Source organism: Aeromonas simiae (assembly GCF_000820125.1).
GTDB lineage: Bacteria > Pseudomonadota > Gammaproteobacteria > Enterobacterales > Aeromonadaceae > Aeromonas > Aeromonas simiae.
The window spans coordinates 1-54517 of the sequence record NZ_CDBY01000036.1; the positions used below are offsets into that span (position 1 = coordinate 1).

A 54517-nucleotide genomic window follows, 5' to 3' on the forward strand; every position below is an offset into this window, starting at 1 on the left:
GGTCATGGGTAATCAGGAAAGACTATGTGCCAGAAACTCCAGCCGATATCGGTGATGCTGTGATTTTAATGGCAGCAGATGGATATGGAAGAGGGAAAGTTAGTGGAATATCAGATGATGGTGAAGACGTTGTTATAAAAACATCAGATACTCAAAAAAGCTTTCTTTTTTCAAAAGACCCAAACCCATATCACTTAGCTGTCCGAGTGAAAGAGTATTTTGCTGCTACCAGTATTGAAAGAGATATGGAACATTGATTAAACTAATATACACCTTACGTGTCTTCCTAGTAAGTTTTGAGTTTATATTTTTATTACTATATCTTACGTTTAAGAATGATGCGGCCTATTTGATAACTGAAGCAATGGCTCAACATAAGGTGAATGACGAAGCATATGAATATCTAATGTTGGCGCCCGTAGCGGTTTTTATATGGATGGTTAATGAAGTAACGCCAATCTTATTCCCAAGTGAAAAGATGAATATGCTGTTACATAAGTGGGAAGGTATTTGGAAGTTAAAGTTGCATGTGTATGTTGGGCTTTTTTATTCTTTCATATCATTTTCAACTTGCCTTTTAGTATGGCTTGTTAGTGATGATTCTACACCAAAAAATATGGTTACTTTAGCCACGGCAATAGTTATCCAAGCAATATCTGCAATGAGTTTTCTGTCTGCAAAAATAGAGATGTCATCTATTTCAGCAAGGATTTCAGAGTAAATATTTCCATAGAGCTGTAGGTTCGATAAGCGAAGCGTAATCGGACGGTCGAGTAATCGGACGCTTACGACGGATCAACCCTTTTAGGCGTTCACTCCAATCTCCCATCCATCAATCCACTCCAATCCAGCGGATAGATGCCGCTTGCCACGTAACGATGGAAGGTGGAGGTGATTCTGGAGGGTGATTCTGGGACACCCACCTTTCTGACAAAGGCGTAGCGGGTGAGGCTACGCCGCTCTTTTAGATGAAGGGCGCTGATTACTTGACCAACTTGCTCTCCATCACCCCTTGTTTGCCTTCTTCCTCACTGACCTGATTCAGCTTGGAGCGGGCCATCAACAGGCCCATCTTGACCTCCTGCCAGACGTAGTAGTTTTTACCCGCTTCGGTGCTGAGGGTCAGGGTGGCATCGTTCTCCGACTTGGAGGTGATGGTGTGGCTGCCCGGCGTCACCTGCTTGAGGATATAGCTGTGGGCCACGGTATCGCCGACCGCCATGCCATCTAGCAGCACCGGCATTTTCACGGCCGCCCCAAAGGCTTCGTTGCGATAGATATAGAGGTTGGCCGCCTCCTTGGGCGCCACAAACTGCTTGGCCTGGGCGTCGGCGGTGGCATCGGCCATGGGGACGGAAGCACAACCGGAAAGCAGCACCGCCGAAAGCAGGGCGGCACTCATCATTATTTGCTTGAACATAGTCGTTATTTTTTAGTGAGTTAACGGACATTAAAGGTTCGCATGAGCCTGCGCTGGCTGACAATCGCTCAAATCGAGCGGGGTGTGACCCGGTTCAATTTTTTGGCATGTGGTGGGATGAAGGGGGGGGCAGAAACCCGGCCGTCAGGCGCGGCGGCCGGGTGAATTGTAAAGAGTAGGGTGACAGAGTACGCGAGGTATCAGCCTAGTCTAATCAACTCGATGGGGGCGAAACGCTCCTGGGAGTGGGTCAGCAGCACGCACTTTTCGTGCTCAGCCTGATAGGGGGTCAGGTTGTCGGTGTGGGCCTCCTTGAGCACATCCACGGCGCCGGTGGCGGCGATCATCACCCGTTGGCCCAGAGTCAGTGCGTTGCGGTTGCGGTCATAGATCTTCATGGTTTTCTCCTGTGGTATGTCGAGAAACCCGATCAGACTACGCCCCTCAAAAAACGCGATACCTGTTACAGATCAAAAAAGGGCATAAAAAGGACTCACCCGACATCGAACGTGGGGGCCGGATAAAGGCGGGCGGAACGTGCGGCATACAGGGGGGATCTGGCGGGGTGATGCGCTATAGTGGGTCTCGCCCGAACGGCCCCGCCGTTCATTCATCGAGAGCACACCATGAACCGTGAAATTGCTGCCCAGTTTATCAAGATGCTGACCAACCTCGACCACTGCCTCGCCAAGGCAGAGGCCCACGCCGAGGCAAAGCACTTCAACGTCGACAACTTCGTCGGCGATCGGCTGATCGTCGACATGCTGCCCCTGGCCAAGCAGGTGCTGATCTGCTGCGACTCGGCTCGCGCCGTGGTGGCCACCGCCAGCCTGACCGCGCCGCCGGTGCTGGGGGATGATCCCAAGACCATGGCCGAGCTGCGCGCCCACGTGGGCAAGACCATCGCCTATCTGCAAGGGATGCTGGAGGCCGACTTCAGCCAATACCAGAGCGGGCGCTACGTGCCCCATTGGGCCGGTGGCAAGGGGATGGATGGTCACACCTGCGTGCACGAGTACGGCATCCCCAACTTCTATTTCCACCTGACCATGACCTACGCCCTGCTGCGTCGCGCCGGTGTCGAGCTTGGCAAGGGGGACTACCTGGGCGCGCTGGATCTGCACTAAGGGGCACCCCACGGCAGGGCTATGCCCTGCCGCTTTCTCCTGGCCCGCCTGCCCTTGGCGGGCCGCCATCGACCAGCGCCGGTTTATTCTCGACCCGTCTCGCGGGCTCTGGCTTGTCGCCGGCGCCGATGGCGTGATCCCCCAGACAGACAGGGGCGGGAGGGCTCCCTATAATGGGCCGGTTCACCAGACAGAGTAAGGAGACTCGGGTGCGCTGGGGGTGGTTGTTATTGCTGTGGTTGGCCCTGCCGGGCCGGGCGGAGGAGCTGACTCCCGTGACGGGGTGGCTGAGCGGCGCGTTTTCGAGTGCCGAGCAGGCGGCGCAGGATCGCCGCTTCGAGCGGGTCGAGCTGCGTAGCCGGGAGATCTGGCGCGGCACCACCCGCACCACCCGCTGGATCTATTTCGAGCAGTACCTGAGCCACAAGCCGGATCATCCGTTTCGCCAGCGTATCTTTCGCCTGACCCCTGAGGGGGGCGGGGTGGTGCGCATGGTCGAGTTCACCATGCCGCGCGCCATCGACTTTGCCGGCGCGTGGCGCACGCCGGCGCTGCTGGACGGGCTCACCCCGGATCAGCTCTCGCACCGTCAGGGGTGCGATCTGCTGCTGCGCCGCCTCCCCTCGGGGGATTACGAGGGGCGCAACCAGGTGGGCGAGTGTGCCACCGACTTTGCCGGCGCCACGACTCTGGTGCAGTACCTCTGGGTCGGCCCGCGCTACATCCGGCTGCTCGATCGCGCCTATGACGACACCGGTACCCTGCGCTGGGGCAGCCCAGGCGAGGGGTATGTCTACCTGCGCCATTAGCATCAGGCCGCCAGAGGCAGGGCTGTCTCCAGCAAAATCGACCCGCTCACCACCATAAACAGCAGCCCGGTCATCAGGTTGAGGGGGCGCTGCGCCCGTGCGAGCAGACGCTGGGCGCGCGCAGTGGAAAGGCTCCATGCCAGCAGGCCAAACCAGGCCAGCGAAAGGGCAAACAGCTCGAGCGCCAGCAGCAGGCGCACCCCAGTGCCCACCTCCGGGGTCACCATGGCGGCCAGCAGGCCGACAAAAAACAGCAGCGCCTTGGGGTTGAGCAGGTTGGTCGCCACCCCTTGGCGCAGCCCCAGCAGCAGCGATCCCTGCTCCCCCTCCTGTGCAGAAAACCCCGACTGCCGGCTGCGTGCCGCCCGCAGCGCCCCATAGCCGAGCCAGCCGAGGTAGAGGGCGCCGACCACTCTGACCAGGGTAAACAGCAGGGGGGCGCCGGCGATCAGCAGGCTGATGCCGGTCAGGCTGAAGGTGGCGTGCAGCAGGATGGCGAGCGAGATGCCGATGGCGGCGCCGAGCGCGCGCGCCCTGTGGTGGCAGCTACGCAGGATCAGGGCGAAGTCGGGGCCGGGGCTGGCCAGCGCCACCAGGTGCATGGCACCCAGGGTGAGAAACAAAGAGATGTACATGATGGCCTCCTTCAATGGAGGGCCCAGTGTCCCCCTGAACGCGGGCGCCGGCTTGTAAACAATTGCAGCGCGTCACGGGCGCGGGCCGCGCACCTGCTCACGAAACTGCGCCGGCGTGAGGCCGAAGGCTTGGCAAAAGCCGTGGTGAAAGTGGCTCTGATCGAAAAAGCCCACCGTCAGCGCCACCTCGCTCAGCGCCATACCGCCGGCCAGCAGCCGCTTGGCCTGCTCCAGGCGCAGCCGCTTGAGCCAGGCATAGGGGGTCATGCCGGTGCGCTTTTTAAACTGGCGCAGGAAGGTAAAGCGCTCGAGCCCGACCTTGGCCGCCAGGGCTTCCAGGGTGTGGCGCTGATCCAGGCTGGCGAGCAGCTGCTCGCGCAGAAAACGCAGCTGGGGATCGGCCAGCGCATGACCGGGGACGGGCAGGGCAAACAGATTGCCCAGCAGCTCGAGCAGGGTGCTCTCGGCGTGCAGCGGATCGGCATCCGGCCGCTCCAGATAGGCGTGCAGGCGGGCAAAGCCGTGATAGAGGTCGGGGCGGTGCAGCAGCGGAGTGGCGAAGAAGCGCTCCGGCCCCGGCAGCCAGCGGGCGATCAGTTCAGGCGGGATCGAGAAGACCCGCACCTCGTACCCTTCCGGCAGCAGGCTCAGGCCGTCGTGCATCTCGTCGGGATTGACGATGGAGAGGCGCCCGGCCACCAGCTCGTGGCTGTTCCCCTTGTGGATGAACTTCTGCCCGCCGCGCTGCACCAGACCGATGTGGTAGTCGAGGTGAACGTGGCGGCCGTAGCTGAACTCCCTGTGGTGGGCGCGGCACAGTTCGACCCCGGGAAGCAGGGGCGAGTGCCAGTAACGGATGGGGCGGTGCGGGTTCATGTCGCCATTGTTAGCGCAAAACGGCGGCTGGGGCTTGTAAAAAATTGCGTCATGCAAAAGGGCCCGTGTCGGGCCCTTCGCTTCAGGGGGTGGGCAGCGCGCTCTTGCGGCTGGTGCGCAGCCCATCGAGGCTAAACAGCACCAGGGCGCTCCAGATGCAGGCAAAGGTGACCAGCTTGTCGGCCTGCAACGGCTCGCCATAGAGGCCGACCGCCAGCAGGAACATCAGGCTCGGCCCTATGTACTGGAAGAAACCCAGGGTCGAGAGCTTGAGGCTATTGGCGGCGGCGGTGAAGCAGAGCAGCGGCACCGTGGTGATGAGGCCGGCGGCAATCAGCAGCAGGTTGAGGCTGACCGGGTTGGCGCCGAGGTGGCTGGTCGGGCTGTCGGCCACCCCCCACAGGTAGAGGGCGGCGGGCGGCAGCAGGATCAGGGTCTCGAGCAGCAGGCCGGTGAGGGCATCGAGCCCCAGCTTCTTGCGGATGAGGCCATAGAAGGCGAAGGTGGCGGCCAGGGTGAGGGCAATCCAGGGTAGCGAGCCAAACGCCACCAGCTGGATGGCGACGCCGAGGGCGGCCAGAGTCACTGCCCACCACTGCAAGCGGCGCAGCCGTTCTCCCAGGAACAACAGCCCCAGCAGCACGTTGAACAGGGGGTTGATGTAGTAGCCGAGGCTGGCATCGAGCATGTGGTCGTTGTTGATGGCCCAGATGAAGAGCAGCCAGTTGCCCCCGACCAGGGTCGAGGTCAGGGCCAGCAGGGCCAGTTGGCGCGGCTGGCGCAGCACCTCGCGCACCTTGTGCCATTGGCGCTTGAGCAGCACCAGGGCCAGCAGCAGTACGCAGGACCAGATCACGCGGTGGGTCAGGATCTCGCCGGCGGGTACCTGGCTTATCAGTTTGAAGTAGATGGGGGCCAGCCCCCAGATGAAGTAGGCCGACAGGGCGAAGATGACGCCCTGGCGCTGCGCAGTCTGTTGCATGGAATGCCTTGGGTGATGGGGCTCACAGAGAGGCAGTGTAACGAGTCGTGACGTGGGAACAAAGGGGCAATTAAAATGTGAATTATTTTGCTCATTTTGGTGGTTGTGGCGCTATTTTGAGTAAAATTTTGCTCAAAAAAGCGTGCCTATGCTATTTTTGAGCAAAATAATGCTCATGTGGGGAGGGGCCATGGAACTGACAATCCAGATTTACGGTGTAAAGGGGTGGTGTGATGCCGCCTTGCTGAGTCTGGACGAAGGGGCAGGCCGTGCCGCTCGCCTCTCCTATGAGGCGGATTACGCCATTGCGCATCTGGATAAAACAAGCGGCTGGCATGCCTGCGCCCTGCGTTACCCGGTGGAGCTGATGATCCCTCATGATGGCCGCTGGTTCCGCTTTCTCGATGACATCATCCCCTCAGGCAGTGCTCGTCGTTACTGGGTGCGGCAGCTGGATATCGGACATCTGGGCGAAGTGGCGCAGGAGCTGGCGCTGCTGGCGCAGGGAACCATAGCGCCGATAGGTAACTTGCGCATCAAGGAGGCGGTGGAGCGGGTCAGGGCGCAGATGCCGGAACAGAGTCGGCTCGCCCAGCGCCGTTTCCCACTGGCGATGGTATTGGAGCGCGACACGGATTTTCTGGAGTATGCCCAGCAGATGGGCGCCGCCAGCGGTGGTGCCACCGGGGCAGGGGGCGAGGCGCCCAAGCTGCTGCTGCGGCAGAATGGGGAGCAAGAGGTCTGGATCGACACCTTCCAAGATGACCCGACCTGTTTGGATGAGAGTTATCTCGTCAAGTTTCCCCGTAACCGAAGAAGCGCCATCGATCAGGATATTCTCAGGGCTGAATATCATTATTATCAAGAGCTTGATGCCCTTGGGATCGATACGATCCCGGTGGGTCGTATGCGACTTGAAGAGGGGACGAGGTATCCCTCGCTCTGGCTGCCCCGCTTCGATGTGGGGGTGAAGGATGGCCGGCTGATCCGTTTCGGTGTCGAGTCGATCTACAGCGTGATGGAGGCCGCTCCCGGCATGGATCTCAATCATCTTCAGGTGCTGGCGACCTTGGTGCCCATGCTGGAGGAGGAGGCCGGGCTAAGGAGCGAGCGCTTTGACAGCGCTGCGTTTGTGATCGAATGGGTTAAGCGCGACTTGCTCAACGTGGTCTTCGGTAACTCAGACAACCATGGCCGCAACAGTGCGCTCATCAAGAGTGATCAGGGGGTATGGCTGGCTCCGGTCTACGATTTCGCCCCCATGAAGGCAGACCCAGAGGGGATTCGTCGTACCACCCAGTGGGGGCTCGGGCTTGAGGAAGGGGGGCAGTTTGACTGGATCGCTATCGCCGGGCAGTTATCGGATTGGGTGGCTCCGGCTCGTTTGCTTGCCGAGCTGGCCAGCCTAGCGCATCAGCTCGTGGGCCTGAAAGCACGCCTTGCCCAGCGGGGAGTGCCTCCCTCCATCCTCGAGATGCCGACGTTCAACTTCAACACCCTCGATGAAAGGCTGATGGCATGGATCGAGCAGTGGGAGGGCATGCAATGAAAAACCTGTCGATGGAGGCGCGTGAGTCACTGCTGTGTGACCTGCTGGTCAAGTTGCAACGCGGCGAGATCCATGAGGGGGAGCTGCTGCGCAAGTTGCGCAAAGAGGTGCTCGGCATGGATCAGGAGGGGTACGCCAAGCTGGTCGGGATCAGCCGGCGAACCCTATCGGATATTGAGCGCAACAGGGCGGCCCCTTCGCTCAAGATGATCAATCAGGTGTTCCGCCCCTTCAGCATGAAGATGATGCTGATGCCGAAGAGCCGGGCCTTGCAAGAGCAGATTGCCACTCGGTTGAACGCCGTCGACTAGCCCCCGCGACGGATGTTGGTCACGTCCTTGAGCAGCCACAGCATCAGGGCGATGGCCGAGATCCAGGGGCCCCAGGTGACATAGGCCTCTCCGTGCCCAAGGACGAAGAAAAGCAGGGGCAGCCCGATCACAAGAAACAGTACACTTCCCAGAAAAAACAGCATTTTCTTTATTAAATTTAAGGGTTTGTTACCAGGTCGATTATATCGACAAGGGCCGCGAGTGAAAGGGCAAAAAACAAAAAGGGGGATCATCCCCCTTTTTGCCGTGAGAAGCGGTATTTCTGGCACTAAGTGAGCTGGATCCAGGTGCTTTTGAGCTCGGTATATTTCTCCAGCGCGTGGATCGACTTGTCACGGCCGTTGCCCGACTGCTTGTAGCCGCCAAACGGCATGGTCATGTCGCCGCCGTCCCAGTTGTTGACGAACACGGTGCCGGCCCGCAGGGCACGCGAGGCCTTCACCGCCCGGGTCAGATCGGCGGTCCAGACGGCGGCGGCAAGGCCGTAACAGCTGTCGTTGGCCAGGTTGATCGCCTCTTCCAAGGTATCGAAGCCGGTGATGGAGAGCACGGGGCCGAAGATCTCTTCCCGGTAGATGCGCATGTTCGGGTGCACGTCGTCGAAAATGGTGGGGGCGATGTAGTAGCCGCCAGTCTCGCGCAGCACCTGCTCGCCGCCCAGCAGCAGGGTGGCCCCCTCCTGCTTGCCTATCTCGATGTAGTTCAGTACCTGCTCCATCTGCGCCGCATCAACCATGGCCCCGAGGCGGGTGGCCGGGTCGATGGGGTTGTCGCAGACCCATTCGTAGGCGTATTCGAGCACCCGGTCGACGAAGGCCGACTTGATGTTGTTTTGCACCAGCAGGCGGGAGGCGGCGGTACACACCTCGCCCTGGTTGTAGAAGATGGCCGAGGCAGCGACTCGCGCTGCGAGATCGAGATCCGGGGCGTCGCTCAGTATGATGTTGGGGCTCTTGCCGCCGCACTCCATGAAGGTGCGCTTGAGGTTGGACTTGCCGGCGCACTCGAGCAGGTGCTTGCCGACCCGGGTCGAGCCGGTGAAGGTGATGCAGTCGACATCCTTGTGCATGGCCAGCGCCTCGCCCACCGTGTGGCCAAAGCCGGGCAGCACGTTGAACACCCCGTTCGGGATGCCGGCCTGCTTGGCCAGTGCCGCCAGTTTGAGGGCACTCAGGGGGGATTTTTCCGAAGGTTTGAGGATCACCGAGTTGCCGGTGGCGAGCGCCGGCCCCAGCTTCCAGCAGGCCATCACCAGCGGGAAGTTCCACGGCACTATGGCCGCCACCACGCCGATCGGCTCGCGGGTGACCAGCGCTAGGGCATCCTCCTCGACCGGGGCCACCTGGTCATAGAACTTGTCGATCGCCTCGGCATTCCAGGCGATGCAGTTGGCGGCGGCAGGGGCGTCATAGTTCATCGCGTCGCCGATCGGCTTGCCCATGTCGATGGTCTCGAGCAGGGCCAGCTCCTCCTGATGTTCGCGCAGCAGGGCGGCGAAGCGCAGCAGCAACTGCTTGCGGTACTTGGGGGCCATGCCGGCCCAGCGGCGATCGGTGAAGGCTCGCCGCGCCGCCTCGACCGCCAGCTCGGCGTCGGCGGCGTCGCAGGCGGCCACCTTGGTCAGCAGCCGGCCATTGGCCGGGTTGATGCAATCGAAAGTGGCGCCACTTTGCGCCGCCACGAAGCGGCCGTCGATGAAGGCGCGCCACTCCAGTTCCAGCTCGCCGGCGCGAGCCTCCCACTCAGCCATGCTCATGTTCGCTCCTTGAACCCTAGGTCGGTGACTGCATCACTATCCTAAACAAGCAGTGGGAAGTAAATCGGCACCTGTAACATTTTCTTAAACAGATCAGAAGGTGGCGGGGGTGTTGGCCGAGATCAGCACGCACTCGTCCTGACCCGGATTGCGAAAGCGGTGCGGGGTGCGGCTGTCAAAGTAGTAGCCGTCACCCGGTTGCAGCAGATAGACCTGCTCGCCGACCGTCACCTCGGCGCAGCCGGTGATGACGATGCCGCACTCTTCTCCGTTGTGGCTCAGCATGTCGTCGCCGGTATCGGCCCCCGGTGGCAGCACCTCCTTGAGCATGCCGATGGCGCGGTTGGCCCGGCTGTGGCCGACCAGCCGGTAGCTGATGGGGTGGCTGCCGAGATCCGGCATGTCGGCGGCGCGAAACACCACCTCAGCGCCCATCTCGGTCTCCTCGGTGAAGAAGCTCGCCAGACTCATGGGGATGCCCTCAAGCACCTTGCGCAGGGAGGAGACCGAGGGGCTGACCTGGTTCTTCTCGATCTGCGAGATGAAGCCGTTGGTCACCCCCGAGCGTTTGGCCAGCTCCCGCTGGGAGAGGGCGGCCTTGGTGCGCACGGCCTTGAGGCGATTCCCGATATCCATCGATAGAGACTCCGTCGGTTGCTTGTGTGTTTACTATTATTGGAAATGTGTTAATTATCTTATACCACTCGCAGGGTGGTACCAATCGGAAGGGGACGAGATGTCCCCTTCTTCGGGAGCAAGCTGTTTAATTTAATAGCCGAAAGCTATGGATAGCTAAACACCTTAGGATGAGGTGCCCATGAAGCCTGTCAACGAGATCCCCACCCCCGCCGATCTGTCCGCCTTCTGGATGCCGTTCACCGCCAACCAGCAGTTCAAGGCGGCGCCGCGCATCCTGACCTCAGCGGCGGGGATGCATTATCGCTCAGAGGATGGCCGCACGATACTCGACGGCACCGCCGGTCTCTGGTGCTGCAACGCCGGCCACGGTCGGCGCGAGATCGCCGAGGCGGTGGCAGCCCAGATAAGCCACCTCGACTTTGCTCCGACGTTCCAGATGGGGCACCCGCTCCCCTTCGAGCTGGCCGACCGGCTGGTGGAGATAGCCCCGCCCGGCTTCAAGCATGTCTTCTATACCAACTCGGGTTCCGAGTCGGTCGATACCGCCCTCAAGATCGCCTTGGCCTGGCAGCGGGCACGCGGCGAGGGAACCCGCACCCGCCTCATCGGCCGCGAGCGCGGCTACCACGGCGTCGGCTTCGGCGGCATCTCAGTCGGCGGCATACCGGGCAACCGCAAGTGGTTTGGCTCCCTGCTGCCCGGTGTCGACCACCTGCCGCACACCCTCGATATTGCCCGCAACGCCTTCACCCGTGGCCTGCCGGAGGCGTGCCCGGCCCTGGCCGACGAGCTGGAGCAGCTGGTGTTTTTGCACGATGCCAGCAACATCGCCGCCGTCATCGTCGAGCCCATCGCCGGCAGCACCGGCGTCATCCTGCCGCCCAAGGGCTACCTCAAGCGGCTGCGCGAGATCTGTACCCGGCACGGCATTCTGCTCATCTTCGACGAGGTGATCACCGGCTTTGGCCGCCTCGGTGCGCCGTTCGCCGCCCAGGAGTTCGAGGTGCTGCCGGACATGATCACCTGTGCCAAGGGGCTCACCAACGGGGCCATTCCCATGGGGGCGGTACTGGTGCAGGGCCAGCTCTATGACGACATGATGGCGGCGGGCAAGGGGGGCATAGAGCTGTTCCACGGTTACACCTACTCGGGGCACCCGGTGGCGGCGGCAGCAGGGCTGGCGACCCTGGAGATCTATCGTCAGGAGCAGCTGCTGACCCGGGCGCGCGACATGGCGAGCTATTGGGAGGCGGCGGCCCATTCCCTCAAGGGCTGCAAGCATGTGAAGGATGTGCGCAACTACGGTCTGGTGGCGGGAGTTGAGCTTGAGCCCATGGCCGGGGCGCCGGGGCGGCGCGCCTACGAGGTGTTCGTGCGCTGCTTCGAGCGGGGGGCGCTGATCCGGGTCACCGGCGACACCATCGCCCTCTCGCCGCCCCTCATCATCGAGCGCGAGCAGATCGATCAGTTGTTCAATCTGTTGCAAGAGGCCTTGCAGGCCCAGCTCTGAACTGACGGAGCGTTTGAGGTGGCCGGCAATGATTTCTGCGCTGGCCACTTCACAGGCACGGGCCGGACAGGGTAGGTTGCTACACCCGGATGAAGACGGCGACGGCTGGCCGCAGGGGGCCGTCATCGCGTTCACCTTGCCCACCATGACATAGCGTATCGCCACTAAGCCACAAGGAGCGTGCTGGATGAAATTGGGGATCCTCGATTGCGACCACCTCGACGCGGACTTTACCGAACGGTTTGGCCGCGTCTATTCGGAGATGTTTATCAGCGGTTTCAGGGCGCTACAGCCGGCGCTGACGTTTCGCGTCTGGGCTGCCTGCGAGGGGGCACTGCCGGCGGATCTGGCCGAGTGCGATGCTTGGCTTATCACCGGTTCGCGCCACGATGCCTACAGCGATCTGCCCTGGGTGGTGGCCCTGCGCGAATGGATCGTGCGGGCCGATGCGGCGCAGGTGCCGCTCGCCGGCGTCTGTTTCGGCCATCAGGCCATCGCCCAGGCGCTTGGCGGCGCCGTGAACAAGTCGGCCAAGGGGTGGGGGCTTGGGGTCGCCACCAATCCTGTATTGGCATCCCAGCCGTGGATGGTGCCGGGGAGCGAGCAGATCCGCATTCTGGCCAGCCATCAGGATCAGGTCGAGACGCTGCCACCGGGCGCGCTGCGCCTGGCCGGCAACGATTTTTGCCCCAACTTCATGTTCCAGCGCGGTGAACACGTGGTGGCGATCCAGGGGCACCCCGAGTTTTCGGTGGAGTACGATCGCGCCCTCATCGAGAAGCGCCGCGCCAGCCTCGGCGAGGCCCGCTATCAGGCCTGTCTGGCCACGCTGGAGTCAGGGGTCGACTCGGCTCTGGTGCTGCGCTGGCTGTTGCAGTTTCTCGGGTTGCTGCCCGCCAATCAGGCCGCGGTGGCGTGAGCGGTTTGTCAGCGCGTCGCCGTAAATGCTAGATTTTGTAGCAAAATGAAGGATAAAGCGGCGAGTGAATGGCCCCGATGCTACACTGGCTGCCCCGTGGGGCGGCCCGTTCATAGGAGAGCCCCCGAGTCGAATCAGCCAGTGAGGGAGGCGTCTTGAAACTACAGCAGCTGAAATATCTGGTCGCGATCAGGGATCACAATCTCAATGTTTCTGCGGCCTCCGACGCCCTCTACACCAGCCAGCCCGGCGTGAGCAAGCAGATTGGGTTGCTCGAGAGCGAGCTGGGCGTGCGCATCTTCGAGCGGCGCGGCAAGCACCTGCACCGCATCACCCCGGTGGGGGAGGAGATCATCAAGTGTGCCGAGGCCATGCTCAACATCGAGAGCAAGATCAAGGCGATCTCCCGCGAGTACCTCGATCCCACTGTGGGCACGCTCAACATCCACACCACCCACACCATAGCGCGCCACCTGCTGCCGAAATCGGTCACCTACTTCACCAAGAAGTACCCCAAGATCTCGTTCCACCTGCATCCCGTGATGTCGTCGAACAAGGATCAGATCAGCAAGGGATATTCGGATTTCTCCATCGTCGCCCACGACATCGGTTTCGATAAAGATCTCATCGTGCTGCCGGCCTACCTGTGGACCCTTTCGCTGATCGTCCCGCAGGATCACCCGCTGGCTAAGGTGAAAAAACCGACCCTGGAGCAACTGTGCCAATTCCCTATCCTCAGCTACGAGAGCGGGGCGACCGGGCGCCAGGCACAGGATGATGCCTTCGAGGCTGCCGGCCTCACCCCCAACTACTACATGACGGTGATGGATGCCGGGGTCATCAAGCGCTATGTCGAGCTGGGGTTCGGCATCGGCATCATCTCTTCGCTGGTCGCCAACGATCGCGACGGTTCGGATCTGGTCTCGATCAACCTCGAACACCTGTTCAAGCCCTGCCCGGCCCAGCTCTGCTTTAGCAAGAGCATCCTGCTGCAAAATTACATGTATGACTTCATCAGCTCTTTCTCACCTCACCTCACCAAGGAGATGATCCAGAGCGTGATGCAGCAGCCGACCCAGGCGCGCATCGATGAACTGCTTAAGGATGTAGATCTGCCCGTCTATTGATCCCTTGTGGTGTGGGCGATGGCGTCCACACCGCGTTATCGCCTTTCTTGCGAGGTCGTCATGTCCCGCCTGCTGTTGCTTGCCAATCTCAATTGCGATCACGTGCTCTCCCTCTCTGAGCCGCTGGTGGCGGGGGCCCGTCTGCAATATGTGGATCAGGGGCGACGCCTCGGCGGCGGCGGGGCCAACACTGGGGTGGGACTGGTGTGGGCAGGCCATGAGGTGCTGCTGGCCTCGCGGGTCGGCCTTGATGAGACCGGCGACTGGCTGCTGGAGCAGGCGGCGGCGTTTGGCCTCGACTGCCGTCATGTGGAACGCTTCGGTGGGGAGACCGGTGAGCTGCTGGTGCTGGTCGATGCCAGCGGTGAGCGCACCATACTGCGCCGGCCGCGCCGCCCCGATCTACCGGCCGGCTTGCCGCAGGAGGGGATCGACTGCCTCTACGTCAACTATCCCGGTACGGCGGTGATCCCCTATCTGCAACAGATGCTGGAGCGCACCTTCGTGGTGGCCCAGTACCCCAAGGGGGGGCAACTGCGCCGTCCCTGCCACGTGCTGGTGGCCTCGCGCGGTGATGTGGCCAGCCATGACGATCCCTGGGCACATGCCAGTGATCTGGCCGGTGAGAGCCTGCAATGGCTGGTGCTGACCGAGGGGGCGCAGGGGGCGGTGGCGATCCACGGCGAGGAGCGGATCCGGGTGCCAGCCAGGCCCGTTTCGGTGGTCGATACCACAGGGGCGGGCGATGCATTTGCCGGAGGTCTCATCCATGGTCTGGCCTCTGGCATGGCGATGGAGCAGGCGTTGGCATGCGGTGTCGACTGGGGCGCATTCGCGGTGGCATCGGAGAGTTCAATTCCACCATTAGCGCTGAAAAAGTGGCTAAATTCGTCCTATTTGTCCCATAGACCGGCATAGTTGCGGAAAATCAAAGAAAGTGTCGATTTATTTCCATCTTCATCGACACCCGCCGCCAGACCCCATACTCTTGCCTTAGTAACTACTTTCCGGAGCCCGCCCCTTGGATCACTGAGGCCATCTGACATGCAATTGACCCGTTTTACCGATTATTCCCTGCGCACCCTGACCTTCCTCGCGATCCAGCCGGACGATCGCCTGTCAACCATCACTGAGGTGGCCGATACCTTTGGCATCTCGCGCAACCATGTGGTCAAGATCGTGCACCAGCTCGGTCTGAAGGGATACATCGAGACGGTGCGTGGCAAGCACGGTGGCATTCGCCTCGGACGGGCGGCGGTGTCCATCAACCTGCGTGACGTGGTGATGGACATGGAAAACAATCTGGCGCCGGCCTACTGCAAGACCGATGACTGCCGTCTGTCTGGCGGCTGCCGCATTCAGGGGATCTTGCGCAAGGCGATGAACGCCTTCCTCGACGTGCTGGGTGAATATACCTTGGCGGATGCGGTGCGTGACCCGGGTCGCCTGTGTAACCTGCTCGGGTTTGAGCCGGACGAACTGCTCATCATGAGCACGGCGGAGTAAGCCGGAACATGAAATGCGAGGGGCCTGTGGGCCCCTTCGTGTTTTCAGGGGCGCCGGCTGAAGGAGATGGCATCGTGCAGGCAGGCGACGCCGCAGAGGCCGCAGCCGTTGCACGCTTCCTGATTGAGCTGGACTCCTCCCCCCGTCACCTTGATGGCAAAACGCGGGCAGGCATCCTCGCACAGCAGGCAGTAGAAGCCCTGGCTGGCTTGGCACTGTTTGGCTACCCGCACCCGGGTCTGTACCTGGCGGCCAAGGGCCAGATCCAGCGCCCCGGTCGGACAGGTGCGCACACACTGGCCGCAGTAGTTGCAGCTGCCGAAGGTGAGATCGAGGGTGGGGGTACCGAGGATCGGGCTATCCCGGTATTTGGGGTGTTGTGCCGGACGCAGCAATACCCGAGGGCAGGCAGTGGCACAGGCGCCACAGCGGGTGCATAGCGAGAGGAACTGGAGCTCGTCGACGGCCCAAGGGGGGCGCGGCTCCTGACAGCTGGTTGGCGTCACCGTGGGCGGCAGGAGACGGCGCAGCCATTGATGTAGGAAGTTGACCATAGCTCTTCTCTTTACCTATTAGGGGTTAATTTTACGATCTCCTTGGTTGCCACTCCAGCACCATTCGGAACGCTGTCGCCAGCCGCTCCCCCCTTGTGTAAGCTAGGCGGGTTCATCATCGCGACCGATACTCCTATGCTGCTATTTCTCTGGCGAGCCTCGCTGCTCTACATGTTTCCCCTCATCATCTTCACCTACGGCCGGTTGGCCGATGTCTCTTTCGAGGCCATCGACAGCGGGGTGAATAGCCATAAATGGGTGATCATCGGCGCCTATCTGGCCTATTCGATCATCTGGTTGCTGGCCAACCGCTATCTGGAACAACTGCTGAGACGACGAGGTCGCCGGTGACGGCGCCGCTCTGGGCGCTGCTCGCCGCCGGCCTGTTGCTGTGCACCATCGCCGGCTGGCTGGCCGGGCGCCGTGACACTCGCCGGTTGGCCGATGAGCTGGCTCAGGCGCAGGGGCGCATCGAGGCGCTGCTGCTGCGGCAAGATGAACTCAACGACGAGCGCGCCCACCTACAAGAGCGTCAGGAGGAGCGCCAGCAGCTCATCATCAAGCTCACCGCCCGCCACAAGGAACTCGAGACCATGCTGCGTGCCGAGCGCCAGGCGGCGGCCGAGAAGCTGCAACTGCAGCAGCAGGCCGAGGCGCGGCTGGTCGAGCAGTTCGAGAACCTCTCGCACCGCATCGTCGAGCAGAACTCGACCCAGTTTCGCGATCTCAACCAGCACAGCCTGGATCGGGTGCTCACCCCGCTGCGCGAGCAGATCGAGAGCTTTCGCCGCCAGGTGGGGGAGACCCACGCCCAAGAGACCGAGCAGCGCCACAGCCTGCGCTTCGAGCTGGAGCGTCTGGCCGAGCTCAATGCCCGCATGACCGAAGAGGCGGCGGCCCTGACCCGCGCCCTCAAGGGGGACAGCAAGCAGCAGGGCAACTGGGGTGAGGTGGTGCTGGCCCGCATCCTCGGTGAGTGCGGATTGCGCGAGGGACACGAGTACGAGACCCAGGTCAGCATCACCAGCGAGAAGGGGCAGCGCTACCAGCCCGATGTCATCGTGCACCTGCCCCAGGGCAAGGAGATCATCATCGATGCCAAGGTCTCCCTGACTGCCTATGAGCGCTGGTACAACAGCGATGATGAACTGGAAAAGGCGGTGGCGCTCAAGGAGCACGTCGCGTCGGTGCGCAACCACATCCGCGAACTGGGGCGCAAGGATTACCAGCAGCTGCCTGGGGTGCGCACCCTCGACTACGTGCTGATGTTCGTGGCGGTGGAGCCGGCCTTCCTGGTGGCGCTGGAGGCCGAGCCCAGCTTGGTGCGCTATGGCCTCGAGCACAACATCCTGCTGGTGAGCCCGACCAACCTGATGGTGGCGCTGCGCACCATCGAGAACCTGTGGCGGGTGGATCGGCAAAACCAGAATGCCCGCCTCATCGCCGAGCGGGCAGGGCGCCTTTACGAGAAGCTGCGCCTGTTTGTCGAGGAGATGCAGAGCCTGGGTGGCAGCCTGCAACGGGCCAGCGAGAGTTACGACAAGGCGATGGGGCGCCTCGCCACCGGGCGCGGCAACCTGCTGGTGCAGGCCGAGCGACTGCGCGAGCTGGGGGTCGAGGTGCCCAAGCCACTGCCCGAGGCCCTGCGCGAGCAGGCGCTGGAGCAGGGTGATGCCGAGCCGCCACCGCGTCTCGCCGCCAATGAGCCGGAGTGAGAAGGGCAGCCGCAGGGCTGCCCTTTTTGTATGCCGGAAGCGGTTACTGGCGCCAGAAGGAGGGGAAGAAGAGCACCGCCACGGTCAGAATCTCGAGGCGGCCCAACATCATGCCAAACGAGAGCAGCCACTTAGCCGAGTCGGGCAGGGTGGCGAAGTTGGTGCTTGGCCCTATGACCGGCCCCATGCCAGGGCCCACGTTGGCCACGGCGGTGATGGAGCCCGAGATGGCGGTGAGCGGATCGAGGCCGACGGCGGTCAGCAGGGCGGCGATGACCAGGATGACGGCGAAGTAGGCCAGCACGAAGGCCACCATGGAGCGCACGATCCCCTCGTTGACCGGCCGGCCGTTGTACTTCTGCGGGAAGACTCCGGAGGGGTGCATCAGTTGCAGCATCTGCTTGCGAAACAGAGCAAACGAGAGCTGGATGCGGAAGATCTTCAGGCCCCCCGCGGTCGAACCCGAGCAGGCGCCGATGGCCAGCAGCACGAGAAAGAGCAGGCTGGTAAGGGGGCCCCAGGTGCCGAAGTCACCGAGGCCATAGCCGGTGGTGGTGAGCACCGAGACGATGTTGAAACAGCTGATGCGCAGGGCATCCCAGAAGCCGAACACCTCGCGCTGCCACAGGTAGAGGGTCATGATGACGGTGGTCCACACCACCAGCCAGAAGAAGCCGCGCACCTGGGCGTCGTTGATGAGGCTATTGTCGCGTCGTGCCAGGCTCTGCACGTAGAGCAGGAAGGGCAGCCCCCCGAGGAACATGAACAGGGTGCCTATCCAGTGCGCCGCATGGGAGAAGTGGGACATGGACTGATCCGAGGTGGAGTAGCCCCCGGTGCTGAGGGTGGTCATGGCGTGGTTGACCGCCTCGAAGGTGTTCATGCCGCTGGCCCAATAGGCGAGAAAACAGAGCATGGAGAGTACCAGATAGACCAGCACTATGTTGTTGGCCACCGTCTTGGCGCGCGGCGCGCTTTTATCCGACCAGTCCGAACTCTCGGTCTGGAACAGCTTCATCCCGCCCACGTTGAGGTAGGGCAGCACCGCCACCGCCATCACGATAAAGCCGACCCCGCCGAGCCACTGTAGGATGGAGCGCCACAAGAGGATGCTGTGGGCCATGCGGTCGAGCCCGGAGAGCACGGTCGAGCCGGTGGTGGTCACGCCGGACATGGTCTCGAAGTAGGCGTCGGTGAAGTCGATGTGGTTGATGAAGACAAACGGCAGGGCGCCGAAGATGCACACCACCGCCCACACCGAGGTGGTGAGCAGGAACATTTCACGCACCCCGAGCCGGAATTGGGCCTGACGACCGTAGTGCAGGCAGAGGAAGGCGGCCGCATGGGTGATCAGCACCGACTTGAGGAATTCGACGAAGCCCTCGGTGCCGGTGAGCAGTGCCAGCAGGGTGGGCAACCACATGAAAAGGGCCAGCTTGGAGAGCACCAGACCCAGGGTGAAGAGGATGGGACGCAGCTTGATCATGGATGAGCGCCTGGTCGTTGATTAACAAAAAGCCCGGCCAATCCTGTGAGGGGATGGGGCCGGGCCTGTGTTATGCGGGTCATGTTCGCGTTACAGGAAGAAGGGGCTGGGCTGAAACAGCCGCTCCACTTCGGGGATGTATTTCTTGTCGACCAGGAACATCACCACATGGTCATCCTGCTGGATCACGGTGCGATCGTGGGCGATCAATACCTCCTCTCCCCGCACCACGGCACCGATGGTGGTGCCGGGCGGCAGCTTGAGCTCACCGACCGTGCGGCCGACGACCTTGGAGGTGTTCTCGTCGCCGTGGGCGATCGCCTCGATCGCCTCGGCCGCGCCACGGCGCAGGCTGTAGACGTTGGCGATGTCGGCCCGGCGCACGTGGGTCAGCAGGGCCGAGATGGTGGCCTGCTGGGGCGAGATGGCGATGTCGATGGAGCCCCCCTGCACCAGATCCACGTAGGCGCCGCGCTGGATCAGCACCATGGTCTTCTTGGCCCCCATCTTCTTGGCGAGCAGGGCCGACATGATGTTGGCCTCGTCCTCGTTGGTGACGGCGATGAAGACGTCGGTCTGATCGATGTGCTCCTCGGCCAGCAGCTCCTGATCGGCGGCATCACCGCAGAAGACGATGGTGTGCTCGAGCAGTTCGGAGAGCTGCTCGGCCCGCTTGGGGCTGCGCTCGATGAGCTTGACGCTGTAGCGCTTCTCGAGCTGGCGGGCCAGCCCGGCACCGATGTTGCCGCCGCCGACGATCATGATGCGCCGGTAGGGGCTCTCGAGGCGTTGCAGCTCCGACATCACGGCCCGGATGTGGCCGGCGGCCGCCACGAAGAACACCTCGTCATCGGCCTCGATGATGGTGGTGCCCTGGGGGCGGATCGGGCGCCCTTGGCGGAAGATAGCGGCGACCCGGGTTTCGATGTTGGGCATGTGCTCGCGCAGGGTGGAGAGGGCGTTGCCCACCAGCGGCCCGCCGTAATAGGCCTTGACCGCCACCAGACCCACCCGGCCACCGGCGAAGTCCACGACTTGCAGCGCCCCCGGGTACTCGATCAGGCGGCGCACGTAGTCGGTCACCAGCTGTTCGGGGGCGATCAGGTGATCGACCGGCACCGATTCGGGCAGGAACAGGCGATCCCGCTCGGCCAGGTAGGCCGGGGAGCGGATGCGCGCCACCTTGTTCGGGGTGTTGAACAGGGAGTAGGCCACCTGACAGGCGATCATGTTGGTCTCGTCACTGTTGGTGACGGCCACCAGCATGTCGGCGTCCTGCGCCCCCGCCTCGCGCAGCACCCTGGGGTGGGCGCCGTGGCCATTGACCACCCGCAGGTCGAACTTGTCTTGCAGCTCGCGCAGGCGCTCGCTGTCGGTATCGACCAGGGTGATGTCGTTGTTCTCACCGGCCAGATTCTCGGCCAGGGTGCCGCCAACCTGGCCTGCCCCCAGAATGATGATCTTCATCGTGCGCTCACTGCTTTCTCAGCTTGGCGTAGTAGAAACCGTCCATGTTCTGCTCACCCGGCAGATACTGGCGACCCGGCTGCTCCGGGGTATCCCCGGCGTGCAGCGGCACCAGCTCGGCATCCGGTGTGGCGGCGAGGAAGGCGCGGATCTGATCGCGGTTCTCCTCCGGCAGCACCGAGCAGGTGGCGTAGAGCAGGGTACCGCCGCTTTTGAGTTTCGACCAGAGGGCGACCAGGATCTGGCGCTGTAACTGGGCCAGCTCGCGGATATCCTGATCCCGGCGCAGCCACTTGATGTCCGGGTGGCGGCGGATCACGCCGGTGGCCGAGCAGGGGGCGTCGAGCAGGATGCGATCGAAGGCCGGGCCTTGCCACCACTGCTCCGGCGCACTGGCGTCCCCGTGGATGAGCTGGGCCTTGAGGCCGATGCGATCGAGGTTCTGCTGCACGCGCTTGAGGCGCTCGGCATCGGCATCGACCGCCACCACGCCGGCCAGCGCCGGCTGGCGCTCCAGCAGGTGGGCGGTCTTGCCGCCGGGGGCGGCGCAGGCGTCGAGCACCCACTCGCCCGGCTGCGGATCGAGCAGCGCTGCCGCTTGCTGGGCGGCGCCATCTTGCACCGAGCAGTCACCTGCCTCGAAGCCGGGAAGCTTGGTCACGTCGCAGGGGCGTTCGAGCAGTATGCCGTCTTCCCCTTGGGCGCCGGCACTGGCTTCGATGCCGGCCTCGGCCATGCGCGCCAGCATGGCCTCGCGGCTCTGACGGCTGGCGTTATTGCGGATCCACATGGGTGGGCGCTGGTTGTTGGCATCCATGATCGCCTCCCACTCCTCGGGGTAGGCGTGGCGCAACCGCTTGGCCAGCCACTCGGGGTGGCCGAGGCGCACGCTCGGGATGCGGTCGATGCGCATCAGGATCACCTCGGCGCTGCGCTGGAAGTTGCGCAGCACGCCGTTGATCAGGCCACGCAGGGCCTGCCCCTTGAGCAGCTTGGTGGCGTTGACCGTCTCGGCCACGGCCGCGTGGGGCGGAATGCGGGTGTAGATGAGCTGATAGAGCCCCACCAGCAGCAGGTAGTGGAAGATGCGGCTCTTGTTCTTGAGCGGCTTGTCCATCATCTCGCCGACGGCGGCGTCGAGACGGGGCAGCCAGCGCAGGGTGCCGTAGCAGAGCTCCTGCAGCAGGGCGCGATCGCGCGGGGCAACCTTCTCCTGGGCGGCGGGCAGAACGGCGGAAAGCGAGTTGCCGTGATCCAGGACCTGTTGCATGACCAGAGCGGCCTGAGCACGTGTTTTCATAGGGTTACCTTAGATTGAGCGCTCGGAAACGAAACCGGCGGGGCCTGGCCCCGCCGCAATCAGGACAGTGTGGTTCCGATGGTGAACCAGTCGCGGCGGGAGTTGAGCAGATCCTGCACCGCCATCGGCTTCTTACCCGGGGGTTGCAGGGTCAACAGGCGCAGCACGCCACGGCCGGTGGCGATGTCGATCCCCTCCCGGTCGGCCTTGAGCAGGGTGCCCGGTGCCTGGCCGTGTTCGCTCTCCAGCACTTGGGCTGACCACACCTTGACGGTCTGGCCGGCCACGTCGAACCAGCTGATGGGCCAGGGGTTGAAGGCGCGGGTGCAGCGCTCGATGGCGGCCGCATCCAGGGTCCAGTCGATGCGCGCCTCCTCCTTGGAGAGTTTCTCGGCGTAGTTGGCGAGGGCGTCGTCCTGCGGCTCGGGCTGGATCTCACCGGCGGCAATCTGGCTGAGGGTCTCGACCAGCGCCTGCGGGCCCAGCTCGGCCAGCTTGTCGTAGAGGCTGGCTGAGGTCTCGTCGGCGGCGATCGGGCAGGCGGCCTTGCTCAGCATGGCGCCGGTGTCGAGGCCCACGTCCATCTGCATGATGGTGACGCCGGTCTCGGCATCGCCCGCCCAGATGGAGCGCTGGATCGGGGCGGCGCCGCGCCAGCGTGGCAGCAGGGAGCCGTGCACATTGATGCAGCCAAGGCGCGGGGTATCGAGCACCACCTTGGGCAGGATCAGGCCGTAGGCCACCACCACCATCAGATCGGCGCCCAGCGCCGCCAGCTCGGCCTGCGCCTCTTCACTGCGCAGGGTCGCGGGCTGGTAGACCGGCAGATGGTGCGCCAGTGCCAGCTCCTTGACCGGACTGGCGGTCAGCTTCTGGCCGCGCCCGGCCGGCTTATCGGGCTGGGTATAGACGGCCACCACCTCGTGGCCGGAAGACAACAACGCCGCCAGATGACGGGCGGCGAAGTCGGGGGTACCGGCAAAAATCAGTTTCAGCTTGTTCAAAACGGGGCTTCCTCAGGCGCTCTTGCGATCTTCGCGCGCCATTTTTTCGAGTTTCTGGCGAATGCGCTGGCGCTTCAGCGGAGAGAGGTAGTCGACAAACAGTTTGCCGATCAGGTGGTCCATCTCATGCTGGATGCAGATGGCCAGCAGTTCGTCGGTTTCCAGCTCGAAGAAGTCACCCTTGACGTCCTGGGCGCGGATCTTGATCTGCTCTGCGCGGGGAACCAGGGCGCGGCTGCCGGGAACGGAGAGGCAACCCTCTTCGATGCCGGTGCTGCCGGATTGCTCGAGGACTTCCGGGTTGATCAATACCAGGCGCTCGTCACGCTCCTCGGAGACGTCGATGACGATGATCCGCTGGTGAATATCGACCTGAGTTGCGGCCAGACCGATCCCCTCCTCGGCATACATGGTCTCGAACATATCATCTACAATCTGCTGTAGTTCAGGCGTAAAGGCCTCGACGGGGGCGGCAACGGTGCGCAGGCGTTCGTCGGGGAAGCGCAGTACATCTAAAATGGCCATAAATCGGTTTGTAAGCCCTATCGGTAAATAAAGGTTGAAAGCTGGTGCAATTCTAGACATTTACACCGGCAAAGAACAGTCACCGTTCCCAGAGCAGTAACAAGGAGTGTTATGAATCTGACGCGAACCGCCCTGATCTGCCTGCTACTCGGTGGAAGCCAGGGAATATGGGCCGACACGCTCGCCCTCAAGCAGGGGTACCCCGAGACTTACATGGTGCGAAGCGGTGACACGCTCTGGGACATAGCCGGGCATTATCTACAGAAACCCTGGCAATGGCCAACCTTGTGGCAGGGAAATCCCCAGATTGCCAACCCCCATCTTATCTATCCCGGTGATCGGCTCCAGCTGAGCTGGGTTGATGGCCAGCCTCGATTAATGAGTGCGGCGAGCGGGAGCAAGCGGGTGATCACCCTCTCACCCCGAGTGCGCAGCGAAAACAAGCTCTCCCCTATTCCTACGCTTTCGCTCGATGCCATTGGCCCCTTCTTGCAGGGGGATTATGTCTTTTCCCATGCCGGTGAGGTGAGGGGGCTTCCCTTTGTTCTGGGTAACAACGACAAGCAGATCGCCGTGCTGGAGCAACATACGATCTATGTGCAGGGGCTGCTGGAGCCGGGCCGGCAGTATGGTACTTACCGCCCGGGTCGGGCTTACAAGGATGCCAAGAGTGGTGAGTGGTTAGGGCAGGAGGCCGTGCTGACCGGCATAGTGCAGGCCGAGACCCTGTGGAACAACGGACAGACTCAGGCCAAGTTGCTGGCTAATCGCCGGGAGGTGCGCCAGGGCGATGTCTTGTTGCCATTACCCGATGATGTGCAGGCGCAGGCCCACTTCACGCCCCATGCCGGAGCGCTCTTCCAAGCCGGTAGCGTCATTGCGATCCCCAATCAGGCCAGTGCGGCAGGCAAGCTGGAGGTGGTGCTCATCGACAAGGGCGGTCAGGATGGTCTGGATGCCGGCAGTGTGCTTGATATCCGGCGACCGGGTGTCGCCTACGTTACCGGAGACACCGCCCACCACGACTATCGGGATACCGCCTCCAGCTTTGATCGGGCCTTTCATTCCGGCATCAATCAGCGACTCCCCTCCGAGGCGGTGGCCAAGGTGATGCTGTTCAAGGTCTATCACCGGCTCAGCTACGGCCTGATCGTACAGAGCCAGGATATGGTTCGGGTAGGCTATTCGGTTGGCGCCCTCTGATGCCGGAGTACTCCGCTGGTTGGCCTTGGCCGATCTGCCGGGCATTGGTCCCGTGGGCGCTTGGCGTTTGCTGGAGCGGGCGGAAGGCCGCATTGAAAGCCTGTTTGAGCATGCGGACGCAGTACTGGCCTCATGGGGATTGAATGAAGCGCAGCGAGCGGCGCTGCACCGGCCACCCAAGATGGGCGCGCTGGCGCATGACTGGATGCAACGTCCCGATCACCATTTGTTGACCCCTGACCATCCGCTTTATCCTCCCCTGCTGCGAGCGATCCCTGCCGCCCCGTTACTGCTCTGGTGCCGGGGCCGGGTGGAGGTGCTTTCCACCCGGCAACTGGCCGTGGTGGGAAGCCGCCACCCCACCTTTTCCGGAAAAGAGAATGCCAGGCGGCTGGTACAGGAGCTGGTGGCGGCCCAGGTGGCCATCACCTCAGGCTTGGCGCTCGGCATTGACGGGGTATGTCATGAGGCGGCCCTGGATGCCGGTGGCATCACCTTGGCCGTGCTCGGCTCGGGCCTCGATAGCCTCTATCCGAAACGTCATCTTGCCTTGGCTGAGCGCATCGTTGTGCAGGGCGGGGTGCTGGTGTCCGAGTTTTTCCCGCAGCAGGGGCCGCTGGCCGAACACTTTCCCCGCCGTAATCGCATCATCAGTGGTCTGGCGTTGGGGACCCTGGTGATCGAGGCGGCGGAGCAGAGCGGCTCGCTCATCACGGCGCGCCATGCCCTCGAACAAGGGCGCGACGTGTTTGCCGTGCCAGGGGCGTTGCAGAACCCGCAGGCCATCGGCTGCAATCGTCTCATTCAGCAAGGGGCAAAGCTTGTGCTGGATATTGCCGATATAGTGGGGGAGCTGGGATGGCCTGGCGCTCCTGTTTCTATGCCGGTGTCGAGGCCAGAGGCAGAGCAGCCCGGATTGCTATCTATCAGCTTGTTAGATAACGTAGATTATGAGACCACGAGTGTTGATGTCGTAGCCGCTCGGGCAGGCCTCTCAATTGAATCCGTGATCGGACAGTTGGTTGAGTTGGAGTTGGCCGGGTTGGTGACATCGGTTGCAGGTGGATATGTCAGAAGAGGAGGGTGAATCATGTTTGACGTATTGATGTACCTTTTCGAGACCTACATCCACAGCGATGCTGAGGTCATGATCGATCAGGATCAACTGACCGACGAACTGACCCGCGCCGGTTTCCATCAGGACGAAATCTACAAGGCGCTCGGCTGGCTTGAGCGTCTGGCCAATCTGCATGACAGCGAGCGGGAGACCTATGTCACCTGTAGCGCCCCGGGCTCGATGCGTATCTTTGCCCCGCAGGAGCTGGATCGTCTCAGCCCCGAATGTCGCGGTTTCCTGCTGTTTCTCGAACAGGCTCAGGTGCTCAACGCCGAGACCCGCGAAATTGTCATCGAGCGCCTGCTCGAGCTGGATACCCCCGAGATCGAACTCGACGATCTCAAGTGGGTGGTGATGATGGTGCTGTTCAACGTCCCCGGCAGCGAACACGCCTATCAGCAGATGGAAGAGCTGGTGTTCGACGAGTCGAACGGTGTCCTGCACTGACATAAGCCGACCGCGCTGCTAGAATCCGGCCCATCCGACTTTCGGCAGCGCGGTAATACATGTCCAAGATCGATCCCTCTCTCTTCTCTGCGCACGAGCATGCCCTCGAGCGCGAAGCGTGCCCCCAGTGCGGTGCCGAGCTGGTGATCCGCCAGGGCAAGCACGGCCCCTTCCTCGGTTGCAGCGCCTACCCCGGCTGTGATTTCATCCGCTCACTTGCGCCAAACGGGCGCGATATTGAGAAGGTGCTGGAAGGTTCCTCCTGCCCCGAGTGTGGCCAGCCGCTTGCCATCAAGAAGGGGCGTTACGGCCTCTTCGTCGGCTGCACCCAGTTTCCTCTTTGTCACCATATTGCCTCGTTGCAAGAGAGTGATGAGACCCAGATCGCCTGCCCCGCCTGTGATGAAGGGCACCTGCTTAGCCGCACCTCCCGTTATGGCAAACAGTTTTACTCCTGCAGCCGTTATCCCCACTGCAAATACGTGGTCAACGATAAGCCGATAGCCATGGCCTGCCCCGATTGTGGCTGGAAGATCATGGTAGAGAAGCGGGTGCGTGGCGCCTTGCGCTGGGTCTGTCCGCAGAAGGGGTGTGGCAAGCAGGTGGATCAGGGAAGCAAGTAGCAATGCCAGTCAAGGCGTCATGAATAACAAGCGGGGCAGGTTGCATTGGGCAGCCTGCCCCTTTAACTGACAGCAAGGTGAACATGAACGAACTGGAACGCGCGGTCGCGGCCCTCAAGCAGGAGGGGGTGATCGCCTATGCAACCGAAGCGGTGTTCGGGGTGGGGTGTGATCCGGACTCTGAAGCCGCCGTCCATAAACTGCTGGCCATCAAGCAGCGCCCGGTCGAGAAGGGACTGATCCTGATCGCGGATACCCTGGAACAGCTGCTGCCCTATATCGACATTGCTGCCCTGACGGCCGAGCAACGCGCCGCCGTCGAGGCCAGCTGGCCTGGCCCGTTCACCTGGGTCATGCCGGCACGGGCCACCACGCCCAAGTGGCTGACCGGCCAGTTTGACACCCTGGCGGTGCGGGTCACCGCGCATCCCCAGGTGCGGGCGCTGTGCCGCGCCTTCGGCAAGCCGCTGGTATCGACCAGCGCCAACCTGACCGGCGAGGAGCCGGGGCGCACCACGGCCGAGGTGGTGGCGGCGCTGGCGGGACGCCTCGATTATGTGCTGCCGGGGGAAGTGGGTGGCCGCGCCAAACCTTCCGAGATCCGCGATGCGCGCACCGGCACTGTGCTGCGGGCATCCTGAGGAGGACGTATGGAAAGACCGGACGTGAGCCAGGTCAGGGCCTTCTTGCTTGGCTTGCAGGATCGCATCTGCGCCGCGCTGGAGCAGGCCGATGGTGCGGCGCACTTTATTGAGGACGCCTGGCAGCGCGAGGGAGGGGGCGGTGGCCGCACCCGGGTGCTAAAGAGCGGGGCGGTGATCGAGCAGGGGGGGGTCAACTTCTCCCATGTTTATGGCGATGCGATGCCGGCCTCGGCCACGGCCCACCGTCCTGAGCTGGCGGGGCGCCGCTTCGAGGCGATGGGGGTCTCGCTGGTGATCCACCCGCACAATCCCCATGTGCCGACCAGCCATGCCAACGTGCGTTTCTTCATCGCAGAAAAAGAGGGAGAGGCGCCCATCTGGTGGTTTGGCGGCGGGTTCGATCTCACCCCCTTCTATCCGGTGGAGGAGGATTGCCGGCATTGGCATCGAGTGGCGAAGGATCTCTGTGCCCCGTTCGGTGACGGGGTCTATGAAGAGTACAAGGCCTGGTGCGATCGCTACTTCTTCCTCAAGCACAGAAACGAGACCCGCGGTGTGGGCGGGCTGTTCTTCGACGATCTCAATGGCTGGCCGTTCGAGCAGTGCTTTGCCTTCATGCAGGCGGTGGGCGACGGCTATCTGGAAGCCTGTCTGCCCATCATTGAGCGGCGCAAGAGCACCCCCTACGGTGAGCGCGAGCGCCAGTTCCAGCTCTATCGCCGCGGCCGCTACGTGGAGTTCAATCTGGTGTTCGATCGCGGCACCCTGTTTGGCCTGCAAACCGGCGGACGGACCGAGTCGATCCTGATGTCGATGCCGCCGCTGGCCCGCTGGGAGTATGACTGGCACCCCGAGCCGGGCAGTGCCGAAGCGGTGCTATACGACTACCTCACGCCACGGCAGTGGTGATGCAAGCGGCCCCGGTTCGGGGCCGTTTCGCTTGTGGCGGCCCGCAAAAAGCCGTTAAATCGAGCCATTAGCCGTATACAGGACAGTTTCGATGGATCGCTATCTCGTCGTTGGCAACCCGGTTCGCCACAGTAAGTCTCCTTTCATCCATACCCTCTTTGCCCGTCAGACCCAGCAGGAGATGGAGTATGGCCTGTGTGAGCCACCGCTCGATGGTTTTACCGATGCGATGCGGCTCTTCTTTGCCCGTGGTGGCAAGGGGTGCAATGTCACCGTGCCGTTCAAGGAGCAGGCCTTTGCCCTGGCCGCTGAGCTGACGCCGCGGGCGCGTCGTGCCGGTGCGGTGAACACCCTCAAGCTGGGTGATGACGGGGTGCTGCTCGGTGACAATACCGACGGTGCCGGGCTGGTGGCCGATCTCAAGCACCAGTCGGTGGAGTTGCAGGGGGCGCGTATCCTGCTGCTGGGGGCCGGAGGCGCCGCGCGCGGTGCCCTGGCTCCGCTGCTGGCAGAGCGTCCCAGTGCGTTGTGGATTGCCAACCGCACCCCGGCCAAGGCCGAGCAGCTGGCGGGCGAGTTTGCCGAACTAGGGCCGGTCAGTGCCGCCGCTTATGCGGCGCTGGAGGGGCCGTTCGATCTCATCATCAACTCCACCTCGGCCAGTCTGGCCGGTGAGCTGCCACCGCTGGACGCCGGTCTCATCCATGAGCGGGTCACTGTGTATGACATGATGTACGGTGCCGGTGATACCGCCTTTAACGGCTGGGCCCGGCAGTTGGGGGCTGAGCGGGTCATCGATGGGCTCGGCATGCTGGTCGAGCAGGCGGCCGAGGCATTCACCCTGTGGCGCGGCATTCGGCCGGGCACCCGTCAGGTGCTGCGCGAGCTGCGCCGCAATCTGGGTTAAGGAGGCAACGCCATGAATCAGGAGATCTTGTTTCCAGATTTACAGGAGTGGCAGGCGGGCGAGCAGCGGGTGGGGTTTCCCGCCCAGGCGATGGGGGCCTTGATCCAGTGCTACATCGGGCGCAGCCAGCTCGAGCGGATGGCGGGCACCGCCCTGCTGGGGGAGGCGGAGGTGCTGCGCGCCTTCGATGCGCTGCGCTTTGACATCGAGGAGCTGGCGACCCGGGCCATCGAGGAGCAGGCGTTTGCCCCCGACGGCTCCATCCTGATCGGTGATGCCGCCCATGCCCGCCACGGTGGGCAACCGTGATGGGTGTTTCCCCCTTCCCTGTGTAGGAAATGGACTGGCGGCGCGTAGGAAATCGACTTGGCGTTTTTATTTCGAGATAAAAATAGGCACTGAATTCCTCGAGTTAAGGCGCTCTGTCGGGTGGAGTGGGGGCGATAAAACCGAATGGTGCGTTGAGCTTCATTTCACCTGATGTAAACTGCTTGACCCAGTCGCCAGCGTGCGACTCGCCAACAGGGATGATGCCCCTTCGGGATGAAGGTGGGTGCAGGATGCCCTTCTCCACATCGTGGGCAGGAGCCACGCGACGGGAGTATAAAAAGAAAGCAAGCACACGCAGATGTTCCAGGAATGAATAACAAGGTCAGGATGACTCTGTGCGCGCCCCGGGTTGTCCGGCTGGCGCATGATGCACCCTGCATCGGCATATGGATAGGCAGCTCAGGCTGCCTTTTTTCTATGGACGATTAACCCGTTCCGGCATTTGTGTCAGAATAGCCGCCAATTACGCCCGAGCGGTGCGCGTCAGCGTCCTGTCGTGAATGGACAGAGGCGGTGCCGGGCACGGTCCCGCACTCCCGCCGCGTTCCCCCACCTATTCCCTCCGGAAGCCATAATGGACTCCTGAGGCGGGTTCCACCTTTTTGTTTTTGGAGTGAGAAGTCATGTCGGCCAAACAACCTGTTCGCAAGCCCAAGAGCGGCGGCAAGAAAGAGTCCCAGGAGAGCGCTCAGGCCGGGCGCGAGCGCAAGCGCGCCGCCAAGCGTAAGGGTCTGAAGGCGGGTTCCCGCCACTCTGGCACCCAGAGCGGTGGCAAGGGGGGCAAGAAGGATCAGAAAGATCCGCGCATCGGCTCCCGCAAGCCGGTGGAGCTGGTGGTCGAGACCGCCAAGCCGCAGGCCCCCAAGGCGGCGCCGGTGAAGGAAGAGAAGAAGCGCGGGCTGACCCCCGAGCAGGAGCTGGCCGCCATCGAGAACGACGAGCGCCTCAACGGCCTGCTCGATCGCCTCGACGAGGGTGAGGAGCTCAGCCCGGCCGACCTGGCCTGGGTCGAGGAAAAAGTGGCCCGTCACCAGCAACTGATGGAAGAGCTGGGGCTGGTCGAGGAGGACGAAGAAGACGAAGAGGCGGAGCCCGCCAGCGACGAAGAGCTGTGGGATCGCTTCCTCGATTCTGACTACAAGCCAGAGCCCAAGCCGTGATCGGATGGGTGCTGGCCGGTGCGGCCATTTTGCTTGTGCTGGCGGTGTATGCCGCCAGCCTGTTGCTGAAACTGCGTGCCCAGCGCCGTGCCCGCGCCACCGCCATCCGGGCACGCAACGAGCGTATTCTCGAGAGCGTGCACCTCATCGCCAAGGCGGTCAAAGAGGGGCAGTGCGACCCTTCCGAGGGGGCGATTCGCCTCACCAACCTGCTCGATGCCCTGCAATATGCGCGGCCCCGTCCCCATGCCGAGGAGTTCCCCGGCCTGTATGGCCTGTATGAGCGGATCAAGGATCTGCCGACCCATGAGGCCCGCCGGCTGCTCAAGAAGAACGAGCTGCTGCGCCAGGATCTCGAGCGGGCTCGCCACGAAGAAGAACATAACGACCAGATCCAAGAGGATGTGGCACGACTGGCCGCCTTCACCCTGCCGGTGTGACGGCTTGCAATGAGGAGCGTGAAGTGCAAGCAGAGAAGATTGTCTGGGATCAGGCCCTGATCGAGAAGTACAACTACAGCGGCCCCCGCTATACCTCCTACCCGACCGCCCTCGAGTTCGACGAGGCCTTCGGATTCGACCAGTTTGAGGTGGCTGCCGGCCAGTATCCGGCGCGCCCGCTCTCTCTCTACGTGCACATCCCCTTCTGCCACAAGCTCTGCTACTACTGCGGCTGCAACAAGGTGATCACCCGCCACCGTCACAAGGCCGATCACTACCTCGACTATCTGGAGCGGGAGATCCGCACCCTGGCTCCGCGCTTTGCCGGGCGCACTGTGACCCAGCTGCACTGGGGCGGCGGCACGCCGACCTACCTCGACGAGCCCCAGACTCGCCGTCTGATGGCCATGCTGCGTGCGCACTTCCATTTCGCCGAGGCCGGGGAGATCAGCATCGAAGTCGATCCGCGCGAGATCGAGCTCTCCATGCTCGACGTGCTGCGTGAGGTGGGGTTCAACCGCATCAGCCTCGGGGTGCAGGACTTCAACAAAGCGGTGCAGACAGCGGTCAACCGGGAGCAGGACAACGACTTCATCCGCGCCATGCTCGAGCGCGCCCGTGAGCTGGGCTTTCGCTCCACCAACCTAGATCTGATCTACGGCCTGCCGCTACAGACCCGCGAGGGCTTTCGCCACACCCTCGAAGAGGTGCTCAAGACCGATCCGGCGCGCCTCTCCATCTTCAACTATGCCCACCTGCCGAGTCGCTTCGCCGCCCAGCGCAAGCTCAAGGAGGAGCAGATGCCGGCGCCGCACGAGAAGCTGGCCATGTTGCAGGAGACCATCGCCTTCCTGACCGGCCACGGCTACCAGTTCATCGGCATGGATCACTTCGCCAAGCCCGATGACGAGCTGGCGGTGGCCCAGCGCGAAGGCAAGCTGCACCGCAACTTCCAGGGTTACACCACCCAGGGGGAGTGCGATCTGCTGGGGCTGGGGGTCTCCTCCATCAGCATGCTGGGGGATGCCTACTCCCAGAACCAGAAGGATCTCAAGGCCTACTATGCCCAGGTCGATGCACAGGGCCACGCCCAGTGGAAGGGGTGTGCACTGAGCCGCGACGATCTGATCCGCCGCGACGTCATCAAGGGGCTGATCTGCAACTTTCGCCTCGACTTTGCCGAGATAGAGCAGGCTTACGATCTGGTGTTTGCCGACTACTTTGCCGAGGATCTCGCCCTGCTCAAGACCTTCGTCGACGATGGTCTGGTCAGCCTCAACGAGCACGGCATCCGGGTGGCGCCGACCGGCCAGCTGCTCATTCGCAATATCTGCATGTGCTTCGATGCCTACCTGAGGCGGCGGGCCCGCCAGCAGCAGTTTTCCCGGGTGATCTAAACCAGAAGCAGACAGGGGTCGCATAGGCGGCCCCTTCTTATTGGCGTCATCCGATCCCTTCATATGCTTTATTGAGATAAGTAAAGCGCAACTTATTCGTTCTCACGTATAAAAACTCACGGCATGCTGACACCACATCAGATAAGGAGTGTCACCATGAAAGCGTCCGTCATCACCCTCTCCCTCATCGCGACTCTGGCCTGGAGCCCGCTGCGTGCCGCCGAAGTGGAGCTACTCAATGTCTCCTACGATCCGACCCGCGAGCTGTTCCAGGAGTACAACAGCGCCTTCGCCAAGTACTGGCAGGCCAAGAGTGGCGACAGCGTCAGCGTCAAGCAGTCCCACGGTGGCTCCGGCAAGCAGGCGCGGGCCGTGGCCGACGGGCTGGAGGCCGACGTGGTGTCGTTGGCGCTTGCCTATGACATCAATGCCATCGCCAAGACCGGCCTGTTGCCCGAGAACTGGCAGTCGGCCCTGCCGCACAATGCCTCCCCCTACACCTCGACCATCGTCTTCCTGGTGCGCAAGGGAAACCCCAAGGGGATCAAGGACTGGGGCGATCTGGTGCGCGGTGACGTCTCCATCATCACCCCCAACCCGAAGACCTCGGGAGGGGCGCGCTGGAACTACCTGGCGGCCTGGGGTTATGCCTACCAGCAGGGCGGTGAGGAGAAGGCCAAGCAGTTCATCAGCGACCTCTACCGGCACGTGAAGGTGCTCGACTCGGGGGCGCGCGGCGCCACCACCAGCTTTGTCGAGCGCGCTCTCGGCGACGTGCTGCTGGCCTGGGAAAACGAGGCGCTGCTGGTGCTCAACCAGGCCGGCAATGCCGACAAGTTCGAGCTGGTGGTGCCCTCGGTCTCGATCCTGGCCGAGCCGCCGGTGGCGGTGGTCGACAAGGTGGCCAAGAAGCACGGCACCGAGGCGGTCGCCAAGGCCTATCTCGAGTATCTCTATTCACCCGAGGGGCAGCGCATCGCCGCCAAGCACTACTACCGCCCGACCGATCCCACCGTGGCGGCCGAGGTGAAGGCGCGCTTCCCGGCCGTCAAGCTGCTGACGTTGCAGGAGCTGGAAGGGGACTGGGACAAGGCCCAGAAGCGCCACTTCGCCAGCGGCGGCCTGTTCGACCAGCTCTACCAACCGGGCCGCTAAGCGCCAAGGGAGGCACACCATGCATCAGGTACTTCTGGTTCCCGGCCTGCACAACAGTGGCGATGAGCACTGGCAGAGCGTCTGGCACCGCCGTTTTCCCCACTGGCAGCGCCTGAGCGGCCTGCCTTGGGATCAGCCCAACCTCACCGTCTGGAGCGAGCGGCTCGCCGAGCTGTTGGCCCGAAGCCAAGAGCCGGTGCATCTGGTGGCCCACTCCTTCGGCACCCTGACTGCGGTGGCGGCCAGCCGGCTGCAACCGGACAAGGTGGCCTCCCTGTTTCTGGCGGCGCCGGCCGATCCGGATCGCTTCGGCATCGCCGAGTCGCGTCTGGTCGGCCCGTTGCCGGCCCCCGCCCTGCTGGTAGCCAGCCGCAGCGATCCCTGGATGTCGTTTGCTCAGGCCAGTCGCTGGAGCCGGTTGTGGCAGGTACCCCTGTTCGATGCCGGCGAGGTGGGCCACATCAATGTCCAGTCCGGCCACGGCGAGTGGGGCGACGGGTTGGCCCTGCTCGGCGATCTGCATGGCCGTATTGCCCCGCCGCGCCGTCCGTTGCCGTGGGCCGAGACCCGACTCAGGGCGTGGTGATGAGCTGGCCGAGAAACAGGGTGAAGAGATCGGCGCGCGAGGCGAGTCCCAGCTTGGCATAGAGGTGCTTGCGGTGGTTTTTCACCGTGCCGGGGCCGATGCCGAGCCGCTCGGCGATCGTCACCGTGTCGCAGCCGTGCAGGATCAAGGTGGCCACCTCCCGCTCGCGGCGGGTCAGGTGGGGGCCGCCGAGCCGCGCCAGGGTACGGGTCACGGCCTGACGCACTCGCTCCATCTCCGGCTCGCCCTCGGGGGCGGCGGGCAGGGGCGGCGGGGTGGCCCCCCACTGCTGGCGGCAGAGCGCGTGCACCAGTGCGAAGTGGCGGCGCAGCGTGGTCAGCTCGGCGCCGGTGACCGGACGCCGTCCGGCGAGGCGGCCAAGGGAGATGAGCAGGGTGAAATCGGGGCGCACCGGCAGCAGCAGCCCCAGCTCTTCGCGCCAGCCGGTGGCGGGGTAGAAGTGGTGGGTGTAGTCGGGCTCGCGGCCGGTCAGGCGCGACACCTCGGCCAGGGTCCAGACGCCGGCGCCGAGCCCCTGGCGCAGGGCGAGCAGGAAGGGGTCCTTCTGATGGGCGCCGGTCAGGTAGCGCTCGAATAGCAGCTCGCGGCGATCCGGCAGGTTGTCGTAGAGATAGACAGGGCGGCGGCCATGGCCGAGCACGATGGCGCAGTCAAACGGTACCCAGCTGCTCAGCAGGGCCACCAGCGCGGCGGGAAAACCGGGGCCGTGCAGCGTCTCTATGGTGCGGGTCAGGGGGTCGGGAGTGGTGGGCATGGGAGCGGCCAGTGCAGTCAGAGTCTGCCCATGCTAACAGGGGATCGCCAAACTGTCCCCTAGGGGACATATTCGACAGTGTGGTGAGCGGCGAGCATAGGGGTTTTTCCGCCGATGTTTGGAGTGAACCATGACCGACCCCCAACTGCTTGCCGATCTGATGGCGCGTGGGCTCATCGCCCAGCAGACCGATGCCGACGCCCTGGCCGAACACCTTGCCAGCGGAGCGCGCACCGTCTATTGCGGCTTCGATCCGACGGCGGGCAGCCTGCACATCGGCCATCTGGTGCCACTCTTGATGCTGCGCCGCTTCCAGTTGGCGGGCCATACCCCGGTGGCCCTGGTCGGGGGCGCCACCGGCCTCATCGGCGATCCCAGCTTCAAGGCCAGCGAGCGCACCCTCAACGACGAGGCGACGGTGCTGGGCTGGGTTGCGGCGCTCGGGGCCCAGATCCGCGCCCTGCTGCCGGCCACTGCCGGGCTGGCCGAGCCGCAGATGGTCAACAATGCCGACTGGATGGGCGGCATGTCGGCGCTGGCCTTCCTGCGCGACATCGGCAAGCACTTCTCGGTCAACACCATGATGGCGCGCGAGTCGGTGCGCCAGCGCCTGGCACGGCCCGATCAGGGGATCTCGTTTACCGAGTTCTCCTACAGCCTGCTGCAATCTTATGACTTTGCCGTGCTCAACCAGCGCCTCGGCTGTAGCGTGCAGATCGGCGGCAACGATCAGTGGGGCAACATCACCAGCGGCATCGATCTCACCCGCCGCCTGCACGGGGTACGGGTGCATGGCATGACCCTGCCCCTCATCACCAAGGCGGACGGCACCAAGTTCGGCAAGACCGAGGGGGGGGCGGTGTGGCTCGATCCCGAACTGACCTCCCCTTACGCCTTCTATCAGTTCTGGCTCGGCACGGCGGACGCCGACGTCTATCGCTTCCTGCGTTACTACACCTTCCTGCCCCTGGCCGAGATTGCCGCGCTGGAGGAGGCCGATCGCGCCCGCGCCGGGCGCCCGCATGCGCAGCGGGTGCTGGCCGAGCAGATGACCGCCCTGGTGCACGGGGAGGCCGCGCTCTTACAGGCGCAAGCCTTGAGCGAGCTGCTCTTTAGTGGCGAGGTGGCCGCGCTGGATGAGGCCCAGTTGCAGCAACTGGCGCGCGGCGGCCTGCCGGTGACGCAGTGGGAGCAGGAGGGGGATAGGGTCGAGCTGCTGGTGGCGAGCGGGCTGGCCGGCTCGAAGCGGATCGCCCGTGAATTGCTGGCCGCCGGCGCCATCGCAATCAACGGCGCCGCGGTGCAGGAGGCCGAGCTGGCCGGCAGCGACTGGCGCTTTGGCCGCTTCCTGCTGCTGCGCCGGGGCAAGAAGCAGTACCACCTGGTGATCCGCCACGGATAAGAAAACGCCCTCTTCGGAGGGCGTTTTTAATGGACTCAGCCGGCCAGTGGCAGCAGGTCGGCGTAGTCGTTGAGCGCGGCGAAGCGCGCAAAGCGCAGGGGCGGCTGCTGGCTGTCGGGGCGGGTAATACCGAGCTGGTGGGCCACGCCGAACTCGGCCGAGGTGGCCAGAATGCGCTCGCTGTCGTCGATAAACAGGGTGCGGGCTGGGTCGAACGGTTCGCGCTGGCTCAGCGCCTGCCAGCTTTGCGGGCTCTCCTTGGCCCAGCCCAGTTGGTGGCTGCTGACCATGGCGTCGAGGTGGGCATCGAGACCGAGTTCGGCCACCTTAACCTCGAGGCTGGCCGGGTGGGCATTGGTGAACAGGACGCGGCGCTTGCCGGCACGCTTGAGCGCCGCTAGGAAGGGGATGACGTTGGCGCGCCAGCGGATCTTGTCGCGTAGCTCCCGGCTCATGGCGCGGATGTCGAGCCCCAGCGTCTCGCTCCAGTAATCCACGCAGTACCAGTTCAAGGTGCCGGCCACTGCCCCGTAGTGCTGCTCGATGCGGCGCCTGGCCTCGTCCAGCGGCAGGGCGTGGCGCACGGCGTAGCGCTCGGGCACCAGGGTCTGCCACAGGTGGCTGTCGAAATGGAGATCGATCAGGGTGCCGTCCATGTCGAGCAGGACTGTGTCTATGGTGTGCCAGGGCAAGCGGATGGGCATGGGGGTCTCCTTGAATGGGCGGGCAGTATAACAGGGCGCTCCGTCTCACTCCCGCGCGCCGCCAAAGCGGGCCAGCAGCGCCGCCTCGTCACCGATGCGCTCCTGCTCGGCCAGCGCCTCACGCCGCCACTCCTGCATCGCCGGATGGCGCAGCAGGGTCTGCACATAGGCTTGCAGATCCTCGGGCACCGCCACGTTGTAGCTGGAGAGTCGCCACACCACGGGGGCGTACATGGCGTCGGCGATGGAGAAGGGGCCGAACAGGTAGGGGCCGTGCTCGGCCATGGCACGCGCCTCGCGCCAGAGGGTAAACAGGCGCTCGAGATCGCGGGAAAGGGCCGCGTCGGGCGTAGCGCCCCGCACCCGCAAGCGGATATTCATCGGCAACTGGCTGCGCAGGGCGCTGAAGCCGGAGTGCATCTCGGCGCTGATGCAGCGGGCGCGGGCACGCAGATCCGGGTGCTCCGGCCACATTTGCGGGCAGCGCTCGGCCAGGTACTCGGCGATGGCCAGGCTGTCCCACACCTGCAATGGGCCGTCGTGCAGGCAGGGCACCAGTCCGCTGGCCGAGTAGGCCTTGTGGCGCTCGTTCACCCCCTGCCCGGTGAGCGACACCTTGACGGTGGAGAAGGGGATGGCGAAGTGCTTGAGCAGCAGCCAGGGGCGCAGCGACCAGGATGAGTAGTTCTGATTGCCGATATAGAGTGTGAGCATGGCTCCTCCTTGAACCTGAATGGGCTTTCGAGTGTGGCACCAATCCGGCCAGGGATACATGCCCCATTGGCGGGAGCGAGGCCATTTTGCCGATAGCCGGGAGCGGGCGACTCGTTTACTCTTGAGGCAAGATTTCAGCCCAGTGATCGCCATGGACCACGCAAAAGAGAAACCCGAGATCCTCAAGGCCGAGCTGGTGGCCGAGAGCCGCCTGTTCAAGGTCGAGTCCCTGCACCTCAAGTTTTCCAATGGGGTGGAGCGAGTCTATGAGCGGATGCGGGGCGGCAACCGAGGCGCCGTCATGGTGGTGCCTCTGATTGACCGCGACACCCTGCTGCTGGTGCGCGAATATGCCGCCGGCACCCACTCGTATGAGTTGGGTTTTCCCAAGGGGCTGATCGATCCGGGTGAGGATGCCGGCATGGCCGGCAACCGCGAGCTGATGGAGGAGGCCGGCTTTGGCGCCCGCGAGCTGATCCCGCTCAAGCAGGTGTCGCTCGCCCCCGGTTACTTCGCCAGCCGCATGGATATTCTGCTGGCCCGGGATCTCTACCCGGAGCAGCGCGAGGGGGACGAGCCCGAGCCGCTCGACGTGATCCCCTGGCCCCTGAGTGAGATGGATAGCCTGCTGGCCCGCCCCGACTTCAGCGAGGCGCGCAGCATCAGTGCCCTGCTGCTTGCCCGCAAGTGGCTCGATGAGGAGGAGTGATGATCGACTTGCTGGCCGTGGCCCCCGAGGCGCGGCGCATTGCCCGTGAAGCCGGGCGAATCCTGAGTGAGATCTACCGCAGCGGCCAGTTTGAGCGCCACCAGAAGGAGGACGACACCCCGGTCACCAGTGCCGATCTGGCGGCCGATGCCTACCTCAAGCAGGCGCTGTCGGCCCTCACCCCCGGCGTGCCGGTACTGACCGAGGAGGCGGCCGACATTCCGCTGGCCCAGCGCGTCGAGTGGCCGGAGTACTGGCTGGTGGACCCGCTCGACGGCACCGGCGAGTTCATCGCCGGCAGCGGGGATTTCGCCACCCTGATCGCTCTGGTGCGCCACCACCATCCGGTGCTTGGCATCGTCTATGCCCCCGAGTCCGACGTGCTCTACTGGGCGGTGCAGGGCCACGGTGCCTTCAAGGAGTGTGGCGGCGAGCAGTACGCCATCGCTGCCATGCGCCACGAGGTGGCGCCCGCCAGCCTGGTGGTGGCCATCAGCCGGCGCCAGAAGATAGAGCGCCTCACCCGCCGCCTCAACCCCGATTTTCACTACGATCTGCTGCCGCTTGGCTCGAGTTCGCTCAAGTCCTGCCTGGTGGCCGAGGGGGCGGCCGATTGCTATGTGCGCCTCGGCCCCACCGGAGAGTGGGACACCGCCGCCGCCCAGTGCATCGTCGAGGAGGCGGGGGGGCGCATCCTCAACCTCGGTTTGCAGCCGCTTAGCTACAACCGCCGCGAGTCGCTGGAGAACCCCGACTTCATCACCCTGGGTGATCCCTCGCTCGCCTGGGAGCGCATTCTGCGCCCCTGATGAGAACCATAAAAAAGGCGGCCAGTGGCCGCCTTTTTTATCATCCGCCCCTGCCGGGGTGGGCTCAGTAATCGCTGTTGGCGCGTTTGGCCCTGTGGATCATGGGGGTGATGGTCATGCCCTGCACCACGATGGAGAACATCACCACCGAGTAGGTCATCACCAAAATGACCTCGCGCAGATCGACCCCGTGCTCGGGCAGCAGCATCTGGCCGGAGGGGAGCGCCAGCGCCATGGCCATCGCCAGACCGCCACGCAGGCCGCCCCAGGTCAGGATCCGCACCGAGAACTTGTTGTAGCTGCGTACCCGGCGAAACGCCACATAGGGCAGGGCGACGCTGATGAAGCGGGCCGCCAGACACAGGGGCACGGCGATCACCAGCAGCACCCAGTCGTGCCAGGCGAGATCGAGCAGCACCAGCGCCAGACCGATCAGCAGGAACAACAGGGCGTTGAGGAACTGATCCATCAACTCCCAGAAGTGATCCAGGTGGTGTTTGCTCTGCTCGGAGAAGCCGGAGTGGCGGGTCCAGTTGCCGATCATGATGCCGGTGACCACCATGGCCAGGGCGCCGGAGACGCCGAGCATGTTGGCCAGGGCGAAGCCGGCGGTCGGGATGCACAGGGTCAGCAGCAGCTCGAGCGAGCCGTCGTCGGTGGCGCTGATCATGATGTGGGCCACCAGACCCAGCACCACACCGAACAGGATGCCGCCGAGCGCCTCATGCAGGAACAGGCTGGCCACGCCGCCGAAGGTGGGCTCGACGCCGCCAAACGCGACGGCAAACACGGTGGCGAAGATCACCAGGCCGACACCGTCGTTGAACAGGGACTCCCCCTCGATCTGGATGGCGATCTGGGGCGGCGCCTTGAGCTTCTTGACGATGGCCAGCACGGCGATCGGGTCGGTGGGGGAGATCAGCGCTCCAAACAGCATGCAGTAGACCAGCGGGATCTCCCAGCCGAGCAGGGCGGCAATCCACCAGAAGCCGTAGCCGATGATGAAGGTCGAGAGCAGGGTGGAGAAGACCGCCATGATGGTGATCTCCCACTTCTGCTCGCGCAGGGCCGGCAGATTGATGCCGATACCGCCAGCAAACAGCAGAAAGCCCAGGATCCCCTTGAGCAGGAAGTTCTGGAAGTCGATGCTCTGCATGGTGCTGATGGCCAGTGGCTCAAGGTTGAACCAGCCCAGTTTGCCGAACAGTACGATCAGGGCGGAAATCAGCATGGATCCCGCCGTGATGGCGATGGTGGTCTGGATCTTGATGACGTACTGGTTGGCAAAGGCAATGAAGATCGCCATCGCTGCCAAGAAGCAGAGAGTGTAATAGACGCTCATTGTTATCTTTCTCTTTGGTGGGATAGCAAGCACGTTTGGCCCGCGTCAACGAGCCGCCAATAGGGTACCCCGCGCTACCGGGTGACTCACTACCTATTTTCGCTTGTTGATGAAATTTTTGGACAGATAGACGGCTGGATTTCTATTGCTGCGTTTTATTGATAGGATGGAGCGCAGGTCGCATGGAAGTCACAAGAAAAGGAGCAGTCGTGTCGCGAGCCAAACAGAGCCTGGAGGCCCAACTCAAAGAGCGGATCCTGATCATCGACGGTGGCATGGGCACCATGATCCAGGGGCATAAGCTGGCGGAAGCCGATTATCGTGGCGAGCGTTTCGCCGATTGGCCTTCCGATCTCAAGGGTAACAACGATCTGCTGGTGCTGACCAGACCGAATGTGATCCGGGAGATCCACGACGCCTACTGCGCCGCCGGCGCCGACATCCTCGAGACCAACACCTTCAACGCCACCCGCATCGCCATGGCCGACTACCGCATGGAGTCCCTGTCGGCCGAGATCAACCGCGAGGCGGCCCGTCTGGCCCGCGCCGTGGCCGACGAGTGGACGGCCAAAGAGCCGCACAAGCCGCGCTTCGTGGCCGGCGTCTTGGGCCCCACCAACCGCACCTGCTCCATCTCACCGGACGTCAATGATCCGGGCAAGCGCAACGTCACCTTCGACGAGCTGGTGGTGGCCTATGACGAGTCGACCCGCGCCCTGATCGAGGGGGGGGCTGATCTCATCCTAATCGAGACCATCTTCGATACCCTCAACGCCAAGGCGGCGGCCTTCGCCGTCGACCAGGTGTTCGAGGCGCTCGGGGTGCGCCTGCCGGTGATGATCTCGGGCACCATCACCGATGCCTCCGGCCGTACCCTGTCGGGCCAGACCACCGAGGCTTTCTACAACGCCATGCGCCACGTGCGCCCCCTCTCGTTTGGCCTCAACTGCGCCCTCGGGCCGGATGAGCTGCGCCAGTACGTATCTGAGCTGTCGCGCATCTGCGAATCCTATGTGAGCGCCCACCCCAATGCCGGCCTGCCGAACGCCTTCGGTGAGTACGATCTCGGCGCGGCTGAGATGGCGACCCACATCCGCGAGTGGGCGTCGAGCGGCTTTCTCAACCTGGTGGGCGGCTGCTGCGGCACCACCCCAGCGCACATCCGCGCCATGAGCGAAGCGGTGGCCGGCATCGCGCCGCGCCCCCTGCCCGATCTGCCGGTCGCCTGCCGCCTCTCGGGTCTGGAGCCGCTCACCATCGACGCCGACTCGATGTTTGTGAACGTCGGTGAGCGCACCAACGTCACCGGCTCGGCTCGCTTCAAGCGCCTCATCAAGGAGGAGCTCTACGACGAGGCGCTCGAGGTGGCCAAGCAGCAGGTCGAGAGCGGCGCCCAGATCATCGACATCAACATGGATGAGGGGATGCTCGACGCCGAGGCGGCCATGGTGCGCTTCTTGAATCTCATCGCCGCCGAGCCGGACATCGCCCGGGTGCCCGTGATGATCGACTCCTCCAAGTGGGAGGTGCTGGAAGCCGGCCTCAAGTGCGTGCAGGGCAAGGGGATCGTCAACTCCATCTCGATGAAGGAGGGGGAGGCCAAGTTTATCGAGCAGGCGAAGCTGATCCGCCGCTACGGCGCCGCCGTCATCGTCATGGCCTTCGACGAGAAGGGACAGGCCGACACCCGGGCGCGCAAGACCGAGATCTGCCAGCGCGCCTACCGCATCCTGGTCGAGCAGGTCGGCTTCCCGCCGGAAGACATCATCTTCGACCCCAACATCTTCGCGGTCGCCACCGGCATCGACGAGCACAACAACTATGCGGTGGACTTCATCGAGGCGGTGAAGGACATCAAAGAGAGCCTGCCCCACGCCATGATCTCGGGCGGCGTCTCCAACGTCTCGTTCTCCTTCCGTGGCAACGAGCCGGTACGCGAGGCGATCCACGCCGTGTTCCTCTACCACGCCATCAAGAACGGCATGGACATGGGGATCGTCAACGCCGGCCAGCTCGCCATCTATGAGGAGATCCCAAAAGATCTCAAGGAGAAGGTCGAGGCGGTGGTGCTCAACACCCACCCCGGCGCCACCGAGGCGCTGCTGGCGATTGCCGAGCAGTATCGCGGCGGCGCGGCCGAGGTGGCTGACCCGCGCGAGCAGGAGTGGCGCAGCTGGCCGGTGGGCAAGCGGCTCGAACACGCCCTGGTGAAAGGGATCACCGATTTCATCGAAGAGGACACCGAAGAGGCGCGGGCCCAGGCCGAGCGGCCGCTGCACGTCATCGAGGGGCCGCTGATGGACGGCATGAACGTGGTCGGTGACTTGTTCGGTGCCGGCAAGATGTTCCTGCCCCAGGTGGTGAAGTCGGCGCGGGTGATGAAGCGGGCGGTGGCCTACCTGCAACCCTATATCGAGGCGGAGAAATCCGGCGGCACCAGCAATGGCAAGATCGTGCTGGCCACCGTGAAGGGGGACGTGCACGACATCGGCAAGAACATCGTCGGGGTGGTGCTCGCCTGCAACAACTTCGAGATCGTCGATCTCGGGGTCATGGTGCCCGCCGAGACCATCTTGAAGACCGCCCGCGAGGTGAACGCCGACATCATCGGTCTGTCGGGCCTCATTACCCCGTCGCTCGACGAGATGGTGCACGTGGCCAAAGAGATGCAGCGCCAGGGCTTCACCCTGCCGCTGCTGATCGGCGGCGCCACCACCTCCAAGGCGCACACCGCGGTCAAGATCGAGCAGAACTACTCTGAGCCCGTGGTCTATGTCTCGAACGCCTCGCGCGCCGTGGGGGTGGCCCAGAGCCTGCTGAGCCCCGAGCTCAAAGGCCCCTTCGTCGAGCGTCTCGACAAGGAGTACGAGGTGGTGCGCGAGCAGCACGCCCGCAAGCAGCCGCGCACGCCGCCGGTGTCGCTGGCGGTGGCCCGTGCCAACAAGCACCAGCTGGACTGGGCTCATTACCAGCCGCCGCGCCCGCAGGTGAGCGGTGTGCAGGTGATCGAGTCGATGCCGATCGCCACCTTGCGCCGCTACATTGACTGGACCCCCTTCTTCCTGAGCTGGGAGCTGGCCGGCAAGTACCCGCGCATCCTCGAAGACGAGGTGGTGGGGGAGGAGGCGACGCGCCTGTTTGCCGATGCCAACGCCATGCTGGATCGGCTTGAGCGGGAGGGCTCGGTGCGCTGCGCCGGGGTGTTTGGCCTGTTCCCGGCCAACGCGGTGGGCGACAGCATCGAGGTCTACGCCGACGAATCCCGTGAACGCGTCATCGAGACCCTGCACCACCTGCGTCAGCAGACCGAGAAGAAGGGCTTCCCCAACTACTGCCTCGCCGACTATGTGGCCCCCAAGGAGAGCGGCGTCGCCGACTGGGTCGGTGCCTTCGCGGTGACCGGCGGCATTGGCGAGGAGGAGATAGCCCGAGCCTTCAAGGCCGAGCACGACGACTTCAATGCCATCCTCATTCAGGCGGTGTGCGATCGCCTGGCCGAGGCCTTCGCCGAGTACCTGCACGAGCAGGTGCGCAAAGTGCACTGGGGTTATGCGCCGGACGAGCAGCTCTCCAACGAGGAGCTCATTCGCGAGAACTACCGTGGCACCCGCCCGGCGCCGGGCTACCCGGCCTGCCCCGAGCACACCGAGAAGGGGGCCATCTGGCGGCTGCTGGGGGTGGAGGAGCGGATCGGCATGAAGCTGACCGAATCCTACGCCATGTGGCCGGGGGCGGCGGTGTCGGGCTGGTACTTCTCCCACCCCGACAGCCGCTACTTTGCGGTGGCCCAGATCCAGCGCGATCAGCTGGAGGACTACGCGGCACGCAAGGGAATGAGTCTGGAGGAGGCCGAGCGCTGGCTGGGGCCTAACCTCGGTTGATGACATGCTGATGACAAGCGGGCCTACGGGCCCGCTTTTGCGTATTTTGCCTTGTGGTCAGGATAAACAATTGGCGTTGTCGCGCTGGGACGGCACCTTATACTCTCTCGCCCTTTCCCGAGATCCTGAGCGTCATGAAGATAGCCATCCTCTCCCGCGAACCGAACAACTACTCGACCCGCCGCCTGGTGGAGACGGCAGAGCGCCGTGGCCACCGGGTAGAGGTGCTCGATACCCTGCGCTGCTACATGAACATCGCCTCTCACTGCCCCTCCATTCACTACGAGGGGATGGAGCTGGGCGGCTATGACGCCATCATTCCGCGCATCGGCGCCAGCATCACCGCCTACGGCACCGCCGTGCTGCGCCAGTTCGAGATGATGGGCACCCTGCCCCTCAACAGCTCGGTCGGTATCTCCCGCTCGCGCGACAAGCTGCGCGCCATGCAACTGCTCTCGCGCCACGGCCTCGGGCTGCCCATCACCGGCTACGCCCACAGCACCCGCGACGTGCCCGACCTCATCACCATGGTGGGCGGCGCCCCGTTGGTGGTGAAGCTGCTCGAAGGCACCCAAGGGATCGGCGTGGTGCTGTGCGAGACCCAAAAAGCCGCCGAGAGCGTGATCGAAGCCTTCATCCAGACCAACAACAACATCCTGGTGCAGGAGTACATCCGCGAGGCCAACGGCGCCGACATCCGCTGCGTGGTGGTGGGGGGCAAGGTGGTGGCCGCCATGCGCCGTCAGGCCCAAGAGGGGGAGTTTCGCTCCAACCTGCATCGGGGCGGCTCGGCAGAGGCGATCACCATCACCCCGGAGGAGCGGGCCACCGCGGTGCAGGCGGCCAAGATCATGGGGCTCGACGTGGCCGGGGTCGACATATTGCGCTCTGCCCGTGGCCCGCTGGTGTTGGAGGTGAACTCCTCCCCCGGCCTGCAAGGGGTTGAGGCGGCCTCGGGCAAGGACGTGGCCGACAAGATCATCGAGTACCTCGAGAAGAAGGCGTCGAAGAAGCACAAGCCAGCCGAGTGAGATAGGGAGTTCAGCCAAACTCCGCCGCCTGTGGCAAGCCGGGGGTTTGCCCTGTGCGCCAGTGCCAAGCGCCCCCATCCGGGGGCGTTTTGCTATCTGTCTTCGCGTGGTTAAGACCTTCTCGGTCGGATCGTTGGGGGCAATACACGGAGCGCATTGCACCGTTTGTGGAGTCTTTCTTGGCTTTGGGGAGTTTGATGCGGCTGCGCCGCATGGGACGCGAGGCCATTGGCCTCGACGGGTTTCGCCCTCCCTACGGGCCGGGGCGAGTGACTTTTCTTTGCGTGGCCAAAGAAAAGTCACCAAAAGAAAGGCCACCCCCGCCAACCCGACCGCTACGCGGTGTCCCTCGGATCAGTCGCCAGGTCGGACAGAGCGCCGCAGATGGGGCATCCCTGCCCCGCTGCGGCTGCGCCATCATCCCTGATGGCGCTCCTGACCTTGCTCCCTCCCCTCGGCGGGTTGGAGGGGGATCCAATACCGTGCCCACCCGCGTCAGAGAAGGCTGGACGTCGATCTATTGGCCGCTACGCGGCGCTCAGATTGGTGGGTGTCCCAGAAATTTTCAGAAATTTTTTAGCTTGAAATACACAGGGCTTGCATCGAGCAAGGCCTGTGTATTTATATATGGCATTTATAACTAACACTTCCTGAATTCACCCTGTTATAACTGTAGTCTTACGAAAAGAAGAAAACGCATTCAATTTAATCGATTCTCATGTAGACATGGATGTACGAGGTGATATGAAAGATATAAATGTAGGTTTTTGGCTCACGTTGGCCACATTGATACTCGTAGTTATCTGGTGTGGATATTACATCGTAGCCAGAAACATTAATCACAAGGATATGGTTTTTCTTATACAGCGTTATTTGCGGCAATGTGTCTATTCCTTTTGAATGTTTACTTTTCACTCCGTAGTGAAAGCGAAGTGAAGCATATAATGGCACATGTATATCATAAAGGTAATCTTGTTTGTTTTTATAAACACGATAATGAAAAACATATACCATTCTTCGTTGCAAAAAATCATAATATGATTTCTAGCTTATCTGATATCCCTCCTTCTGAAGAGGTCGTTGGATATAGCGATATTGATGCACGAGTGGCTCTCAATAAAAAATTAGTTGAGTACATGAGATCTTGTTTCATTGGTTCTCTGGCGAATGACTTTCATGACTGGGAGGAAGAGCCTAAGGGTAACGTCAGAGGGACTGTTGGCTATTTCGTTTCCAACGATGTGGATGACAAACATGAATATCTATCACATCTAGATATAATACGGTATTCAGGGGCAAATCTCAGCGAAGAGATGTTAGGCGACTGTAATATAGCTAAGTGGGTTAAGTTGCCAAAGGGAACGAAAGTAAAAGAATCGCAAAATGGAATTACATTTGATAATCCGCATTGCTCAATAGTAATTGAATTCATTGTTAATATAAATCACGAATGGGACTTGAAGTACCATCCTGATGGGACAACTCATACCATTTGTAGTGTTAGCCCCCCATGTGAGCGTTCCATCACATACTTTGCCACGATTGTTTACACTACAAAATTTAAAAAAGAACTATCAGGCAACCCTAAAAAGATAATCTATAAAGCATGGTCTGATAAGTTGTTTGGTTTTATAAATGACAGTTTTTCATTGTCTTAATTATTTTTGTACAGATCTAGTTATCACCTGACACCGGCCTCAAACCGGTGTCTCGTTGACGCTACTTTAGAGCGTACAAGGAGAATCAGGACACCCACCGTTGTGATAGCCGTTTAGCGAGGCGTTATGGTGATGGGTGTCCCTGTTTCGCTTCTGATTTCTTGCCCACAGAAAGCGTTAGCTCCTGCCTTTGAACTGTTTGATGCTGCGCTTGGCCTGGGTGCGGCGGTTGGCTTGCTTGTCGCGGGGCGGGCGTTTGCCGGCGCCGCTGGCGGGTTGGTCGGTGACCGGGAAGTCGGCGAGGGTCTCTAGCGGCAGAGCGCGGCCGGTGAGGGCGCGGATCGCCGCCAGCGTTTCGGCCTCGCCGTGGCAGGTGAGCGAGAGGGCCAGCCCGCTGCGCCCGGCGCGGGCGGTGCGGCCGAGGCGGTGCACATAGACAGGGGCGTTGGCCGGCAAGTCCAGGTTGATCACCACCGGCAGCGCCTCGATGTGGATGCCGCGCGCCATCAGATCGGTGGCCACCAGCACCCGCACCTTGCCCCCCTTGAAGTCCCCGAGCGCTTGCTCGCGCGCCCCCTGATCCTTCTCCCCGTGCAGGGCCGCCACCGCGATGCCGGCCTTGGCGAGCTTGCGGGCCACGCCGTCGGCGTCGTCCCTGGCGCTGATAAAGACCAGCACCTGTGGCCATGGGTGCGCCTTTAACAGTGCGATCAGCGCCGGTACCTTGCTGCTCTTGTTGACCAGATAGAGGTGCTCCTCGATGTGGTCGGCCACGCTGTTGCGCGGATCGGCGTCGACCCGCTCGGGCTCGTTCAGCAGGCCGGTGGCCAGGCTCTCCAGCTCGCCCGGCAGGGTGGCCGAGAAGAGCAGGGTCTGGCGCGCTTTTGGCATCAATCCAAGCAGGGTCTGGATATCGGGCCAAAAGCCCATCTCCAGCAGGCGATCCGCCTCGTCCAGCACCAGCATGCGCAGCGCCTCCAGCGTCACTATCTGCTGGCTCAGCAGATCGCGCAGCCGCCCCGGCGTTGCCACCAGCAGCTGGGGCCCTTGCGCCAGCGCGATCTGTTGCTGCTCTTGCGCCACGCCGCCGCACAGGGTGACCAGCTGCACCCCCAGCGCGTCGGCACACCCTTGTAGCGCCGCGCTCACCTGGGCCGCCAGTTCGCGGGTCGGCACCAGCACCAGCCCCTGCACTGTGGGTTGGGCGGGATCGAGCCGCGCCAGCAAGGGCAGGCCGAAGGCCAGCGTCTTGCCGCTGCCGGTGCGGGCCAGCGCCAGCAGATCCCGCCCCGCCAGCACGGCCGGGATGGCCAGCTGCTGCACCTGGGTCGGGTGCTGAAGAGCGGTGGGCAGGGCTGCCAGCAGGGCAGGGGAGAGGTCGAGTTGCTCAAAGGTCATGGGGGCGCACGGATCAGTCAGTGGGAAGCGCAGTCTAGTGAGCGAGGGGACAGAAGTAAAACCTCATCCCCTCTGGGCAACTAGCGATAGCGCCCGCATGGCGCTTTCGCAAGATGCCGCCGGCCTTCAGCACCTTTGGCTTTAAATACCATCTGGGCGTGCCCTGGTGGATGAGGTGGGCCGCCGTTGGGGCGGCCGCCACCTATCGCCAGCACCACGGCCTCCCTGGATCAGCCAAGCGGCGGTGTTAACGCCATGGCGTAGCGTGACAGAGGGGGTGGGCCGAATGGCGCTCCCTTATCGTTATCATCTGTTGCAAAATTGCGCGGCATTAAGATCAAACACCAGTGTTTAATTAATTTCTGGATGAAGTGGCTGCATTGATGGGGGCCTCTTGCCTCTTTTCGGCACAAACGCTCTACTTAGCCCCCACCGCACTCGCGGAATATAAAAATTAAATAAGGCCACATGCAGATTCCCAGCCCGAATACGCCATTCGGGCCGGCTTCTGCCGTGGTTTTCTCTGGTCACAGGCAGGCAACGCAACATGAACAATCAAGGCTTAACGTCCAAAGACATCGTCGCGCTGGGTTTCATGGCCTTCGCGCTCTTTGTCGGGGCCGGCAACATCATCTTCCCACCCATGGTGGGGCTACAGGCGGGCGAACAGGTGTGGAGCGCGGCGCTCGGCTTTCTGCTGACGGCGGTCGGCTTGCCGGTGCTGACCGTGGTGGCGCTGGCCAAGGTGGGCGGCGGCGTAGATGCGCTGAGCGCCCCCATCGGCCGCAAGGCCGGGCTGCTGCTCGCCACCGTCTGTTATCTGGCCGTCGGGCCGCTGTTTGCCACCCCGCGCACCGCCACCGTCTCCTACGAAGTGGGGCTGGCGCCCCTGTTTGGTGACGATGGCTCGGCCCTGCTGGTCTACAGCCTGGTCTACTTCGCCCTGGTGATCGGCATCTCCCTCTACCCAGGCCGGCTGCTCGACACGGTGGGTCACGTGCTGGCGCCGATCAAGATCCTGGCGCTGGCCGCACTCGGTGTGGCGGTGCTGCTGTGGCCGGCCGGCTCGGCCATTCCCGCCATCGAGAGCTACCAGCATCAGTCCCTCTCCAACGGTTTCATCAACGGCTACCTCTCCATGGACACTCTGGGGGCCATGGTGTTTGGCATCGTCATCGTCAACGCGGCCCGCTCGCGCGGGGTGAGCAGCGCCGGGTTGCTGACCCGCTACACCATACTGGCCGGTCTCATCGCCGGGGTGGGCTTGACCCTGGTCTACCTCAGCCTGTTTCGCCTCGGCTCGGTGAGCGGCGAGCTGGCCCCCCACGCCCAGAATGGCGCCGAGATCCTGCACGCCTATGTGCAGCACACCTTCGGCGGCATGGGCAGCGGCTTTCTGGCCCTGCTCATCTTCATCGCCTGTCTGGTGACGGCGGTCGGCCTGACCTGCGCCTGCGCCGAGTTCTTCGCCCAGTACCTGCCGCTCTCCTACCGCACCCTGGTGCTGCTGCTGGGGGGCTTCTCCATGCTGGTCTCCAACCTTGGCCTGAGCCACCTGATCCAGCTCTCGGTGCCGGTGCTGACCGCCATCTATCCCCCCTGCATCGTGCTGGTGGGGCTGAGTTTCACCCTGCGCTGGTGGAACAACGGCAGCCGGGTGGTGGCGCCGGTGATGTTGGTGAGCCTGCTGTTTGGCCTCATCGACGGCCTCAAGGCCTCGGCGCTGGCCGACGTGCTGCCGGGCTGGAGCCTGGCGCTGCCTCTGAGCGAGCAGGGGCTGGCCTGGTTGCCCCCCTCGCTGGGCACCCTGCTGCTGGCGGCCCTGTGCGATCGCCTGCTAAGCCGCCCGCACGTGGCCACCTGCCAGTAAGGCGCGCCGTCCCCATGCCAACCTCGCCTCTTGGGCCGGGTTAGCCATAAAAAAAGGAGCCTGCGGGCTCCTTTTGCATCGGGTGGTTTTACCCCCACAGGGCAAACAGGAGTGTGCCGCTCGCCCCGGCCAGCAGCAAGATGACGCCGACCCGGCCCGGGCCGTGCAGCTTGGTCCACATGAAGAGGCTGGTGAGGGCGAGCAGCAGCAGGGCGAGGGCGGCCAGATCGCCGAAGAGCTGCCAACCGAGGCCGGTGCCCATGCCCCGGTGCAGCCGGTTGAGGCTGGCGGCCAGGTTGGCCTGCTGGGTCTCTACCCGCACCTCCAGGGTGCCGGCCACATAAGTCGCCATCAGGCTGTGGCGCAAGTCCAGCATGCGCAGCTCCCAGCGGGCCGGCAGGGTCAGGCTCCCCTCCGGGGTCGGTAGGGTCTGCGGCGGCGTGAGCCGCACGCGCCCCTCCTCGCCGGCTTGGGGGTAGCGCTGGCGCAGCAGGGTGCGCAGCGCATCCACATCGGCCAGCGGGGCGGCCAGAGGCAGGGTCTCGCTCCCCTGTTCGGTGTGGGGGCCGGGCAGGGGCAGCACGGCGCGATGTTGCAGCCACAGGCCGGTCAGGCCATAGAGCAGCATCAGGGTCAGGGTCAGCAGACCGGCCCAGGCGTGCAGGCGGCGCACCCATTTGTTGTTGTGCAGGGGAAGGCGGCGTCTCATGGCGATATTGGCCGGCGTGGCCGGCCCGATCTCCTTCTCATCAGAAGCGGTAGGTGGCGCTCAGGTTCACCTGGCGCGGGCTGCCCGGCATGATCTGCGCGGCGCTGGTGGCACTGACGAAGTACTCCTTGTCGAGCAGGTTCTCCATGGCGAGCTGGGCCTCCCAGTGGGGCCAGCGGTAACCGGCGCGGCCGTCAACGCGGGCGTAGCCGGGCAGCACTGTGCTGTTGTCGTTGTCGGCATAGCGCTTGCCAACCGCGGTGACGCCGCTTTCGCCGAACCAGCCGAGCTGGCCCTGCTGATAGCCTGCAAACAGCTCGCCGTTGTGGCGCGACACGTTGCTCGGGCGCTTGCCCTGATAGCGCGCCTCGGCCTTGACCTGTTCGGCGTCTTGCAGGGCGAGGCCGCCGCGCAGGTAGATCTCGTCGCTGAGCTGGGCGCGGGCGCTTAGCTCGATGCCGTCGGTGCGTTGCAGACCGGTCAGGATCACCCGGGTCGGATCGTCGGGATCCTTGCTGCGCTTGTTGTACATCTCGAGGCGATAGAGCGAGAGGGTGGTGGCCAGGCGGCCGTCGAACCAGTCGCTCTTCACCCCGGTCTCGTACTGGCGGGTGTGCTCGGGATCGAGGTGGTTGCTGGGATCGCCTGGGGTGATGCCGATGAGGCCGCCGCCGGCCGGGGCAAAGCTCTTGCTGTAGGAAGCGTAGAGCGCGTGTGCCTCGATGGGGTTCCATACCAGACCGAGGCGCGGGCTCAGGCTGTCGTCGCTCACGCTCTGCTGGGTGCCTTTGTCAATGCGCTCGCTGGTGACGGTGAAGTGGTCGTAGCGCAGGCCGGCCAGCAGGTGCCAGTCGCCCAGGCTCAGCTGATCTTGCAGGTAGGCCGCCTGGCTGCGCACCCGGTGGCGGGCATCGCTGGCGAGCTTCATGGCGCCGTCGTGGGTCGGCAGGTTGGCCGAGTCATACAGGTTGCCGGGCGGGATCGGGGTGGCGTTCTGCCACAGCGTGGGGGTGCGCTCCTGCCACCCCTGCTCGACCCCGATGAGCAGCCGATGCGCCAGCGGGCCGCTTTGCAGCTGGCCTTCGGCCTCCAGGTTGGAGGCGAGGTTGCGGGCGTGCAGATCCTGCTGCCAGCGGGCTCGGGTCACCTGATCGCCCTTGACGGCGGTGACATAGGTGTTGTCGAACTGGCTGTCGAGATCGATGAGGCTCAGCTGGTGGCGCAGCTGCCAGGCATCGCTGACGTCCCAGCTCAGGTGGGAGCGGGCCGACTGGGCCAGATCGTTGATGTAGTCGCGGCCGGTATCGCTGTAGACCGCCTTGCGCGACACCTCGGCCGGGCGGCCATCGACGCCGGGAATGCCGCGATCCGGAGTGCGTTTGTACTCGTTGCGCTCGTATTGCAGCAGCCAGCTGGCTCGCTCGCTCAGATCCCAGTTCAGCGCCGGCGCCAGCAGGGTGCGCTTGCCGTGCACGCCATGGCGGAAGCTGTCGGCATCCTCCTGGGCCACGTTCAGGCGCAGTTGCACCTGCTCGCTAGCCTCGGCGTTGAGGTCTGCCGCCAGCCGCTGGCTGTCGTGGCTGCCGGCGCGCACGCTCACGCTCGACGCCTGCCCCTTCTGCGGTTTCTTGCTGATGCGGTTGACGATGCCGCCGCTGCTGCCACGGCCATAGAGCACGGCGGCCGGCCCCTTGAGCACCTCGACCCGCTCTATGTTGCCGAGATCGCGGGTGTACTGCATGTCGTCACGAAAGCCGTCGAGGAACAGATCGCTGCCGGCGCTAAAGCCGCGGATGGTGACGCCGTCAAAGCGGGTGTCGCCGCTGGCATCGACGCCGGGGATGCCGACCAGCGACTCGCTGAGGGTACTCTGGCCGAAGGCGGTCAGCTCGCTGGCCGCGACGCTGTCGATGGTCTGCGGCACCAGCTTGGCCGGGGTGGCGGTGCGGGTGGCGGTGGCCACTTCGGGGTGTTGGGTGCGTTTGCCGTTGATGACGAGGGTCTCGTCGCTGGCGAGCGCCGGGCCACAGGTGGCCAGCAGCGCCAGACACACCAGAGAGGGGCTGCAATGGGGGTGGTGCATGGGGTTGTCGACTCTTGTTGTTATTGCCTGAACTGCATCTGTTGATTCTCACGCTCCGGTGAGGTTCGCAATGATAGTTATTTTCATTAGCAATACAACTCCGCGAATAGCAGGGGATCGACGCGGTGTGAGCCGGGCTGGGAGGGGAATAAGCAGGCCCGCATGAGGCGGGCCTGGGAAGGGTCAGCGACGGGCGGCGCAGCGCTCGGCCAGTGCCCGCTTCTCGGCCTCATCGAGGAAGGCCAGGGTCAGGCCATTGTGCTGGGCCTGGCGGATCTCGGCGGCGCCGAGGCCGACGGCCGGGGCGGCGACGTTATATTCGTGGGGCAGCTCGATCCCCTCGACCGCCGGATCGTCGGTGTTGAGGCAGGCCAGGATGCCGTGGGCGAGGAAGGGGCGGATCGGGTGGCGCTCGAAGCTCTCGACCGTGCTGGTCTGCACGTTGGAGGTGAGGCAGGACTCGATGCCGATGCGGCGCTCGGCGAGGAAATCCATCAGGCGCGGGTCCTCGATGGCCTTGACCCCGTGGCCGATACGCTCGGCGCCGAGATCGCGGATCGCCTGCCACATGCTCTCGGGGCCGGCGGCCTCGCCGGCGTGGACCGTGACGCGCAGACCGGCGTCGCGCACCCGGCGAAAGTGGTCGGTGAACAGCTCACCCGGGAAGCCCAGCTCATCGCCGGCCAGATCGATGGCGACCAGCTGGCTGGCGTGGGCCAGGCAGGCCTCCAGCTCGCGGCGGCACTGCTCGGTGCCGAAGGTGCGGCTCATGATGCCGATGAGGTTGGCCTGCACCCCGAAGTCGCGGCAGCCGGCCTGTACGCCGTCGATGACCGCCTCCACCACCCCTTGCGGGTCGAGGCGGTGGGCCATGGCCATGTAGGCGGGGCTGAAGCGTAGCTCGGCATAGTCGATGCCGGCACGCAGCAGATCCTCGGCATTCTCGTAGGCCACCCGGCGGCAGGCGTCATAGTCGGCCAGCACCGCCACCCCCCAGTCCAGTTTCTTCAAGAAGGCGACCAGGCTCGGCTCGTTTTCGACGATCTGCACGTGGGGGCGCAGCGCCTCGAGATCCGTGGCCGGCAGGGCGATGTTGTGCTGGCGACCCAGTTCCAGGATGGTCTGGGCGCGGATGTTGCCATCCAGGTGGCGGTGCAGGTCGGTCAGGGGGAGCGATCGATCAATCATGATGAGCCTTCTTGTTCTGTGCCTCGATGAGCAGACATTCTAGGGGCGGGCGGCGGAAAAGATAGCCCGCCGCAGCCTAGGTGGAGGC

At 63.5% G+C, this 54517-nt stretch carries 54 protein-coding genes and 1 pseudogene; 33 read left to right on the forward strand and 22 right to left on the reverse strand.

Features of this window, described 5'->3' with window-relative positions:
- Both BN1134_RS19605 and BN1134_RS19610 read left to right on the forward strand, forming a co-directional pair.
- A partial coding sequence (locus tag BN1134_RS19605) for a hypothetical protein (protein WP_232300598.1) occupies positions 1–257 on the forward strand: 257 nt, incomplete at its 5' end.
- Between the two features lie 92 nt (positions 258–349).
- Positions 350–721: a hypothetical protein gene (locus BN1134_RS19610; protein WP_156991689.1), complete on the forward strand. Its 372-nt coding sequence runs from the start codon at positions 350–352 to the stop codon at positions 719–721.
- Between the two features lie 261 nt (positions 722–982).
- On the opposite strand, the gene BN1134_RS05820 is transcribed toward BN1134_RS19610, so the two are convergent.
- Both BN1134_RS05820 and ydfZ read right to left on the reverse strand, forming a co-directional pair.
- On the reverse strand, positions 983–1420 hold the full coding sequence (locus BN1134_RS05820; RefSeq protein WP_042045866.1) for a DUF2846 domain-containing protein: 438 nt from the start codon (positions 1418–1420) through the stop codon (positions 983–985).
- A 200-nt stretch (positions 1421–1620) separates the two neighbouring features.
- Entirely contained in the window at positions 1621–1818 is a 198-nt protein-coding gene (ydfZ, locus tag BN1134_RS05825; protein WP_042045869.1) for a putative selenium delivery protein YdfZ, read from the reverse strand.
- Between the two features lie 228 nt (positions 1819–2046).
- Between ydfZ and BN1134_RS05830 the strand changes: the two genes are divergently transcribed.
- Positions 2047–2547 (forward strand): DUF1993 domain-containing protein, encoded by a 501-nt coding sequence (locus tag BN1134_RS05830; protein WP_042045870.1) that lies wholly within the window; start codon positions 2047–2049, stop codon positions 2545–2547.
- Between the two features lie 209 nt (positions 2548–2756).
- Positions 2757–3356 carry a chromophore lyase CpcT/CpeT gene (locus BN1134_RS05835; RefSeq protein WP_415857798.1) on the forward strand — a complete coding sequence of 200 codons (600 nt, stop codon included), beginning with the start codon at positions 2757–2759 and terminating at the stop codon, positions 3354–3356.
- 2 nt (positions 3357–3358) lie between these two features.
- Here BN1134_RS05835 and BN1134_RS05840 read toward each other — a convergent pair whose 3' ends face one another.
- The 3 genes from BN1134_RS05840 to rarD all read right to left on the reverse strand — a co-directional run bounded on the left by BN1134_RS05840 (position 3359) and on the right by rarD (position 5849).
- Positions 3359–3991, reverse strand: a complete 633-nt coding sequence (locus BN1134_RS05840) for a LysE family translocator (protein WP_042045873.1) — start codon at positions 3989–3991, stop codon at positions 3359–3361.
- 72 nt (positions 3992–4063) lie between these two features.
- Positions 4064–4867 (reverse strand): AraC family transcriptional regulator, encoded by an 804-nt coding sequence (locus tag BN1134_RS05845; RefSeq protein WP_042045875.1) that lies wholly within the window; start codon positions 4865–4867, stop codon positions 4064–4066.
- Positions 4868–4949: 82 nt separating this feature from the next.
- Entirely contained in the window at positions 4950–5849 is a 900-nt protein-coding gene (gene rarD, locus BN1134_RS05850) for an EamA family transporter RarD (protein WP_042045876.1), read from the reverse strand.
- A 190-nt stretch (positions 5850–6039) separates the two neighbouring features.
- Between rarD and BN1134_RS05855 the strand changes: the two genes are divergently transcribed.
- The gene (locus tag BN1134_RS05855; RefSeq protein WP_042046059.1) at positions 6040–7398 is read left to right on the forward strand and encodes a type II toxin-antitoxin system HipA family toxin; all 1359 of its coding nucleotides are present in this window, start codon (positions 6040–6042) and stop codon (positions 7396–7398) included.
- Positions 7395–7709 carry a helix-turn-helix transcriptional regulator gene (locus tag BN1134_RS05860; protein WP_042045878.1) on the forward strand — a complete coding sequence of 105 codons (315 nt, stop codon included), beginning with the start codon at positions 7395–7397 and terminating at the stop codon, positions 7707–7709. The genes BN1134_RS05855 and BN1134_RS05860 overlap by 4 nt, the downstream gene beginning before the upstream one ends.
- Here the strand turns inward: BN1134_RS05860 and BN1134_RS19615 are convergent.
- The 3 genes from BN1134_RS19615 to BN1134_RS05870 form a co-directional block, all read right to left on the reverse strand.
- A complete protein-coding gene (locus BN1134_RS19615; RefSeq protein WP_198133145.1) occupies positions 7706–7873 on the reverse strand; it encodes a hypothetical protein in 168 nt (55 codons plus the stop codon). The genes BN1134_RS05860 and BN1134_RS19615 overlap by 4 nt on opposite strands.
- A 125-nt stretch (positions 7874–7998) precedes the next feature.
- Complete coding sequence (locus tag BN1134_RS05865; RefSeq protein WP_042045879.1) at positions 7999–9486, reverse strand: aldehyde dehydrogenase; 1488 nt, start codon at positions 9484–9486, stop codon at positions 7999–8001.
- Positions 9487–9579: 93 nt separating this feature from the next.
- Positions 9580–10122, reverse strand: a complete 543-nt coding sequence (locus BN1134_RS05870; protein WP_042045881.1) for a cupin domain-containing protein — start codon at positions 10120–10122, stop codon at positions 9580–9582.
- A 181-nt stretch (positions 10123–10303) separates the two neighbouring features.
- Here BN1134_RS05870 and aptA point away from each other — a divergent pair, with 181 nt between their 5' ends.
- The 5 genes from aptA to BN1134_RS05895 all read left to right on the forward strand — a co-directional run bounded on the left by aptA (position 10304) and on the right by BN1134_RS05895 (position 15187).
- A complete protein-coding gene (aptA, locus tag BN1134_RS05875) occupies positions 10304–11635 on the forward strand; it encodes an omega-aminotransferase AptA (protein WP_042045884.1) in 1332 nt (443 codons plus the stop codon).
- A gap of 187 nt (positions 11636–11822) precedes the next feature.
- Positions 11823–12554 carry a glutamine amidotransferase-related protein gene (locus BN1134_RS05880; RefSeq protein WP_042045887.1) on the forward strand — a complete coding sequence of 244 codons (732 nt, stop codon included), beginning with the start codon at positions 11823–11825 and terminating at the stop codon, positions 12552–12554.
- Positions 12555–12709: 155 nt separating this feature from the next.
- Entirely contained in the window at positions 12710–13681 is a 972-nt protein-coding gene (locus tag BN1134_RS05885; RefSeq protein ID WP_042045889.1) for a LysR substrate-binding domain-containing protein, read from the forward strand.
- A 60-nt stretch (positions 13682–13741) separates the two neighbouring features.
- Positions 13742–14599 carry a PfkB family carbohydrate kinase gene (locus BN1134_RS05890; protein ID WP_042045891.1) on the forward strand — a complete coding sequence of 286 codons (858 nt, stop codon included), beginning with the start codon at positions 13742–13744 and terminating at the stop codon, positions 14597–14599.
- Between the two features lie 126 nt (positions 14600–14725).
- Entirely contained in the window at positions 14726–15187 is a 462-nt protein-coding gene (locus BN1134_RS05895; protein ID WP_042045892.1) for an Rrf2 family transcriptional regulator, read from the forward strand.
- 44 nt (positions 15188–15231) lie between these two features.
- Here the strand turns inward: BN1134_RS05895 and BN1134_RS05900 are convergent, their stop codons facing one another.
- Complete coding sequence (locus tag BN1134_RS05900; protein WP_042045893.1) at positions 15232–15741, reverse strand: 4Fe-4S binding protein; 510 nt, start codon at positions 15739–15741, stop codon at positions 15232–15234.
- 135 nt (positions 15742–15876) lie between these two features.
- Here BN1134_RS05900 and BN1134_RS05905 point away from each other — a divergent pair, with 135 nt between their 5' ends.
- The gene (locus BN1134_RS05905) at positions 15877–16092 is read left to right on the forward strand and encodes a hypothetical protein (protein ID WP_042045894.1); all 216 of its coding nucleotides are present in this window, start codon (positions 15877–15879) and stop codon (positions 16090–16092) included.
- Positions 16089–17456, forward strand: coding sequence for a DNA recombination protein RmuC (gene rmuC / locus BN1134_RS05910; RefSeq protein ID WP_042045896.1), 1368 nt, complete (start codon positions 16089–16091; stop codon positions 17454–17456). The genes BN1134_RS05905 and rmuC overlap by 4 nt, the downstream gene beginning before the upstream one ends.
- 43 nt (positions 17457–17499) lie before the next feature.
- Here the strand turns inward: rmuC and BN1134_RS05915 are convergent, their stop codons facing one another.
- From BN1134_RS05915 to def, 5 genes are all read right to left on the reverse strand, one after another.
- Entirely contained in the window at positions 17500–18942 is a 1443-nt protein-coding gene (locus BN1134_RS05915) for a TrkH family potassium uptake protein (RefSeq protein WP_042045898.1), read from the reverse strand.
- A 90-nt stretch (positions 18943–19032) separates the two neighbouring features.
- Positions 19033–20409: a Trk system potassium transporter TrkA gene (gene trkA, locus BN1134_RS05920; RefSeq protein ID WP_042045900.1), complete on the reverse strand. Its 1377-nt coding sequence runs from the start codon at positions 20407–20409 to the stop codon at positions 19033–19035.
- Between the two features lie 7 nt (positions 20410–20416).
- Positions 20417–21709 (reverse strand): 16S rRNA (cytosine(967)-C(5))-methyltransferase RsmB, encoded by a 1293-nt coding sequence (gene rsmB / locus BN1134_RS05925; RefSeq protein WP_042045901.1) that lies wholly within the window; start codon positions 21707–21709, stop codon positions 20417–20419.
- Positions 21710–21768: 59 nt separating this feature from the next.
- A complete protein-coding gene (fmt, locus tag BN1134_RS05930; protein ID WP_042045903.1) occupies positions 21769–22713 on the reverse strand; it encodes a methionyl-tRNA formyltransferase in 945 nt (314 codons plus the stop codon).
- 12 nt (positions 22714–22725) lie between these two features.
- The gene (gene def / locus BN1134_RS05935; RefSeq protein WP_042045905.1) at positions 22726–23238 is read right to left on the reverse strand and encodes a peptide deformylase; all 513 of its coding nucleotides are present in this window, start codon (positions 23236–23238) and stop codon (positions 22726–22728) included.
- A gap of 111 nt (positions 23239–23349) precedes the next feature.
- Here def and BN1134_RS05940 point away from each other — a divergent pair, with 111 nt between their 5' ends.
- From BN1134_RS05940 to BN1134_RS06000, 13 genes and pseudogenes are all read left to right on the forward strand, one after another.
- Positions 23350–24441: a LysM peptidoglycan-binding domain-containing protein gene (locus BN1134_RS05940; RefSeq protein ID WP_042045907.1), complete on the forward strand. Its 1092-nt coding sequence runs from the start codon at positions 23350–23352 to the stop codon at positions 24439–24441.
- Positions 24428–25539 (forward strand): annotated as a pseudogene (gene dprA / locus BN1134_RS05945) (DNA-processing protein DprA). The gene BN1134_RS05940 and the pseudogene dprA overlap by 14 nt, the downstream one beginning before the upstream one ends.
- Positions 25532–26005, forward strand: a complete 474-nt coding sequence (locus BN1134_RS05950) for a DUF494 family protein (RefSeq protein ID WP_042045908.1) — start codon at positions 25532–25534, stop codon at positions 26003–26005. The pseudogene dprA and the gene BN1134_RS05950 overlap by 8 nt, the downstream one beginning before the upstream one ends.
- 59 nt (positions 26006–26064) lie before the next feature.
- Entirely contained in the window at positions 26065–26628 is a 564-nt protein-coding gene (locus BN1134_RS05955; RefSeq protein ID WP_042045909.1) for a DNA topoisomerase family protein, read from the forward strand.
- Positions 26629–26711: 83 nt separating this feature from the next.
- Entirely contained in the window at positions 26712–27269 is a 558-nt protein-coding gene (tsaC, locus tag BN1134_RS05960) for an L-threonylcarbamoyladenylate synthase type 1 TsaC (protein ID WP_042045911.1), read from the forward strand.
- Positions 27270–27278: 9 nt separating this feature from the next.
- On the forward strand, positions 27279–28181 hold the full coding sequence (hemF, locus tag BN1134_RS05965; protein ID WP_042045913.1) for an oxygen-dependent coproporphyrinogen oxidase: 903 nt from the start codon (positions 27279–27281) through the stop codon (positions 28179–28181).
- Between the two features lie 91 nt (positions 28182–28272).
- On the forward strand, positions 28273–29088 hold the full coding sequence (aroE, locus tag BN1134_RS05970; RefSeq protein ID WP_042045915.1) for a shikimate dehydrogenase: 816 nt from the start codon (positions 28273–28275) through the stop codon (positions 29086–29088).
- Positions 29089–29100: 12 nt separating this feature from the next.
- Positions 29101–29397, forward strand: a complete 297-nt coding sequence (locus BN1134_RS05975; RefSeq protein WP_042045916.1) for a DUF1488 family protein — start codon at positions 29101–29103, stop codon at positions 29395–29397.
- Positions 29398–30041: 644 nt separating this feature from the next.
- Positions 30042–30578: a Der GTPase-activating protein YihI gene (gene yihI, locus BN1134_RS05980; RefSeq protein ID WP_042045917.1), complete on the forward strand. Its 537-nt coding sequence runs from the start codon at positions 30042–30044 to the stop codon at positions 30576–30578.
- Positions 30578–31018, forward strand: a complete 441-nt coding sequence (locus tag BN1134_RS05985) for a DUF2489 domain-containing protein (RefSeq protein WP_408862602.1) — start codon at positions 30578–30580, stop codon at positions 31016–31018. Before yihI ends, BN1134_RS05985 begins: the two co-directional genes overlap by 1 nt.
- Before the next feature lie 23 nt (positions 31019–31041).
- Positions 31042–32415, forward strand: coding sequence for an oxygen-independent coproporphyrinogen III oxidase (gene hemN / locus BN1134_RS05990; protein WP_042045919.1), 1374 nt, complete (start codon positions 31042–31044; stop codon positions 32413–32415).
- A 156-nt stretch (positions 32416–32571) separates the two neighbouring features.
- Positions 32572–33570 (forward strand): sulfate ABC transporter substrate-binding protein, encoded by a 999-nt coding sequence (locus BN1134_RS05995; protein ID WP_042045922.1) that lies wholly within the window; start codon positions 32572–32574, stop codon positions 33568–33570.
- Positions 33571–33589: 19 nt separating this feature from the next.
- Positions 33590–34156, forward strand: coding sequence for an RBBP9/YdeN family alpha/beta hydrolase (locus BN1134_RS06000; protein WP_042045923.1), 567 nt, complete (start codon positions 33590–33592; stop codon positions 34154–34156).
- Here the strand turns inward: BN1134_RS06000 and BN1134_RS06005 are convergent.
- On the reverse strand, positions 34143–34931 hold the full coding sequence (locus tag BN1134_RS06005; RefSeq protein ID WP_042045924.1) for a helix-turn-helix transcriptional regulator: 789 nt from the start codon (positions 34929–34931) through the stop codon (positions 34143–34145). The two genes, BN1134_RS06000 and BN1134_RS06005, sit on opposite strands and share 14 nt — an antisense overlap.
- A gap of 130 nt (positions 34932–35061) precedes the next feature.
- On the opposite strand from BN1134_RS06005, the gene tyrS reads away from it, so the two are divergent.
- A complete protein-coding gene (gene tyrS / locus BN1134_RS06010) occupies positions 35062–36333 on the forward strand; it encodes a tyrosine--tRNA ligase (protein WP_042045925.1) in 1272 nt (423 codons plus the stop codon).
- Between the two features lie 35 nt (positions 36334–36368).
- Here tyrS and yrfG read toward each other — a convergent pair whose 3' ends face one another.
- Positions 36369–37037: a GMP/IMP nucleotidase gene (gene yrfG / locus BN1134_RS06015; protein ID WP_042045926.1), complete on the reverse strand. Its 669-nt coding sequence runs from the start codon at positions 37035–37037 to the stop codon at positions 36369–36371.
- Between the two features lie 45 nt (positions 37038–37082).
- Positions 37083–37751 (reverse strand): glutathione S-transferase family protein, encoded by a 669-nt coding sequence (locus BN1134_RS06020; RefSeq protein WP_042045927.1) that lies wholly within the window; start codon positions 37749–37751, stop codon positions 37083–37085.
- A gap of 151 nt (positions 37752–37902) precedes the next feature.
- Here BN1134_RS06020 and nudE point away from each other — a divergent pair, with 151 nt between their 5' ends.
- Together nudE and cysQ are read left to right on the forward strand one after the other, a co-directional pair.
- Positions 37903–38460, forward strand: a complete 558-nt coding sequence (nudE, locus tag BN1134_RS06025; RefSeq protein WP_042046060.1) for an ADP compounds hydrolase NudE — start codon at positions 37903–37905, stop codon at positions 38458–38460.
- Positions 38460–39269 (forward strand): 3'(2'),5'-bisphosphate nucleotidase CysQ, encoded by an 810-nt coding sequence (gene cysQ, locus BN1134_RS06030; protein WP_042045928.1) that lies wholly within the window; start codon positions 38460–38462, stop codon positions 39267–39269. Before nudE ends, cysQ begins: the two co-directional genes overlap by 1 nt.
- Positions 39270–39333: 64 nt before the next feature.
- On the opposite strand, the gene BN1134_RS06035 is transcribed toward cysQ, so the two are convergent.
- A complete protein-coding gene (locus BN1134_RS06035) occupies positions 39334–40611 on the reverse strand; it encodes a cation:proton antiporter (RefSeq protein ID WP_042045929.1) in 1278 nt (425 codons plus the stop codon).
- 182 nt (positions 40612–40793) lie between these two features.
- Between BN1134_RS06035 and metH the strand changes: the two genes are divergently transcribed.
- The 3 genes from metH to BN1134_RS19620 all read left to right on the forward strand — a co-directional run bounded on the left by metH (position 40794) and on the right by BN1134_RS19620 (position 47181).
- Positions 40794–44492 carry a methionine synthase gene (gene metH, locus BN1134_RS06040; RefSeq protein ID WP_042045930.1) on the forward strand — a complete coding sequence of 1233 codons (3699 nt, stop codon included), beginning with the start codon at positions 40794–40796 and terminating at the stop codon, positions 44490–44492.
- Between the two features lie 134 nt (positions 44493–44626).
- Positions 44627–45523, forward strand: a complete 897-nt coding sequence (rimK, locus tag BN1134_RS06045; RefSeq protein ID WP_042045931.1) for a 30S ribosomal protein S6--L-glutamate ligase — start codon at positions 44627–44629, stop codon at positions 45521–45523.
- A 944-nt stretch (positions 45524–46467) separates the two neighbouring features.
- A complete protein-coding gene (locus tag BN1134_RS19620) occupies positions 46468–47181 on the forward strand; it encodes a hypothetical protein (protein WP_156991692.1) in 714 nt (237 codons plus the stop codon).
- A 177-nt stretch (positions 47182–47358) separates the two neighbouring features.
- Here the strand turns inward: BN1134_RS19620 and BN1134_RS06050 are convergent, their stop codons facing one another.
- Positions 47359–48579 (reverse strand): DEAD/DEAH box helicase, encoded by a 1221-nt coding sequence (locus BN1134_RS06050; protein WP_042045932.1) that lies wholly within the window; start codon positions 48577–48579, stop codon positions 47359–47361.
- A 547-nt stretch (positions 48580–49126) separates the two neighbouring features.
- Between BN1134_RS06050 and brnQ the strand changes: the two genes are divergently transcribed.
- Positions 49127–50449, forward strand: a complete 1323-nt coding sequence (gene brnQ / locus BN1134_RS06055) for a branched-chain amino acid transport system II carrier protein (RefSeq protein ID WP_042045934.1) — start codon at positions 49127–49129, stop codon at positions 50447–50449.
- An 88-nt stretch (positions 50450–50537) separates the two neighbouring features.
- Here brnQ and BN1134_RS06060 read toward each other — a convergent pair whose 3' ends face one another.
- From BN1134_RS06060 to add, 3 genes are all read right to left on the reverse strand, one after another.
- Positions 50538–51158: a PepSY-associated TM helix domain-containing protein gene (locus BN1134_RS06060; RefSeq protein WP_042045936.1), complete on the reverse strand. Its 621-nt coding sequence runs from the start codon at positions 51156–51158 to the stop codon at positions 50538–50540.
- Positions 51159–51198: 40 nt separating this feature from the next.
- A complete protein-coding gene (locus tag BN1134_RS06065) occupies positions 51199–53241 on the reverse strand; it encodes a TonB-dependent receptor (protein ID WP_042045937.1) in 2043 nt (680 codons plus the stop codon).
- A gap of 183 nt (positions 53242–53424) precedes the next feature.
- A complete protein-coding gene (gene add, locus BN1134_RS06070) occupies positions 53425–54429 on the reverse strand; it encodes an adenosine deaminase (RefSeq protein WP_042045939.1) in 1005 nt (334 codons plus the stop codon).
- Positions 54430–54517: the final 88 nt, after the last annotated feature.

Bases quoted from the DNA above. Each gene is read 5' to 3' on its own strand.
- cysQ (WP_042045928.1), top strand. From the start codon at position 38,460: ATGATCGACTTGCTGGCCGTGGCCCCCGAGGCGCGGCGCATTGCCCGT.
- def (WP_042045905.1), bottom strand. From the start codon at position 23,238: ATGGCCATTTTAGATGTACTGCGCTTCCCCGACGAACGCCTGCGCACC.
- BN1134_RS06060 (WP_042045936.1), bottom strand. From the start codon at position 51,158: ATGAGACGCCGCCTTCCCCTGCACAACAACAAATGGGTGCGCCGCCTG.
- BN1134_RS06035 (WP_042045929.1), bottom strand. From the start codon at position 40,611: ATGAGCGTCTATTACACTCTCTGCTTCTTGGCAGCGATGGCGATCTTC.
- BN1134_RS05895 (WP_042045892.1), top strand. From the start codon at position 14,726: ATGCAATTGACCCGTTTTACCGATTATTCCCTGCGCACCCTGACCTTC.
- yihI (WP_042045917.1), top strand. From the start codon at position 30,042: ATGTCGGCCAAACAACCTGTTCGCAAGCCCAAGAGCGGCGGCAAGAAA.
- brnQ (WP_042045934.1), top strand. From the start codon at position 49,127: ATGAACAATCAAGGCTTAACGTCCAAAGACATCGTCGCGCTGGGTTTC.
- BN1134_RS05860 (WP_042045878.1), top strand. From the start codon at position 7,395: ATGAAAAACCTGTCGATGGAGGCGCGTGAGTCACTGCTGTGTGACCTG.
- BN1134_RS05900 (WP_042045893.1), bottom strand. From the start codon at position 15,741: ATGGTCAACTTCCTACATCAATGGCTGCGCCGTCTCCTGCCGCCCACG.
- BN1134_RS05865 (WP_042045879.1), bottom strand. From the start codon at position 9,486: ATGAGCATGGCTGAGTGGGAGGCTCGCGCCGGCGAGCTGGAACTGGAG.
- BN1134_RS05975 (WP_042045916.1), top strand. From the start codon at position 29,101: ATGAATCAGGAGATCTTGTTTCCAGATTTACAGGAGTGGCAGGCGGGC.
- BN1134_RS05820 (WP_042045866.1), bottom strand. From the start codon at position 1,420: ATGTTCAAGCAAATAATGATGAGTGCCGCCCTGCTTTCGGCGGTGCTG.
- BN1134_RS05830 (WP_042045870.1), top strand. From the start codon at position 2,047: ATGAACCGTGAAATTGCTGCCCAGTTTATCAAGATGCTGACCAACCTC.
- aroE (WP_042045915.1), top strand. From the start codon at position 28,273: ATGGATCGCTATCTCGTCGTTGGCAACCCGGTTCGCCACAGTAAGTCT.
- yrfG (WP_042045926.1), bottom strand. From the start codon at position 37,037: ATGCCCATCCGCTTGCCCTGGCACACCATAGACACAGTCCTGCTCGAC.
- BN1134_RS05950 (WP_042045908.1), top strand. From the start codon at position 25,532: ATGTTTGACGTATTGATGTACCTTTTCGAGACCTACATCCACAGCGAT.
- BN1134_RS05880 (WP_042045887.1), top strand. From the start codon at position 11,823: ATGAAATTGGGGATCCTCGATTGCGACCACCTCGACGCGGACTTTACC.
- BN1134_RS06000 (WP_042045923.1), top strand. From the start codon at position 33,590: ATGCATCAGGTACTTCTGGTTCCCGGCCTGCACAACAGTGGCGATGAG.
- BN1134_RS06050 (WP_042045932.1), bottom strand. From the start codon at position 48,579: ATGACCTTTGAGCAACTCGACCTCTCCCCTGCCCTGCTGGCAGCCCTG.
- ydfZ (WP_042045869.1), bottom strand. From the start codon at position 1,818: ATGAAGATCTATGACCGCAACCGCAACGCACTGACTCTGGGCCAACGG.
- hemF (WP_042045913.1), top strand. From the start codon at position 27,279: ATGGAAAGACCGGACGTGAGCCAGGTCAGGGCCTTCTTGCTTGGCTTG.
- tyrS (WP_042045925.1), top strand. From the start codon at position 35,062: ATGACCGACCCCCAACTGCTTGCCGATCTGATGGCGCGTGGGCTCATC.
- BN1134_RS06020 (WP_042045927.1), bottom strand. From the start codon at position 37,751: ATGCTCACACTCTATATCGGCAATCAGAACTACTCATCCTGGTCGCTG.
- BN1134_RS06065 (WP_042045937.1), bottom strand. From the start codon at position 53,241: ATGCACCACCCCCATTGCAGCCCCTCTCTGGTGTGTCTGGCGCTGCTG.
- BN1134_RS19615 (WP_198133145.1), bottom strand. From the start codon at position 7,873: ATGCTGTTTTTTCTGGGAAGTGTACTGTTTCTTGTGATCGGGCTGCCC.
- BN1134_RS05845 (WP_042045875.1), bottom strand. From the start codon at position 4,867: ATGAACCCGCACCGCCCCATCCGTTACTGGCACTCGCCCCTGCTTCCC.
- rarD (WP_042045876.1), bottom strand. From the start codon at position 5,849: ATGCAACAGACTGCGCAGCGCCAGGGCGTCATCTTCGCCCTGTCGGCC.
- BN1134_RS05940 (WP_042045907.1), top strand. From the start codon at position 23,350: ATGAATCTGACGCGAACCGCCCTGATCTGCCTGCTACTCGGTGGAAGC.
- BN1134_RS05870 (WP_042045881.1), bottom strand. From the start codon at position 10,122: ATGGATATCGGGAATCGCCTCAAGGCCGTGCGCACCAAGGCCGCCCTC.
- trkA (WP_042045900.1), bottom strand. From the start codon at position 20,409: ATGAAGATCATCATTCTGGGGGCAGGCCAGGTTGGCGGCACCCTGGCC.
- BN1134_RS19620 (WP_156991692.1), top strand. From the start codon at position 46,468: ATGGCACATGTATATCATAAAGGTAATCTTGTTTGTTTTTATAAACAC.
- BN1134_RS05905 (WP_042045894.1), top strand. From the start codon at position 15,877: ATGCTGCTATTTCTCTGGCGAGCCTCGCTGCTCTACATGTTTCCCCTC.
- rsmB (WP_042045901.1), bottom strand. From the start codon at position 21,709: ATGAAAACACGTGCTCAGGCCGCTCTGGTCATGCAACAGGTCCTGGAT.
- metH (WP_042045930.1), top strand. From the start codon at position 40,794: ATGGAAGTCACAAGAAAAGGAGCAGTCGTGTCGCGAGCCAAACAGAGC.
- add (WP_042045939.1), bottom strand. From the start codon at position 54,429: ATGATTGATCGATCGCTCCCCCTGACCGACCTGCACCGCCACCTGGAT.
- BN1134_RS05840 (WP_042045873.1), bottom strand. From the start codon at position 3,991: ATGTACATCTCTTTGTTTCTCACCCTGGGTGCCATGCACCTGGTGGCG.
- BN1134_RS05915 (WP_042045898.1), bottom strand. From the start codon at position 18,942: ATGATCAAGCTGCGTCCCATCCTCTTCACCCTGGGTCTGGTGCTCTCC.
- BN1134_RS06005 (WP_042045924.1), bottom strand. From the start codon at position 34,931: ATGCCCACCACTCCCGACCCCCTGACCCGCACCATAGAGACGCTGCAC.
- BN1134_RS05995 (WP_042045922.1), top strand. From the start codon at position 32,572: ATGAAAGCGTCCGTCATCACCCTCTCCCTCATCGCGACTCTGGCCTGG.
- nudE (WP_042046060.1), top strand. From the start codon at position 37,903: ATGGACCACGCAAAAGAGAAACCCGAGATCCTCAAGGCCGAGCTGGTG.
- tsaC (WP_042045911.1), top strand. From the start codon at position 26,712: ATGAACGAACTGGAACGCGCGGTCGCGGCCCTCAAGCAGGAGGGGGTG.
- BN1134_RS05890 (WP_042045891.1), top strand. From the start codon at position 13,742: ATGTCCCGCCTGCTGTTGCTTGCCAATCTCAATTGCGATCACGTGCTC.
- rimK (WP_042045931.1), top strand. From the start codon at position 44,627: ATGAAGATAGCCATCCTCTCCCGCGAACCGAACAACTACTCGACCCGC.
- aptA (WP_042045884.1), top strand. From the start codon at position 10,304: ATGAAGCCTGTCAACGAGATCCCCACCCCCGCCGATCTGTCCGCCTTC.
- BN1134_RS05955 (WP_042045909.1), top strand. From the start codon at position 26,065: ATGTCCAAGATCGATCCCTCTCTCTTCTCTGCGCACGAGCATGCCCTC.
- BN1134_RS05855 (WP_042046059.1), top strand. From the start codon at position 6,040: ATGGAACTGACAATCCAGATTTACGGTGTAAAGGGGTGGTGTGATGCC.